The sequence below is a fragment of the Paenibacillus sp. GCM10027630 genome (assembly GCF_042676305.1).
Taxonomy (GTDB): Bacteria; Bacillota; Bacilli; order Paenibacillales; family NBRC-103111; genus Paenibacillus_S.
Genome location: NZ_JBHTGY010000002.1, coordinates 173,015 through 227,819 on the forward strand (window position 1 = coordinate 173,015; position 54,805 = coordinate 227,819).

Below are 54,805 nucleotides of genomic sequence, written 5' to 3' on the forward strand. Positions count from 1 at the left end.
ATGGCGACGAACGTAGTTTACTTAGCATGGTTACCTCCTGTTCTCGGGTTCTCATATGTTGGATAGCCGATTGATCTCGCTTGCTACATCCATTGCCACACCTTGGGTAATCATAGCGTCGATATAGTCGTGTCTAAGCTTTTGCTTAATCTGCTCGTTCCATTTCTGTTGATTGATAAAAGCTAGGATTCGGCAGCAATCGTTAAATTGCTCAATGTTAAAATTGTAATCGTCGGCCACCGTCAAGCCGCGGTCTTTCTTCAGCTGAGCCGCCATTAATTCAACTAAAGCGGCAAAGGCCGGGGTTCCCACGTTAATATGAAGATTTCGGTTCCATATCCATTTGGATACTTTCTCAGCATATAACGATTCATTTACTCCCCTGAAATCGATATCATCAACCGAATTCTCCAGTTCATCGACCTGGTTGGACACTCCTGCGTCTGCTGCTTGATCATTAGCTCTGATCCTAAGCAAGCCTCCTTTAACCGGCGGTTCAGTTAACCCTTCTACGAAATCGTCGGCAGCCGCCACAGCCTCAATCTCCACGCTGGCCGATTGCAAACCTGGCGAGGAAACGGTGAATCGCACCTTACCTGTTGCTTCGGTAGAACGGACCGGAATGGCGACCGGAACGTCGATATACATAGTCCCTTCCATTTCGTTGCATTTATCGATATCGGAAGTGTAGCTGTCTGGTCCTACCAGCTTGGCTGGTCCGCTTAGTGTAAAGTGCAAATCGTTTGACGCACCATACACATGTACCCCCTGCTCGTCCACAATATCAATCGTCATTAACACGATTCCGGATCGATCAGCCTCAAATTGTGGATGAGAAGCAGTGACCACCAGTTTGGCTGGGGGTCCAGCCATTACAACTGCATCCTTGACGATGATGCCGTTGTGCGTTCCTTGTGCTATAATCGTTCCTTGTTCTATCAGAACATCGGTAAACACGACCGTAAAATCGTTGGTTTCCGTTGGTTTTTGGCTGCTGATGACTTTGCCGTTCACGGACAGCGTAACTTCTTCGCAGTTGCTGTTAACCGTAATGCTGCGTCGATATCCCAAATAGCGAGAGGTCCAATCATAAGGATGAATGAATACCATCGTCTGCTTCGACCAATTCGCCTGCCACAAGTAGTACAAATATTTCGGCATCCGATAGCTGTCCACCCAGCCCTTCGGATTGATGTGCTTCAGTGGGCTGTTCAAATATTCCCGGTCGCAGCCATGGTCCGCATACAACCATTTGGCTCCTTGAACGGCTACAAGCCGTTCACCGTTTTTCGTGAGCGATTGATTGTGCTGCCATTCTTCATGTCCTGTGTGCTGATGGTTGGAAGGCTCCAACGGCTTCACATCTTCGTTATACCAACCGCGGATCGTGCAACGCAGCAAATGCTCCATGGGCATCTGATGGTGAGTATGCGGTAAGTCTTCGCCCATGCCCGCGCAGTGGCGGCAGTGGATGATGCGGGTGTCGTCCTCCGAATAAGCCCAGCGCGGGTCGGCCGCGTGATTCGTTTCGTTCCCCATGCTCCACATAATAATACTGGGATGGTTGCGATCCCGGCGGATCATTTCGCGTACATGCTGCTCTTGAATATCCTCACCGAAGGCGATGTTTTTAATGTTAGGAACTTCTTCGCAAATCAGCAAGCCATATTCATCGCACAGATCATAAATACAAGGATCTTGATTGTAATGACACGTTCGCATAAAGTTAAACCCGAGATTATAGTGGATATCGCGCAAGTCCTTCTCATGCATCCATTTCGGTTGGGCATCACCTAGCCACGGATATTCTTGGTGTCGGTTCGAACCGTGAATATGGATGCGCTGTCCGTTCAAATAGAGCTGTTTTTCTTCATAATTCCATTCAAACCAGCGGAAGCCAAATGTACTGACATATCGATCGGTTATTCTTCCATAGATCTTCAATTCAGAACAAATCTGATACAGTATGGGAGTATCTGGACTCCACAGCTGCGGTTGCTCCACGCAGCCGCAAGTCTGATCAAATTCAGCCAACTCGCCTGAAGCCAAACGGCGTTCCACTGTCATCTCTGCTACAAATTCGCCATCTGGCCCCCATATCTGCGTAAGAAGTTGGCAGACAACTTCTTGCTCATACTCGTTCTTGACATAGGTTCGAACCCTCACTTTCCCTTCATCTGACGACAAATCCGGTGTCGTGATGAACGTACCGCCTTCATGCAGGGCTGAGCCTTGGAACGGAATGTGCAGCTTATCTTTAATGATGATTCTTACATCGCGGTAAATGCCCCCGTACGTGTTCCAATTGCCTGCTGTCATAGGCGGGATACCACCGAAGAGGTCATTGCGCCGGTTAGACACTTCGATGGCCAGTACATTTTCCTCTCCGAACCGTAGAGCATCAGTCACATCGCAATAAAATGAGGTGAATCCGCCCTTATGATCACCGATGAATTGTCCGTTCAACCAAACCTTCGAATATTTTTGTATACCATCAAATTCAATAAAAACTTTTTTGGAACGATAGCGGTCATCAAGGATGATTTTTTTCCTATACCAGCCCCAACCGTACCACCAGAAGGCGTTGTCTTTTTCTGAAGGATTGCGGATGAACGGATGCATTTCTCCAGTCGTTTCATAAGTGCTCCATGTATGCGGAACGGCGACGGCAGACCATGTCCGATCATCGAACTCAGCGGCAATCGGCGACAGATCTTCCTCTTCTGATGGATAATAATTGAATTTCCAGTCACGATTAATTGTCTTTTCCACTCGGATGTCTGTTTTCTTAGTCATAGCTGAATTCTCCTCAGTCAAATAGGGATTCTTATAGCTTGTTAGCGTTCGTTTGAGCCAACGCCATGATCCAAGCGATCACGTTGGATTTAACATAAGGGACGATGCGATAACGGTCTATAATCATTTTGACAATAATCAGCAACAAACCTGGATAATCACTAACATCATCACATGGATATGCAGAATAAATCTCCCAAAAGTGAAGTAAAATCTTCGTACCCTATTCCTATTACTTTGGAGGCCCCCTCGGAAACAACAAAAAAACAGCGTATATAAGGGTTTAAGCCACCCTTACATACGCTGTGTTCTGTTCAAAGCATGGACGTTTACTTTTGCTGTTCCCGGTATTGTCCGGGTGTTACTCCAACCAGCTTCCGAAAGTATCGGATAAAATTCTGCGAGTTATTATAACGAAGCCGTTCCGCAATTTCAGATATTTTAAGATCTGATTCAACAAGCCATTTTTTTGCAATCTTCAATCGATATTCCATTAAGTAATCGCTGAATTTGACTCCGGTTTCCTTGAAGAAAACCCTTCCGATATAGTTAGGATGCAGCTGCAGCTCTGAAGCGCAATGCTCCAGCGTCAGATCGAGTGCATAATCCTCATGAATCATTTGTATGACCACATCAGAAATGGTACGGTAGGGAAGCTCTTTGCGATCACCCATATAATGAATGAGGGGGATAATCACAATCGTTCTAAACCAAAGCTCTATTTCTTCGAGCGTCTGCAATTCGGACAATTGGTCAAATAATGAAATCTCCTGTGGGTAAATGGTGCGTACGGATACTCCAGCCAATTGGGCTAACTTTAACAAGTCGAGCAGCAGTCGGACCAGATGAACCTGATAATCTTGATTGCTTGCTTCCATTTGAAAAATTTCCACTGTTAGTTCATGAAGCAGCTCTTCCGCCTTAGCCGACTCGCCTCCCTTGATCGCAATCAGAAGCTCTGCCTCTAATGCTTCCGGGAAAACAATTCGACCCGAATGGACCGGCTGCAAATCATCAAAAAATAAAATGACGCCTTGCCCCATCCGGCTTCTGTATTTAAGAGCCTCTATTCCTTCTTGATAAGCTTTTGGAGTTTTATAGAATTCATGGAAAGGGCGGCTGATTCCAATGTTTACGCTCAGCTTTAAGAAATGAACGATGGCCCGTTGAATTTCCTCTGCGAGTGTATACGTTTCCATTTTAAACTGCTCCAAGCTGGTTTGATTTCCACCAATCAGCGTCACTTGGGATTGCTCGTATAAGATTGGACTCAACCGCTTTTCTGCGGGAATAAGATCTCCAATAATATTGTTAACAGCGTACATTAACAAATCGCGTTCATCGTCCTTGTAGCCGGAATTGGCAATGGAGTCGGGCTGAATTGTTAACACGCAAAGCCACCGAAACCCGGACGGATATCCAAGCCCTTGTATTTTTTCTTCAATCTCTTTGGGTTTGAGTGCCCCTTGAAATAGCTTCAGTACGAACAATTCCTTCAATGCTTGCAGTTGAACGGTCAACTTGCCAGCCAAAAGTGATTTGGTCTGCTGCAAGTTACGCATGCCTTCCCCAATCAGTTGAAATTCGTCTTTGTTTTTCAGATGAGAATCCGATTCCATATCGTGCACAATGGATTCATATAAAACTTTTACAGGAGTATACATTTTTCGGGAACCCAAGATGGATACAAGACAGGCAAAGGCAATAATGAGCACACAGGTTAGTAAAGAAATCCAACCTACGGCGCGGGATTCCTTCGTTAAATCCACTTCATTTATAAGAGATACGTAAATCCAGCCATTATATGCTGACTTGCGGAAAGTAACGCCCATATTACCGTAGGGCTCAATCACGCTGTTAAAAAAACCGGACGACTGCTTCTCACGCTTCAGCTTGTCCAGGATCGAACCGAGAGTGGTATTCAAAACGGCATTTCCATCCTCACCATCAGAAGCCAATAGTTGATATTGACTATCCAGAATGAATGTTTTTCCCAAACGGCTGTCAGTGGAAACCAGCTCTTTAATTTTGTAGCCTGGAATTTTGACAACGACCAAACCCAGCGGATTCGAAGTATTAATAGGCAGTTTTTTAACAAAATTAATGTAATAATCCGAAGCTTCCGTCTCAGGTGAATCCCCGGGTTCGAATGGGGCCTTATTCAGCTCCTTTATCCAAAAGGAAGATTCCGTTCGTTTGGCGTAGGTAAGATAGGTGTCTACATCCCCGGACTCGTTGAAATGGAACATTCCTCTGTTGTTAATGCCCCATTCTTTATTCAAATTAATCAAATCGATGTCCTGAATGCCGAGATTATAGGACTGCAGCAGATGAAGTCTTTGTGAAAGCTCTCTGGCCACATCAAAATCTTCTGAAGACAAATTTTTTTGCATCGAATTGTTGACTAGAGGGGCGTTGACGAATTGCGTGATGGTGACATCCACCGTATTTAAGATTTGTTCAATACGCATTTCCGTTTGCAGCTGTACCTGTCTTGTGCTCTCGTTGACTTTTTCCTGAATTTTCTGGGACGATTTGGAATACGAAAAGTACCCGCTAATCATCACAGGAACTGTACAGAGAAACGTGCTAAACAAAATCAGCTTGAGTAAATATTTGGAGGAAGTCATTCTCATAGCATTCACCTTCAAATTAGGGTTAGACTGGCAGTTGTAGGCGTTTCTTATTATCTTACTTACTGTCGGTTACTTCCGTCAACGCGCTTTTCAAGGAGATACTCATTTTTTAGACTTTACATAGTCCGCTTCAAATTCCGAGATAACGTTATCTCCTCCGTTCTTCTTCCATTGCTCGATCGCCTCTTCCCAGCCTGCATCGTTTAACTGCCCGATAATATATTTGGTACGGGCATCCTCAATTATGGAATTTAGCACCGATTCCTTCTCCCACATCATTGGAGAATACAAAGATTGCGCCGGATTGCCGACAGAAATCACCTTATTGGCATTTTTTTGCTCGATTAACTTTTTTTCTGTCAAATTAATTTCACCGACAGTCGCATCCAACGTACTAAGCTTCAGTTGGTGCAGTGCATTGTTTTGGGAATAAGCTTTCTCATCGGTTCGGATGTATATGCCATTGACCACTTTATAATGAACGCCCTCAATCCCCCACTGGAACAAATCCTGCATCTGTTTGTCAAGCAGCCGGTCCATGACAGATAAAATATACTTTAACCGTTCTTCCGATTGGACACTCGTTTTAGGGAACATAAGCAGCCCGTTATAACCGGGTGATGCGGGTAATCTTTCACCTTTGGGCCCGCTTATTCGGCTGATTGGCTGAAGCTGTGCTTCGGGAAATAACTTCTGAAGATGACTTTCAATAACAGTAGCCTTTTTAGCCTGAAAAAATACTCCTGCCTTCCCTTTAGTGATTAAGTCCTCAGCTTTACTGTAAATCGCAAAGTCTTGATTCACCAGCTTTTCTTCATACAGTTTGCGGAAAAACTTCATCGCATCCAAATATTCCTTTGTTCCAAAATCTGGTATAAACTTCCCGTCAGTAGTCACCGTCCAACCATTCGGACCGCCGAAATAGCTAACAATGGTATCGAAACCCCCAGGGATTTCTCCCATCTGTAATTTATTTAACGCTAACCCAATGGTATCGTTTTTGCCGTTTTTATCCGGATCATTCCATGTAAATGCTCTTAGAACCTCTAACAATTCATCCAATGTCTTCGGTTCATTCAAGCCTAAATTATTCAACCAATCTTTACGGATGATCATTCCGTTGGGAGAAACGTCCCGTGCACGATAAAGTCCGAATTTTTTTCCATTCACTGAGATGTTGGACATAATCATCGGATTTAACTTACTTAGATTTGAATAATCATCTAAATATGGCCCGATATCCCAAAACATACCCGACCTTTGAGCTTCCATCAAATTTGAAGATTTGTTTTTTTGCACAACCATCACCTCCGGTGTAACACCTGAAGCGATGGAGGCAGAAACCTTATCGTCATAGGCCGCACTCGGAATCCAAGTGATTTGCAGCTTCGATTTCGTATAGCTCTCTATAGCTTTTATGATGGCATTGTTTGGCCTAGGAGGCTCTTCCTCAAAATAAGGTACCATCATCGTAATTGGCACTTCGATTGCATTCTTGTCCGAAGCAATATCCGCTGTTCTCGTACCGCTTCCAGGAAACTCCATACAACCTGTAGATAACAATAAGAAGAATAGAATGAATAGAAAAACCGCTGCTGTTCTTTTGTCCACCTAAACAACCCACTCCATTCTTCTTAACAGATTTACCTTATTATAGCGGTAATTGAAGATCATGTCCTGTTTTTGCTGATTAATATTTTAAGTAATCATTTATTTGTTTAGAGCGGAGTCTGGAGCACACATATCATTTGTTTGTCCGTTTCCGAACGCACCGATCCAATTCGTTTTTTGACCGGATCCAATCGTCGTTACAAGTACGCTGTCACTAACCAGATCACCACTGAACCATTTGCCCCCGGACAATAGAGGTACCCCGCAGCTGTTGGCAGGCATTTCATTGTAATAGTGATTCAGCAGCTTCCCATTTGCCGCATTAATTACGAAAATATGGTAGCCTAGCTGTCTGAAATTGGTTTGAGTTTCAGCAATGAGCATCCCGTTGCAGTAAATAATATTCGGAATGCAGGTAAAGCCGTATTCTCGAAGATCGAGCTCCCACTCTACCTTTCCATTGCGAATCTGGTAGGCACTGATTTTTTTCCAGCTATCATCTTCAAGCTCCAAATAATCGACTTTTTGCCAATGATCGCCACAGCCTGCAAAAAGGACCCCCGCGTGATAAGCGATCGTCGCTTTTTTAGATAACGACAGTCCCTTCTTCTCCCAAATCAAGCTTAACTCCGGATCATATACCCGAATGGCCGAACCGAAAAGCTCGGAGCTGTACCAGTAAGTAACGACATAGCAGCTACCTTCATCCTCTGCCCATATGGTATTCCAGCAAATGGACGAAGATGGTGTCCCAACGATCGCAGTTTTCACGATCATCCCGGTTTCCGCATCGATTTTTACCAGTTTCCCATCCGTTTGATAATAGATGAATCCCTTTTTCTGATCGACACAAGGGGTAACCCCTCCTCTTGATTCCACAAACCACTCATCATTGCCGGTTTCCAAGGACATGGCATGCAGCCCGTTCTTTACACTCGCCAGAACAAGCTTGGCACCGTCCTTTTTCAAGTAATACGAATAGCCGAAAAACATGCTGCCTGGCTGGTTCGTTTCACTGACCCATTCGATCTCCGCCGTATCCGTGCGCATAGCGACGGTTCTAGCATATTCATGCTCGTGAGCTAGCAGAAGCCGCGTACCGTCTTTTTTGTCGATCACAATCGGCGAGCTGTCATATGTATCCGCAAACGGATACACTTGGACGACTTTCAGCGTCTCGATATCGAATGCCGCGACATAAGGGTAATCTGTTGCTTTATTCATATTATTGAACAAAGTTCCGTCTTCACTGAAAAGCTCCTGGTACAAGTTTGCCGTAAAATAGGCGATACCATCGACCACAGTGCCCCCTTGGGAATATCCTTTGACCTGCTGAGGAGATATAGGCTCCATAGTGAAAAATTCCCTCCCTAACTAAGCTAACTAAAATAAATCCTAATATCGATACAGCCAATTCAAACTATTTGCCAAATAACTCGAGTCGATTCATATTCTGAATCTCATGCTGCATGTCCAATTCCTCGCCTTGAGTTATGATCTTCTCAGCATAATGCCATTTTTGGGTTATTACAATTGTTTCAGACAGCATGGAACAGTCCAGCACGTCATAGACGGAGCAGCAATCATTATATCGGCTGATATTAAAATTAAAATCGTCGGCAACGATGATGCCCTGTCCTTTCACAAGCTGACTGACCATCAGTCCTTTCAACGCAAGAAATGCGGGAGAGTCTCTCTTTATTACGGGATTTAAGGTACTCAAATAGTTTTCTATTTGTTCATCATAAGGTGATTCTGTTTCATCGAAGTCAATATCTTCGATGATAAACGGTAGTATATCAGCTATCTTGGCCGTTTCCATAAATTGGTTTGAACGATGACGCCACGCTGCTCCATCGCCTCGAGCTAGGCTAATCGGCTCTATAATCCCGTGCGATTCATAGGATGGATTCTGCTTACTCTCAAGACTGAGTTTAGCCGGTTCTAGGCCAGGCGAACTAACGGTGATATGAATCATTCCAGGTTTTCCTGTTGAGCGAACAAGAAACGATACCGGAGTATCGATATACATGGTACCCTCCATTTCCTCCCGGCTGTGAATATTGGATACGTACCGATCCGGTCCAACAAGCTTGCCCGGTCCATCGACAGTAAAAAGTAACTCATTGGTTGCTCCAAATACATGGATACCGTTTCCATCTACTATGTCGACACGGATCAGTGCCAAACCTGAACGGTCGGCCGCAATTTCGCGAAAATACGGCTCAGCGACAATCTTTGCCGGAGGCCCGCTCATCGTTACGATGGATGTAACGGTGTGTTCTCCTCTGGAACCTATTGCTTGAATTGTACCTTGTTCTATGGGAACGCCTTCATAAATAACAGTAAAGTCATTATTTGGTCCTGGCTTCTGTTTCCCCACAGTGTTCCCGTTTATATAGAGCTCTAACTCGTCACAATTACTGTTTATGACGATTTGCCGCTTTTGCCCGATATATCTATCCATCCAATAATAAGGATGGATATACACCATCGGTTCCATTCCCCAATAAGCTTGCCATAAATAGTACATAAGCTTGGGTTCACGGTAAGCATCAACCCAACCTTTCGGATTTATGTGCTTAAGAGGCGCGTTTACATACTCACGATCTGCACCGTGGTCAGCATAGATCCACATTACACCGTTCATATCAATCCGTCCCCGTTGGCTCGCTCCATCCATTAATGCCATATCGTGCTGCCATCGTTCATGACCAGTATGCTGTCCATTTTCCGGAGTAAGCGGTTTCACATCCTCGTTGTACCAACCGCGCACTGTGCAGCGAAGCAAATTCTCCATTTCCAACTGATGGTGGTTGTGCGGCTCATTCTCTCCCCGGCCCGCGACATGCCGATAATGGATAATTCGGGTACAATCTTCCTCCCGCGCCCACGCACCATCTGCCGCATGATTCGTTTCGTTCCCCATACTCCAAATGACAATACTCGGATGATTCCGATCTCTCTTGATCATTTCACGAACTTGCTGCTCCTGTACTGCATTATCAAACCTAATATTTTTGATATTCGGAACTTCCTCACAAACTATCATTCCGTGCTTGTCGCAGAAATCATACACATACTTGTCTTGCGAATAATGGCATGTTCGGATAAAGTTATGTCCTAAATTGTATTTGATATCCCGTAAATCTTTCTCATGCATCCATTTCGGTATAGCATCTCCAAGCCATGGGTATTCCTGATGCCGGTTCGTGCCGTGAATATGAAGTTCCTTTCCGTTCCAGATGAGCTGCTTCCTCTCATAGTCCCATTCAAACCAGCGAAACCCTAGCGGGCTCTTATACAGATCGGTCAAACGCTCTCCCTCAAAAACCATGGAAACCACTTTATACAAGTTTGGTTCATCCGGGGACCATAGCTTTGGATAGGAAATATGTGGACTTCCTTGGTCAAATTCAAATAATTGGCCGCTATGAATATCTGCTTCAGACACCATTACGGCAACTTCACAATGATCCTCATCCATGATGATCGTCTTCAATACAGTCTTTTTCAGCGCTTCGCTATCATTTTTAACAAAGGTACGTACCCTTACCATTGCCCATTGAGCCGTAACCTCCGGCGTTGTTATGAACGTCCCTCCCTCATGCTCGGCCGAGCCTTGAAACGGAATATGAAGCTTATCTTTCAATACTAGACGGACATCCCGGTATATCCCGCCATACACATTAAAATTCCCGGCAGTCATCGGTGGTATCCCGAATGGGTCGTTGCGCCGGTTAGACACAGCGACAGCCAGCACATTCATTTCATCGAATCGAATGTAGCTGCTCACATCTACAGAGAAAGAGGCATAGCCTCCTTTATGTTCACCTACTTGACGACCATTCATATAAATTCGGCAATATTTCATTACCCCATCGAATTCGATAAAAATCTTCTTGTTCTTATGTTCAGACGAAAGATGGATCGATTTACGATACCATCCCCAGCCATACCACCAGTACTTATCGTCTTTCTCTGAGGGCTGTCGAATAAAGGGATGAAGTTCCCCTGTTGTCTCATAAGTAATCCATGTATGCGGAATGGCGATAGGAATCCATTCGGTTTCATCATAACTCGGCTCTGAGGGATTCTCAACTAAATCCGCTGATGGAAAGTACGCAAAGCTCCAATTACCATGGATAGTTCTACTAGTGTTATTGTTAGGCGCATCTTTAATTTGGCTCATCGCTTCTTCACCCCATTATTCCATAGTTGCTCCTAGAGTATAGCAACCTTCCCCAACAAGAGATATACATGTTTTTAGTGATATTCTACATATTTTTAGGTATACTTTTTCTGTACCATTTTTGTATTGGGGGCGAAATAGATGTATTGGAAGTACCCGGATACCATTCTTAAATTTGACGGACTAACCGCCAAACGTTTTCGCAAAGATCATTTTTATATGGATGATCATTTTCATTCTTGGTATGAAATAACTTACTTATTGGATGGAAGTCGTCATTTTTTCATAAAAGATAAAAAATATGTTTTAAAAAAAGGCGATTTGGTATTTATAGCTCCGAATGATATCCATCGCAGTCTGGATGCTAATCCAAGCGAGTATGAGAAAATCGAACTTGGATTCGATCTCAAGTGGATTTCGAGAGCCCGAAACATCGCACCCGATTTTGAAATGGATTTCCCCTTTCATCAAGATATCCGCATTTTGAGGCTTACACTACAGGAACAAGAATATGTAGAATCCATTTTGACCAAAGTGATGCACGAAATCATGCAGGAGCAGTACGGATTCCAGCATGAGGCAGCAATGCTTCTTACACAACTACTTATGTTTTCGACACGTCTCTATCAATTACCGTCTCAACAACAGCCGCAGACATCTCCCGGCTCGGACAATATTACAAATATGATTCGTTATATTAACGACAATTATATGGAGAAGCTTTATTTGGAAAATATAGCGTCCAAATTCCACTTTAATCCAAGTTATTTAAGCTATCGTTTTAAGGAAGTTACAGGGATTTCATTTGTGGATTATGTAAATAGCGTTCGTATTCAGGAAGCCAAAAAGCTTCTGGTTAAATCCAATTCGCCCGTCACGGAAGTTGCCATGCAATGCGGATTTACCAATTTAACTCATTTTGGCCGAGTCTTCAAAGGATTAACAGGGATCACGCCTACCCTATTTCGTAGAAACTATAACGTCCCTATTGGACCAGACACAAGGTAATATACGTTTGCTTTGAACAACAGAAATCAAGATGGGAATTTAGGCTGCTTATTAGGAAAACTGCCCGTTAGCTTAATGCTCTGTCCAATTGATTGCAGTGATTTGGCTAGTATATACCCACGTTATGTAACCATTGTCGGGAATGAGATAAAGTTCTTGTCATTGAAATTTGACAAGAATTTTATCCCATAACACAAAAAAGCCGCGATTTACGTGGTTATTAATGAGATAATGTTCTTGTCACTCGACAGAAATATAAAAATAACCGTTTCCTTTCCGTACATTTAAAAAGCAGACACCCCACTGCGCCTGCTCTTCAATATGTCATCCATATTGTATTAATTTATTATGATCCGATTTCCGGAGTTTTGTCTTTTGTAGCAGATAACCCTGTCTTTTCGGGAATAGATTGATCCTGAGCAGTTGGCACCTGCTGCGATACTTGCGTCAAAGCGTCCTCAGCTAAGAGGCGGCGTCTTGCAAGGTGTCCCTTCAACCAGCGCCAACCACCACCGAGCAGCAATACAATCACGATCCAAAATTTCTTTAGCAACACGACCTGAGCAGCCAAGATCCCAACCTTTTTGGCAACGGCCAGTCCTGCACCACCAAGGATTAGGGCTGTTAATCCATACTCGGATACCTTATCCTTGCTTGCATCAAAGTCCTCATAACGTTGGCCTGTCTTCATTTTTATAGCACTCAGTACTTGAGAGGACACAACCTTCTCATCCTCTGCACGGTGCTCCGGGTCGGAAACCAGTATGGCCGAAATGTATCCGGTTCGGCTTAAAATCCGTACGTTATAGTTAACTATCGGACGATTTTTGGCGTCGGCAGCAGCAATTGACCAGGTGAGATAGTGCGTGTTCTCATCATAGAACGGCTTCACGTCCCAGCCCGTTATTCGTAAATGCTCTTCAGCAGGGAGATCCTTGTTACGTTGCTCAGTTCCATCCCGATAACTTTGCAGTAGAGCATTCGCATCAATATTTTTCTTCTCTTCATCTTTTATATGGCCGGAATCCCGATATTCAAGAAACAGTGACCAGTTTTGCTTCGTGTCAACTGGATAGACACTCCCTATTTCAGTGCCGTTTGGTTTGTCATGGCTGTCGGAAAGCAGCTGCTTTGTATCAACCGCATTCAAAAATACAAAATCCTTCCCCAGATCAAGGGTCGAGGTGGTACCAAGATCAACCGTCGTATCGCCCTTGACCCAGTTGTATTTGGAGTTGTTGGTGCTATCCCCTTCCGCCCACACTTGACCTTTCATGATACTTAATAAAACAACAGCGGCAAGAAACATCTTCCCCAATTTCATTCATAGTCCTCTTCTCTATTTTCGATTACATTCGACACAATAGTATTATTTTACCATCATTTCGCTAAAATGGAATCTGAATAATGTAAAAAGACAGCCGGCCAGCTTATGAAACCAGGTAGGGAAAGCATACTGCCTTTTTAATAGCTTCCCTTTCATCACCTACGGCAATAATAAGATCGTGCTAATTCCGAGAAGCACTAATAAGCTTCCTGCAATAATTCGGATATTGATGCCCTCCTGATTTTTTAGCAAAAAATAGCTGAGAGGAATTACCAGAAGGGGCTGGGCTGTCGTAATTAGAGTCGCAATTGAAACCGGTATGTAGTGCATCGCAGCAATATGGGCGATTTGTGCTGAAATGGTCAGCACCCCGCTGATTACATATAACCGTACCGCTTTGGAATCTGCATTATGCAAGGAAGAGATGATGTGTCTAACTTTTTTGTTAAATATGAATTGCAGGATCACTCCCGTCAACGCCCCAAGCAAGCCCCCAAGCACAGGCTCGTTCCAATCCTGAATGGCGGTTCCGCGTGTAATATTTCCTAACGCATAGGATACTGCCCCTAACAAAGCTAACGCAGCTCCCGGCTGTACAAGTCCACGCCATCTTTGCCATTTGGACACTTCACTAAGTGGCAAGGCCACTTCCCCATGCTGTCCTGCAGCGGCATATTTACGCGACGGATTGTAGCTTACCACAAAAAGCCCCAACAAAACGACGACGACCCCCAATGATTCCCAATATGACAAGGTTTCATCTAAAAACAGCCAGGCCATAAGAAAAGTGAACAATGGACTACTGACCATAAACGTACTGGCTTTAGACGGCCCTAACCTGGCAATCGAATCAAAATACAAGGAACGTCCTAAATAAGAAGCAAAAACTCCAGATGCTGCAAACATAAGAAAGCCAAGATTATGAAATTCGAGAGGATCGCTATCCACAACCAGACGGATAATAAATAAACCGAAGGAAAATAACACGTTAACCGAAATAGAAATCATAAAACCAACATCTAAACTAAGCCGCCCACTGGCGGTCTTGGTAACGATGACATTTAAAGAAAACATAAGCAGCGATAGAATAGCTAATAGTTCTCCCACCGGAAGCCTCCTTTTTCACTACACAAAAACAATTCATTCTTTAATAACTAGCCCTAAAAGCCCCGCTAAGGAAGCCGCCTGACGCCGTGTCACGATACAACCGGGCAAATCCTCTATTTCCACATGCAATCCATCAAATTCGCAGTCACTCAGATCAACTCCCTCCAGCTTCGTCCCCGAAAGCACAGCCTGATCCATATTGCATCGGGAAAAAAATAATGGATTCAGCGAGGAATGATAAAAATCAGAACTAATTAATGAACAATCCTCAAAACTGACTTGCTTGAATTTTGCAAGCTGGAACAGGGAATAGTCCCCTAAGCACTCTAGAAAACGGACGTTTTGAAATCTGCTTTTGGAAAAGTCCGTACCTATGATCTTGCAATTTCTGAACTCTACCCGATGGACGAAGGAACCGGAAAAATCAACATTGGAGAGATCACATTTTTCAAAAATAATGTCTGTAAGCTCGCTCTCCGGCAGTGACGTCTCCATAATTGTTACCTTAGTAAAAACCATTTTTTCAAACGAAACCTTGGAAGCCTTCTGATTGTCTATTGTCGTATTGTCTACAGACCCCGTGCTGAATTCGTCTCTTGATTGGAGGGTGTGTAATTGTTCAGTTACTTGCGGTAAATTTAAAGGGATTTTGGGCAATTCAATTTTACTTTTCATGGATACCTCCATTTATTTGACATTTAGTTATCCATCAACTATTAGTTGTGAATACAAGCTAGCATTATCAAAAAAGCATATCTTCATAATACTCTGCATGTACTCTTGCCGTCATTAAGCAGGCTATACTTTTGCTATATTTCCTAACAGGCGAAATTCCGGGTTGATTATTTCCAAAATGCGGGTATATTAATAAAAACTTCTATTGGAGCCATACAACTGCATAACCATTCGATGATTGGGACAGTAATTATTGACAATAGTTGAAGCGAGCCGGGATAGGAAAGCCAGTACGGCGTCATTAATGAAACGGACCCATGAGAAGATCTTCTGAAAATGTAGTAGGAAGGTCGAGCTAACACCGTTATCTTTGGAGTAGTTAGACTCCGGTACATTGTATAGCGGCAAAAAGAAAAACCACTCGACCTGAGTGGTTCTTTTGAGCAATTTATTTACCGGGATATAATTTGTTCAGGGATTCTCTCTGTAATGGCTTAATATCAATGATGTTGCGAATGCTCTTTGCCTTTGCCTCGGCTTCATCGAGCGTATCACTTAAGCCCAAAACAAGTAAGGTGCCTACGGCTACCGTCCCGGTTCTGCCTTTTCCTCCACCACAATGAAAAGCAATTTTCTTGTTTTGCTGGTAAGCTTCGGTGACAGCCTGGATCGCTTGCTCAAAGGCCTTTTCTTGTGGGATGGCAGAGTTGTCTGCTAACGGGATTTGAATCCATTTCGCATTCGCCGCCAAGTACGCACATTCCGTTGCTTCGCCGCGCAGATCCACGATTACGTCAATACCTTCATTTTTCACCATCGATTCAACGTCAGTGGCCGCGCCCATGAAAATTTTATCCGGAATCAAAGCATGATAGTTTTTTTCAGACGACATGGACTAAACTCCTTTTTTAAATGATCCAAATTCAATTGCAACTGGAGCTGATGGTGGAGCGTAGCACAAGGATAAATCCTTGGTTTCTCCGGCCGATTCAAATTCCGAATCTTCTTTTGTGTAGAAAATTTCCCAAGCGTTTCCGTCTGGATCATACATCCAAACTTTATCCTGTACCGCATAGCAGCAAGTCGTATTCATCTCGTCAATCAAAAGTAGGCCGCTTTGACGTAGCCGCTCACCCATAGCCAGTACTTCTTCGGTGTTATTCACTTGGAAACCCAAGTGATTTAATACACCCTTTTGTTCAAAGGGACGGACATTTAATGAAAAGTGAAGTGCCAGTTCTTCTAACTCAAATTTTGCATAATTATCTTTGATTTTACTTGGTTCTGCCCCAAAAAAAGCACGATAAAAATCGAGTGACTTATTGAGATCGGTGCAGTTTAAAGCGACATGCATTCTTTTGATCATAGGATCCAGCTCATCTCCCTTCTTTGACGAATTGTTCAATCCGCCTCTTAATCGAATCACGAACGGTGCGGAACTGATTCATGATTTCGTCTTCCGTTCCGGTCGCCTTTGCTGGATCATCAAACCCCCAATGCCATTTGGTGACATTCTTGTTGGAGATTACAGGACAATGCTCGTCTGCGTGGCCGCACAGGGTAATGACATAATCGGCGCGATTCAAAATGTCAGGATCGATCACATCGGAGGAGTTATTGCTAATATCCACTCCAGCTTCGTTCATGACTTGAACCGCACGCGGATTCAGTCCATGTGCTTCAAGCCCCGCACTTTTCACTTCGTATTTGTCGCTGCCAAGAGAGTTCAAAAACCCATCCGCGATTTGGCTTCTGCATGAATTTCCGGTGCACAAAAAGTAAATTAACGGTTTTTTCTCCATGATTAAAATCTCCTTTGATAGTTCAAATGGTTAACAGTTAAGCGCCTTGATGCCCTCTTTTGGTTTGTTTACTTCCCAAAAAAGATTTAATGATCATCGCAACAACAACGAGCACAGCGACAATCGCCACAATACATAGCCATACATTCACATTCCAAGTTTGGATGGCATAGAGCCATAAGTATAGACCAATGAGGGTAAACAACAACGTTGGAACGGTTAAGATAATCCCGATTTTAAAGTAATACCCCCAGCTAATTTTCACGTTTTTCGTGGATAGCACATGCAGCCATAGCAGGGTGGCCAATGACCCGATCGGAGTAATTTTTGGTCCTAAATCTGATCCGATCACATTAGCATAAATCAGCGCTTCACGAATAAATCCTTGGGTTTCTGTTCCTTTGATGGCCAGTGCATCAATCATGACCGTTGGCATGTTGTTCATAATGGACGATAGGATCGCTGCGATAAAGCCCATGCCTACCGTCGTCGCGAACAACCCTTTGTCTGCTACGGCTTGTATGACACTGCCTAACGCATCGGTAAGCCCCGCGTTTCGCAAGCCATAAACAACCACATACATGCCAATGGAGAAAATCACAACGGCCCAGGGCGCGCCTTTCACAAGCTTCCAGGTATGAATCGCAGGGCTTTTTCTAGCGGCGAACAAAAAGGCAATGGCCGCGACCCCGGCAATAATCGATACAGGGATGGATAAAAATTCACTGCCGAAATACGCAACAAGCAGCGCAGCTAAAATGACCCAAGATAATTTAAACAGCCTCATATCCTTAATGGCTTCACTCGGCTTTTTTAGCTGGGTGAGATTATAGCTCTTTGGAAGGCTTTTGCGGAAATACAGATACAACACCAGCAGACTTGCGATGATCGAAAAGAAATTCGGAACAATCATACGACTCGCGTATTCAGCAAATCCGATGTCGAAATAATCAGCAGATACAATATTCACCAAGTTACTTACGACAAGCGGCAATGAAGCTGTATCGGCAATGAACCCACTCGCCATAATAAACGGTAATATCATCTTTTCATCAAACTTAAGCGCCCGAACCATCGCTAATACAATGGGCGTGATGATCAATGCTGCACCATCGTTGGCAAATAGAGCCGCGACCGCCGATCCAAGCAGGATAATAAACACAAACATGAGTAGACCGTTTCCGCGTGCCAGCCGCGCCATATGTAACGCCGCCCACTCAAAAAATCCAATTTCATCAAGTACCAATGAGATTAGAATGATGGCCACAAACGCCAAGGTTGCATTCCAGACAATGCCGGTGACAGTCCCAACATCTGCGAAGCTGACCACGCCGAAAATTAACGCGAGAATGGCTCCAGCACTTGCCGACCAACCGATATTTAATCCCTTTGGTTGCCAAATGACAAACGTTAGAGTTACTAAAAAAATAAGAAAAGCAGTAATAGCCATGTAATCCTCCACACTATTCGCAGTCATTTTTTAACTGATCGATTTTTCCTTTTAAGGATGGGATATATCCTAAAACTGCCTGAATGTAAGGTTTGTCTTCAATATTTAAGGAATAATAAATCCATTGACCTTTACGCGTTTCGTTCACAAGCCCTGCCGCTTTTAATTTACGCAGATGCTGGCTTGCGTTGGGCTGTGACGTTTCCAATAAATCCACAATGTCACAAACGCAAAGGGCTCGTTCTTTCAATAAGGCCAGCATCGTCAGCCGGGTCTTGTCACCAAGCAGTTTAAAATTTTCTGACATTTCATTGATTTGTTCCATATCAACCCTCCCTTGAATGCTATACCACCTTATGCTCTTTTAACAGCTGCAACACATTTTCTCGAATCAAATCCCGTGTAACCCGGAATTCTTCAATGGTTCCTCCGCCTTGCTTTGGAGTTGGGTCAGGGATATCCCACTGCACATTCGTTATGCCAAATGGCACAATTGGACATTTTTCATTCACTTGCTCGCAAAGTTTAATGACAATTTGGGAGCTAATGAAGACTTTCATATCAATACGCTTCGATTGTTGATCCGATATATCGATACCTACTTCCTTCATGACTTCAATCGTTAAGGGGTGAATCTGACTTTTTTCTACGCCCGCACTATTAACACTCACTTTATCTCCTGCAAAATGTCTAGCAAACGCTTCAGCCATTTGACTTCTACACCGATTATGAACACATAAGAAATACATCCACCAAGGCCTATCCATTTACTCGCCTCTCCCCAAATGAATTATGTAATAAATATATACGAATACACTTATATAATCAACTGATTATATTATTAAATATTTGTAAATGATAAATAAATTAAAGCTTCCACGGAAGCTTTAAGAGTTTGAATTTAGAATTTCCGAGCCGCAAAAAGGTTTGTCCGCTGACTTTGGGATCCTTATATTAAAGTATTACTTCTTCTTTCTAATAACATTACGTCTCTCCATTGGCCGTTCATTTTCCCAAGTTTTTCTCTTGTGCCAACTTCTCGAAACCCAGATTTATAGTGCAGTTTAAGACTCGGGATATTCTCCGGAAAAATCCCCGCTTGTAGGGTCCAGAATCCATTTTGTTCTGAGAGATCAATTAATTCTTTCATCAAACAATCCCCGATACCTTTTCCTCTTTAATGTTTGATATAAATACTGACCTCAGCTACCCCAGAATAAACGGGCCTAGAAGAAATTCTGCTCAATGCAGCCCACCCTAATATAATATTATCTTTAACGCAAACAATACTACAATCAGAAACGTGGTTTGAAAACCATTGCTCTCTAGGAGGAGCTTCTGTCTGAAAAGTCGCGTTTCCTGTCGCTATCCCGTCGAGGTAAATTGCTTTTATTTGATCCCAATCTTCTTCAAATGTACTGCGCAATAATAGTGGCATCATGTAATCTCCCTCTATTAAGTACAACCCATTCAATAATTCTTCATACTCATTAAATTTCCTTCTTTCCCCATTACCCAACCACACTTCATAGAAAAGCCACTGGTGAACCGTCATCTTTCCTCATCGCATTTCAATAAACAAATAGCCAAAGCTAGCCACAGAAGGGGCATTCTGTATCTTACTTTGGCACTGGATCTTTAACTCCTCAATTGATGAAGGAATCTATCTATGTCGGATGACAAGAAATTATTCAATAAATGACAAGAAACTGGTCATATAACTATTTTGATCCGAATCCCCATCACCATTAGAAAAAAGAAAGCCCCAAGTGGGACCTTATACTAGTATCTCATTAAGCTATAGTTTTCCGTCTTAACAAACTGATGTAGGGTTGTCTGTTTCCTTCGCTCATCGTATTGACCTCCTGCTCCACCGTAGGTAGCTTGTCACAACAGGCGGCTTAGCGGAGGAAAGATCAGTCTGTCGCCACATTAACTATATCCTACCCTACCAAGTTGGAACAGATATGCTCCTAGTGATATAAAAGAAGCAGCCGACAAATGTTTGCCGGCCACATCTTGTGCTCGTATTATTCGTCTGGCAGTGCCAAGCCGCGGTTATCAGTCAAGCAGTCAACGAACGGGTGTGTAGCGGAGCAGCACGACGCCAGAGACGAAAGGTTTGGTCTCCGTCAGCTTCAGGTCCAGTCGATCACGCATTCCCCCAACAATTGAGGACCACGTCCGGCAACAATGGGCTGTACCAGGAAGTGATACTCATCCACCAATCCCAGTTGTGCCAGGGTGGAACCGAGGCCGGGACCGCCGTTAACGAGTAAGCTCTTCCCTTCTGCCATAAGCTGTGGCACCTGCTCGGAAACAGGCCCCTTCAATAAGAAAGAGTTCTGCCACGACACTTGATCTAGCGTCCGCGAGACCACGTACTTGGGTTTCCGATCGAGCTGGCGTGCGAAGTCGACCAAGAATTGAGGTCCGACGCCGTTGCTGGCTATGGCTGGCCAGGCACTTTCCATCAACTGATAGATTTCGCGTCCTAAAAGCAGACCGTCGGACTGGTCCATCATGTCCACCGAATACTGGTGGAGCTCCTCATCTGCAATCACCTGCGTATGGTCACAGCAACCGTCCAGTGTCACATTCATCTGCAGGATTAAACGTCCCATATTCAACCTCCTTGCTGTCTATATTCTATCAAAGAATAGCAGGCCCGGTTTCTTATAGATTGCTAATGTGCACAGTTCAGACCCGACCGAGATGGTAAATTAAACAATTCTGCCTGTTAGCTTAATCCCGTAGGGAGTTTTCATATACCTCCTTTTCACTTCAAAGGAGACTCGTCGGGAATGAGATCAAGTTCTTGTCACCCGACAGTTGTTCAACACAGGCGAATGCTCTCAGGTTACACTCAGGATAATGTCCTTTAGTTCAATCACAGTCTTGATTCGATAGCTGGCCTGTGAGAAGTCATGTGTTTTTGTGAAGTCGTTATGGACAATAGCACAGTCGATACCAGCCGCCACGGCTGAGTTCAACCCTCTGTTTGAATCCTCTACAACCAGGGTCTCTTCTTTGGTAGCTCCCAAGCGCTTTAAGCCGGTCAAGTATGGTTCCGGGTGCGGTTTGGTGCGCTCGTAGTCTTCGCGAACAAGGACGAATTCCATGAATTGTCTAATCTGGCGCTTTTCATGAATAAGTTGAAAATCCGCACGTTTTGCAGTCGTCACGATGGCCATGCGGACGTACTTTGACAGTTCGGCTAGAGTTTCAACTACGCCTTCAATCTCTATGGCTTCTGTTCTTAGATATTCCTGATAATAGACGTTACGGACCTCACGCTGCTTACTGATGGTCTGTTCATCAATACCTGCCGCCCTAGCTTGGGACCAAGTGCCCAATGACTGGGTCATGTCGCGGAGGTATTGATCTTTATCCAAGGTAAATCCAATGTCAGCCAGAGCGCGTTCTCCCGCTTTGTAATACCAGAATTCAGTATCAACCAGAACACCATCATGATCGAAGAGTATGTACTTTTTCATTGTTTCGTTCTCCTTTGTCAGCTGCGGCAACCATGCCTACAGATCCTAATTCGGAATCACATCCCAATCGTCCTTCTTTTTACATTAGCCAATCTTATCAATGAACTAATTGCGCTAATCGAGATTTATATATGTTAATGACTTTTTTGTCCTTTTTCTTGACATAGACCAGTCATGTGCCAAATTCCTTTTTAAATATTTTTTTAAAAGAAGGCTTCCATTCTGACAAATCCTGATAAACAAACGTTATATTGTCACATATTTTATCTGCAGCTTCGTACATATGTTTTATATCATTAGCCGTAAATAATATATATCCTTTGCGTTGAGTACTGTCTACAATTGTTGGTATGGTGTCGCCCTCTTTTACTAATAGATCAATTAATACGACCTCGGATATGTTAGCTAACCCTTTATACTTGATTTCTTTTAAGCAACCTGGTTTGGGAATCAAGCTTAAAGACATGGCTTGACATTTTGAAGGTACACGTCTAAATTCATCTATAGTCTTAGTAGCTAACGCATCATAATAGTATCCAAATTGAGATATACCGGTTGTTAGTTCTACCATTTTCCAAATATTACCGCCACCTAACCTGACTTGAGACTCTATGATTATTGGCTTATTTTGTTTGTCTATCTTTACCTCTGTATGAGTAATGCCGTCTTCCAGCTGCATGTCGTCCAAAAATAGCATTACTTTTTCCATGATTAATTTTTTCTGAGATTCATCTATAGGTGCCGGCATAATAGTATAGTTTATTATAAACGTATCTTCTTTAAATATTTCAGCTGATATAGCTAGTATAGAATGTTTTTTGTTATATGAAACGGCTTCGACCGTATAAACTACGTCACCTTCAACGTACTCTTCCACTAAAATTTATGTTGTTGCAAACTATCGAATCTATCGAAAAGTCTTTACCTGCTAGAATTTCACGCATCATGTCTTTATTGCGGGTTATCATATTAGCGTTGTAAGAAAATCCTTTAACATCAAAAATCTTTACAATTATGCAAGCCGTATCTAAGGCTACTTCGTTGAAAGATACAACCATATCAAAAGGTTTCTCTTTGTACAATTCTTCAGCATAGTATACACACACGGGTATGTTTGTTGTGTCTATTTCTTTTTTATAGAAACACTTTTCTAAGATAGTTCCATCGAAATATATGTGTTTAGTGTAAGACCCTATATACGAAAAAGTATATCCCCTGTCTAAAGCATCTTGTATAGGCTTTGTCCATCCCCCTATAAATAAAACGTGTGGTGTATTTTCTATGTCAGTTCCTTTTAATACCTTATACATCATAATCATCTCCTCTAAATTGAACTCGTATATTCAATGTTGGTTCCTTTTAATACGCCTCGCCTTAACAACGCTATTAAACACAATGCTGTTCCGAAGCCACCTATAAATAACGTAGTTTGAAGCCCAAATATAGAAACTAAAAATGCACTAGAAAAACTTCCTAATGCCCAAGCTCCCCAATTAAGCGTACGCTGTACAGCGTTTACTCTGCCCAGCATGTGACTTGGTGAGGCAAGTTGTCGTATGGTTTCAGCGTAAGGGGCAAATACACCTTCTCCCATACCATGTATGATACTTACAGCCACTATACCGTAAACGGTTCCCAAATATCCCATTATGGGTATAAAGGACAGACCCAGAACTGATACAGTAGCGCTATAAATAAGCATTTTTGTATTATTAACTTGTTGACTTTTTTTAGGAGTATCGTATTGCCTATTAAAAATCCCACCGCTGCCGAACCTACAACAAAGCCTATTTCAAGTTCAGATAGACCTATTACCTTATAAAGGAATATTACTAAAATGCTGTTTAGTATATATTTAAAAAAACCGTAAACAGCGCCCCAGCTTACAATTGGTTCCAATACAGGGTGGTTTTTAAAATATTTCAACCCTTCATATATGTTTTTATATATAGATTTTATATTTACGTTTTTTAAAGAGCCCTCTGTATGTGGTTTAAACCTTGAAATAAATAATACACACACAAAACAAACAAAATACGTTACTGCGTCAACAGTGAATGAGCCTGTTAATCCAACTAGAGTAATAACGATTCCTGCTAGCATAGTACCAATTACTATAGCAAGAGACTCCGAAAGGGCTAGTTGAGCATTTCCTTTTTTTAAGTTGTCTTTATCTGTTAATATTTCCGGTAAGAAAGAAGGAATTGCAATGTTGTAAAACGTGGTAAATATTCCATTTAGAAACATGAGAAACACCAATAAAGGGAACGTTATGTTATTTGTTACAGCCATTATGAATACTGATAAAAGTAAAACGCCTTGACATATACTACAAATTAGCAAAACCTTTTTTCTATGAAGGATGTCTATCAAAGCACCGGCTACTAATCCGAAAATTAGGTAGGGTATGAATATAATCCCACGAAGCAAGGCAGCATCCGCCTCACTTGTTTTTAGCACCTCTAATGCAAAAAGTGGCAAAGCTACTACAGTAAACTGGGTACCTAACAAACTTATAGACTGTCCTAGCCAAAGCTTGTAAAAATTAAAATATTTTTTATTTTTCATAATACACCTCTATAAATTCAAGTTTACGATTTAAATAAGATCAGACGAAAGCTATCTTTCATCTAATGTCCTTGTGTGTTCGTTTACCACCGCTGCCGTCCCCCATAAAATAATCGTCAATACATACTCGGTTAACCAAGGGACGCAATATTTCTGCAAAACGCTTGCTACTTGGTAATACGAGTGCGATGGCAACCTGTGCAGGAATACCGAATTCGGCAAGCAGTAGGACATAGGGCGCAAAATGCTTGCGAATATCTTCCCTATCGGTCTCTACTATCATACTTACCCGAACTTTGGTTCCCAACTGTTGCAGCATCTTCATGTCCCTGCGGACAAGCGGGCTTCGTGTTTGAACAAGCAGGAAGTCCGGGGGATTGTCTATCATAATTTCCAGTAAAGACTGCGTAATTTTCTCCTTGAGTTCGATTGGGGATAGCCCGCCATCTCTCATCAGCTAAATTGACTTCGTCTGTTGCATTTATAACTGTTGGCTTATTTTGTTTTCTCATGTAATCACCTCCACGGAAACCTAGTATAAACCCAAAATTCATCATTTGTACGGATTTGGGAATATAAGAGCAAGATTACAAAATCAAATAAAAGCAATTTATGATAAAAATATATGAGAGTTATGTATGGCAAAACAGGAGGGCCTTTAGATTGGGAACACATCAATTTCTTAACCAATTTACTCTTAACGGGATTAAATTCTGCTCTTTTCTTATCCAAATTTGCTTAGAATGGTTTTTTCTGAAATGCTCGCGGTACCCCTATTGCAAATTTAGCAGTGCTACGTCCGATAGTGAGTCGGATAGGTCTTCAGACCAAACTTAATAATTCCGTCATCAAAAGTAGGATTATGGAGATATACGACGCCTGCCGCTGAATCCCCCCCCCCCCCGTATTATTCCATTATCCTGCCCGTAGGTTGAGAAAAAAGGCTGCTTTACGGCAGCCTAAATACAATTAAACTATTGTGTCCCACAACCTATTTTATTGGATTAGTTCGTTATGATTTTTACGATACTCCATAGGGGCTTTATTCCCATGTTTTTTAAACGATTTCGTGAAATGAGTTGTATTAAAGAACAACTCATTCCGTTAACCTTGGCTTTTCGGGTTCCATACTTATTGCGTGGGAAGACAGCGATGTCTCAAGAGAGGCTTAATGGGTGACAGGCTTTCCTTTCCTGGAGCGATTCTTGTTTTAGCCTAATGTTAGCGGGGCAGAAAGTTAGCCAAGCTTCATTACAATGTCACAAAAATTCAATCATAAACAGGTGAAAAACATGAACAAAACGGCGATTTTGGTGTTACTTGAACTTGTAGAGCATCCGGCTGGCTTAAAGGTTTGATAATTGCCCCAGAGCATCTTAATTATTTAGTAGACGTCCATTATCATTCCATTGACCGTACATTTTGTTTTCTCTCGTGTTTGCTATGAATTTGTCTAATCTGCTCTCAAATAACTCCGGTTGATTTTTTATGCTTTGTATCGTGTCGATCCGAACTCTTTTATACAGATCCGGTAATGCCTTGAAATTCTCATATACATGCTTTTCCTCTTTCAGCCTTTGCTCTATAACCGGATCGATTCGAAAAGAATCGTAATCCATATCAGGAAGTACCTTTCTTCCTTCGTCTGTCATCAACCCTAACTTTTCGAGGCGGCGGACACGTTCTTTATTCAATTCAGTCCATGAGCTTTTTTTGCTTCGAGGGGACAGTCTCTGAGCCAGCTCCGTTTCAAATATTTTCTTCTTGACTCCATCGATCCATCCATAGCACAAAGCTTCCTCGACCACGTCCAAATATAAGAGCGTATCCGATTTGGGTATCATACTAATCAAGACCCAACAAGATTTTCCAGTCTTACTATTTTCCTGTAGCCAAAACCTCAACTCTTCTCTCGATTTTAGGGGAATTAAATTATCCATTTCCATATTTGAAAAAAGATTTCCTTTCTACATTTATCATATATCCGTTAATTCATGCTTACTTTCTCAACATATGATTTGGAAATTGCTGCTTTTATCATGATCAGTAAGAATGCAAACAACAAAATTATAATACCGCCTCAGATAAGTTGATGCTCGCCCAATTGAGAAATAAACAAGCCGCCGATCCATGTCCCTACCGTAATGCCAACATTAGAAAAGGAAACAAATAAGCTGTTACCGAATTCGGGAGCTTCTTTCGCATCAGTCATTAACAAGGCTTGACTTAGAATAAGCCCCCCGGAATGCACAGCTCCCCACACAAATACGATGACCGCCATCGGCCAAAAATGAGAACCCCAATAATAAATAAATAAGTAAATGACCGCATATACGAGAGGAAACAGGATAACCGTTTTTGTCATGCTTTTGTTCAGAAAGAACCCGAACAAGAAGTTTCCTGCAATCATGGTGACGCCAAAGATCATCAACATCACGCTAATCCAGGTACCGTTCATTTGGGTGACTTCTCCGAGATATTCGGCAAAGTAGCTGTAAACCGAACTCATCGCTGTAAAGATCATCACCACGATCAAGATCGTTAACCACAATTGAGGTTCGCGCAATATGCCGAGATGCTTGCCGAAAGACATTCTTTTCTTAACAGGCATTGAAGGCAGCCAGACCAGTATGCCTATAAAGGCAATGACGCTCACAATAGCTCCAAACAGGAAAGCAGCTTCCAGCGAAATTTTTGTGGAGAGATAGGATGTAATCGGTACGCCAAAAGCGAATCCAACGGTTACTCCGGCCATAACCTGAGTGACCGCTTTGCCGCTCTTTTCGGGAGGAACAAGGCTGGCAGCGGTCGCAAGTGCAATCGAAAAAAAGACAGGATGAAAAAACGCAGGAACAATCCGGAAGGCCAGCATAACTTCGAACCTTGTAGTATAAGCATACACCAAATTAGAGATGGCAAACATCAGGATAGCGGATAGTAAGATCGCTTTTCGATTCATGCCGGAAGCGAGTAATGTTAGGAATGGGCCTGAAATGGCAACGATAAAAGCAAATGCACTCACAAGGTACCCGGCCTCCGAGGGCGCTATGTGAAACTTTTGAGTGACTTGGGGAAGAACTCCGATCATGCCCATTTCAGTTGTTATGATGCCAAATATACCTAAAGCCAGAAAAAAGATAAGTGAAGAGTAGCTATTTTTCATAAATCGTGCCTCCATTGGTGTATAAAAAAATGGCCTTCAGTTGCAAGACCATTTTTCATAATGAGTTACTGTTTGTTGGATATTACCTTATCAAGAAACTGATCTGCGTCGCTATTGAATTTCCAATTAACTCCAAATTTATCAACTAGCATTCCAAAGCACGAAGACCAAGGAGTATTGGATAACGGCATGATGACATGACCGCCAAGGGACAAATGACTAAAGTATTCTTTCAGTTTTTTCTTATCATCGATGACTAGACTAATCAGAATATTATTTCCTTTCACCAGCTCGCCTGTTACTGCCTTCATTGAAGGCAAAATGTCCGACATCATGATTTTCCCGCCTGCGAATTCTATGGAAGACTCCATGATCATATTTAACTCATTTTCCGGCATTGGGTAGTTTGGATCTTGCGGGATATCCCCAAATTTCACTTTTTTTACTTCAATTGCTTTTAAAGCCTCCGAATAAAATTCAATCACTTGTTCTGCAATTCCATCAAAGTTTAAATATGCAATAGCTGACATAAAGCATAACCTCCTTCTTGTTATAAATGTAGTATAATCTATAATAGGTGACAGCTTTATGTCATCGTTTCATACTAAATTTAAAAAAAGAGGGGAACCGATGGAAAAGGTTGAGAGACTAATCTCTATCATAATGATCTTGCTGAAAAAAGATGTCGTTTCCACCAAAGAATTCGCGCAATTATTTAACGTCTCCAAAAGAACGATTCTTCGCGATATGGAATCCTTGAGTTTATCAAACATCCCGATCTATTCGGTCATTGGAGTTCATGGCGGCTACGGCATTATGGATGAATACAAGGTTGATAAACGTCTTTTAAGCAGCTCCGACTTAGAGAATATATTGACTGCACTCGGCGGATTGGAACAAATTCTAATTAGCGAAGGAGTTGAAATGACGATCAAAAAAATAGAAGCCATGGTTAGCCCATTGGCTCCGAAAGGTTCAATTCAACTATCTTTTTATGATTGGGAGGGTCGGTCTGAGATTCGTCAAACCTTGAGGACATGTCAGGAAGCCATATTAAAGAGAAGATTAGTTTCATTTGATTATATAGATAAAAATGGCACTGCGACGAAAAGAACTATCGAGCCCTATCAGCTTCATTTTAGCGAAACGAGTTGGTATCTGAAAGGATTCTGTTTACAACGTCTAGGATATAGAATGTTTAAATTATCTCGGATCGATCATCTTAATATAAATGAACAAACGTTTAGCCCTAGAGATGATTTGTTGGAACAAGAGCAGGAAGCAAGTTATCAACCTGAACTAGTCGCAGTCAAGGCGTTGATTTCGCCTGGCATAAAAGATCAATTCATTGAAAGGTACGGTCGAAAGAGCATTGAAAACTATAGCACTGATTATTTATTAGCAACAATCCATGTTCCGCACAACAGTATTGGATTTCAATTTTTAGCGAGCTTCGGTACAAATCTGAAAATCGTAGAGCCCAAAACCTATGTTGAAGAATTTCAAGATTATTTGAATAAAATGGTGGAGATTTATACTTCAAAATGCTCCCATTAACATCAAAATGTTGGCCCGTTACTTCAATAAGCCAAAGAGAAGTTGCCACCAAGCGACCTACACTATAAGAGACACTAAAAGTCGTTAATGATGAGCGGTTAACCATTCGCGAGCAATGTGCAGCCGATGTAGGATTGCAGCCTGTTTTAAATTTAATAACCCCATATCAACTGATGTTTCTATGTAACCTACAATTTGATCAAACATAAATACATTAAGTTTCTGGTTTATTACTTCCTTTTCGTACTCCATATCTCCCAGTACAAAAGGAACAAACTCTTCTACATCTTTGGACTAAACCTCTTGTAAATCATTGATTGTTGGTATGTAATATAGCGTCTTTCTCAATTCATCACTAAGACCATAGTGTTCTAGTAATTTTCCGTTTAATAATCTGAAATCATTATGGTATAAACCATGTATTTCTTTATCGGCATCCATTCTGTTTCTCAGCCAAGGTAGGTAAAAACCTTTCAGCCATATTTCATCAGCAATCAAATGTGTATAGTATCCCAATATATAAAGACTTTCTGCTTGCGAACTAGATTTATTCAAAAATCCTTTATAATCAACACTTCTAGAATAGTCTTGATGTTCACCTATAAAAAAATGCGATTCGTTTTTAGTTGCAACAGCATCTGGAGCAATACTTCCAAGTAAAAAAGACGTTCTATCTTCTATCGACAGACGCGCTGCAATTTTATTTGCAATAATTAAATGCATTATTCTTGAACCCATACTATCGCCCCCGTTATCCAATTAATAAAACTATATTACCACTATTTTCCTAGCAGTGGCACACCGAATCAAAGCTGCGTTAAATTGACCGTTAGCCATCAATCTGTTCTTTCATGGTAGCTTAAAAATTATTGATTTTCCTCCCCCTGGTTGGCTTAGTGTAATTCTTCCGTTCATCAGTCCCATTATCACTTCAAATAGAGCGTATAACCCAAATCCTCCAATAAATATGTCACCGAAGTTCTCTTTAAGATACTTTATAAAATCACATCCGATTAATGTTTTCACTAACATCAATACATTATCATGCACTAGAAGTTACGTTATGCTGCCGGTTAGCGTAACGCGGCTGTCGATCGATGCCGGCAGCCGCGTTTTGGTTGTTTATTGAGCTATCGTGTACTGATGCATTCCGAAATCGAATTCCGGAGGAAGCCAAAAAAATTTTTAAAACAATACTGACATACTGTTGTCAGTAGCATTTTTTTATAATCGAAGTAAGTAACCGTAAGGGAGTGGGGGATAAATGCGAAGTATTTGGTCCAAAATGATATGATACGTTATTGTATAATTTATTATAGGAAGGATGGTATCTCGTGAATTTTGCTTCTGTACGCATCATTACCGACGACGTGGATCGTCTCGTCGAGTTCTATGAGAAAGTCATGGGCGTTTCGGCGGAACGCCCCGCGCCCGTCTTTGCCGAACTCGTTGTGCCATCGTGTACCCTGGCGATCGGCCACTCCCAGACGGTACAACTGTTCGGCGCTGGTTCCGCAGTGGCGGCCGACAATCACACTGTCATCATCGAGTTCCGCGTCCACGATGTCGATGCCGAATACGAGCGCTTGAAGCCGTTTGTCGACCAGTGGGTAAAGGAACCAACCACGATGCCGTGGGGGAACCGTGCTGTACTGTTTCGCGATCCTGATGGCAACCTGATTAACCTCTTCGCACCGGTGACCGAGGAAGCGATCAAACGGTTCAGCGGTAGGCGTTGACGGACAGTTGAAGTGAGTGAGGCGAATTAGATAGTTTGTAATTTTACTGACCGCTTCATAGAAAGATACCAGAGACCATAGCAACGAGCTATGGTCTCTTCATTTTATTTAGGTCTTCATTATTTATTGAGAAATGGATCTATTTCGCGACCCTCTTTGTCTAAATATATTTTGTTATCGACTTCCGCATAGCTCCAAAAAATGTTTCTTTTAATCTCAAATAGCTTTCCCAGCCGGTAATAAAAGTGGTTAATGGAATTACTACGAACGTCTTCCTGGAGTTCTCTTTTTGGAGACTTATCCTCTATGCTAAACGCCTCCTTTTTTTGGGCGAGTTTCTCCAACGATTTAATAACGGTGTGGAAAGATCAGGTCTCCAACCCATTTATTTGCCCCCAGGGCTACCGATAATGATCGGCAGCAGTTTCAAGTATCGTTCTGCGTTAATTCAATCATTTTTTACGCCATGCATCATAATCACCAGCATTCCCCATGACAGGGCACTTGTCACTCGACAAAGGTGGTGCCTGTTAAAGACACCATCTTTTGACAGTAAGGCTTACACCTGATTATGCAAAATAATATTTTAACACCTTACATGTTTGCGTTTGAAACCAAGTTGCCCTCTAGCTTCTGCCTTTTGAATATTTTCGAAAGCATTTAGATACTTGCTTTTTCCCTTGTCTTTTTTGACTTCTACCGGGCATACTGCCTTCGCAGTTGCGACCGCCTTATCATGGAGTGGCAAATAGGAAGTCGCCACTGTATATATAAAATTATTCATGGCATATTTCGTTCGCTCAGGAGCATCGTGAATCGTATTTTCCACTTGCTCAAGCATCAGGGCGAGCTTGCTTTCGGAAAATTCACTGTCCGGACGACTACCCAACAGCCAGCAATAACAACTCCAGCCTGCTGACATCCTCAAATCTTCGAAGCTTACGATCCACTTATCGGCAACATCTTGCGCAATATCCGCTTCCGATAAAGTGACAGCCACCACAAAATCAGACAACATATAAAAATACGCTGAATCCATCCAACGATCATAATCTGCCTCAGTCATTGCGTTTGGTTCAGCAATGATACCGGCAAAGTACATGGCGTCGTAATTCCCTGTGGCATAAAGCTGCTCCGCCAAAGATTGATTGAGCTTGGTTTTCTTGAAAATCGGCTTCATCTCGCCTGTCGCTACGCCAAGAAGCGGCTCTCTCGCGCCATTGGATATGTACATTTTCTTAATTCGTTCCTTGGCAAGAGCTTCAAGCTCCTGCATAACCATTTCTAGATTCATTCTTTAACACTTCCTTCTACTTGGAGTTTTTGCCCTATCTGGCACTTTGATGAATCCTACACTTTAAGTAGTTTAACATGGAACTATATCCCATAAAAAACCGCCTGCTGCCACCACGCAATCCTGCCCGTTCGTACAACGCGGCTGCCGATCCATGCCGGCAGCCGCGTCATTGTTGTTGATTAAGCTAACGTTTCCCGTCCCTCGGTTTTAAGGGTTTATCTCACATTTACTCACTCATTCGCAGGATTTCGTCACCTGGAATCCGGTCAATCTTAAGAAGAGGCATGGATAAGACCGGTTGAGGTGGTGGGCTGGGCATACGGAAATAAAGGAACTATCAGGAAATATCCCCCAGTTAGTTTATACTGCACGCATACTCCACAAATCCACTGGAGGTTCACCCTCCCAGATCTCAACGGGTCGCTACCCTTACATTCCTTCGTCATACCTGTCCAAGGTGTGGAGACCGATAGCGTTTAGCGGATGGGTCTTAGCCCTTTTGGGACACGAACTCGGTCCTCCGTGCTTTCTTTGTGAAATCCTACGAACGAGTCAATATACGTGATGCTTCTTAACTTAAGCTGCTTCTGTCCAGGTCAGGACGGTTTTCTCAGGCGTGAAACTTTCTCCTCGCTGAACAATTCCAACTGGAATACGTGCTAGCTTTCCAATTAACTTAAATATGGATTGCTGCTTTTTCATCTTCTTTTCTTGCAAAGTATGCTCATGAAGATGCCGGAATACAGGGTTATTCCAAACAAGCTGAACCGTCGCGAGATAGAGATATTTTCGCAAAGCCGAGTCTCTTCGTTTCGAAAGAATAATTCGCCCTTTTCGCTTTCCAGACGTACTTTCGGCCAAATTTAGGCCTGCCTTTCGTAATACCTGACGTCCATGTGCATACTGTCTTAGATCTCCTGTGCCAGCTAGTATGGCCGCTGTGAAGATCTTTCCGAGACCTTTTATGGTACGAATCTGCTGCGCCATTGGAATCTCAGTAAGCAGAGCTTCGATATCTTTTTCAATCTCCTCAAGCATAGTGGTAACTCGTTCATATTCGATTCCTCTACAGCGGTTCGATCTCCGACACTGCGTTTGGCCTGTGCGATGAGCTGTGCGGCCTTCTCTATCCCCGTAGAACCCCCAGCGCGCTGCATATGGACTCGCCAAGCATGGATTACATCCGGCACTGTATACGTTTCCAAATCTTGTGGGCTAGGAAATGTCTTGAGNTTTGGCCTGTGCGATGAGCTGTGCGGCCTTCTCTATCCCCGTAGAACCCCCAGCGCGCTGCATATGGACTCGCCAAGCATGGATTACATCCGGCACTGTATACGTTTCCAAATCTTGTGGGCTAGGAAATGTCTTGAGGGTTGTCGTTTTGAAATGACGATTCCTCGGAAATTTGTGGACTGTGCCACATGAGTTTCTTTGGCCATGTCGATCCCAACGACGAGATGCGAAGTAGTAATTTGTTCAATTCGTTGATTTTGTCCGTCGGTTTGTTTAAACTTCATAGTAAGAGCGCCTCCTTGATGGTGTAGTGGACAAACCCATCATCATACCTTAGGCGCTCCTTTTTTTACAAAGCCAATTTCTTAGGCTCAACAGGAATGTTTAGTGCAAACCTCTCCTTTGCTTCCAGGCCATTAAGTTTATTCAACATGGAAGGATTAGCCTTCATGGGAACCTCTTACTCACAGTTTTTTTCGTTTACCCAACAAACGGTCAGCAGAAAGCCAAGTAAATCTTTAGAAAGCTAACAGCGGTGGGTGACGAAGGCAGAGGAGCAGACCAAATGCGGCGAAGCGCTTGGCCTGCTCCTAACGATGCAGCAGAAGCCGTTATTTCGATGGATCGCTGGTCGGCTCGAACGTATTTACCGTTACAGATACGGATTTGTATCCGGTAAAATCGCCCTTGCCTGCGGTTTCGAATGTCGTCGCGGTGAAACTTTCGGCGCTGCCGCTGCCCGTCTGCTTCAATTCCGCCGTACCAAGTGCCTTGCCAGCCGCATCATAGAAGTTCAGTGTGGCATCGTATCGGTAATTGCCCGTTTGTTTCAGGCTGACCCAGCCGCGTATTTTCGTAAAACCGTCCTGCGCGGCCATCCGGAAATCGCCGACGCCTAGTCTGTTCGACGAATCGTAGACATCGACGGTAGGCGGAACCGGCAGCCCCATCGGAACCGGACCTACATTAGCCAGCGAAGCAAATGCATATCCCGTCACGTCGCGATCGGCCGTCGCCTTGAAATCGCGAATCTGATCGCCCTTGGCGACGAACGCCGCTTGGATCGGCACTTTTCCTATATACTTGCCCTGGTCGTCATAGAATAAAAGATCTCCCGTAACCGTAACGTCGCTTCCCGGAGCAATGCCGCTTTTTCGCGAGTCCGCCATCGCTTCCCAGTGATCCTGCCCGACAAACAGCTTGCCTTCGACCGCGGATCCTTCGGCTGTTTTGGTTACCTGCAGATGGCCGGCGCGAATACCGCTGTTCATGTTCGTGACGTGAAAGTCGTTGTCGACTTGGATCGTCGTGCTGTCGTGATCGTAGGCAACTACGGCGCCCAAGCTTTCAGCGACAAAACGGATCGGAACATACGCATGCCCGTCCACATTGATGGTCGAGTAGCCGTCAGGCAGCTGCTTTGCTTCGCCGTTAACCTCATATTTCGCCGGGAATAGCACCGCATTAATGGCATTATCTGCATAAACCGCCGTCGCACCGGCCAAAATGGCGCCAACGACGAATCCTATCGCATATTTCCTCATTCGACAATCTCCTCCTGATTTAAAAAAATCATGTAACGCACTACCGAGTTTAGACGCAAAAAGACACCGGAAGTTGCAAAACGGCGCCGCTAACAGGCGGTTTTACTGCCGAAGGCTTCTTGAATAATGCGGTCACTAGACCAGTAATAGACAAAGCAACCAATGAACTTGTTTGTCCGACCTTCACTGCATTCATACAACACTTTGCTCTACCAAATGTTAAAATCATTAACTTCATGAAATGCGACCTTGAAACGGACAATGTTTGTGTCGTCCGACAGATTTATTATTATATATATCACCTTCTTCTTCGGCTTATCAAGATAGCGACTTCTACAGGCTTGGGGCTCGGCACTCGTCCTCAGGGGTAATCAAACTACCTCTTTGTGGCGATATACGGTGTTGGAAAAGTACCTTGTTCGCTAAGGCGCGGTCCAAAGTCAAGACGTCTGTCAGCTTAATCACTGCGTATAGAAATAGGACGAAACAGTAGCAGTGCCCTGATCGTCCTATTTCTATTTGGATCGCCATTCCTTTGGATTGCTCCTTCCTTATTTTACTTTCTGGATTTCCAGTAACTGACCGAACAATCCGTCCATCTCCGTGGATAGCTTATTATAGCCTCCCTGCTGGATGAGTCTGCCCTTATCTAGTACGATAACCTGATCTGCATGTCGAAGTGTGGACAATCGATGAGCGATGACAATAATCGTCATGCTTCCTCTCAATCTCTCGATCGATTTTTGAATAATCGCTTCATTATCGCTGTCAAGTGCACTTGTAGCTTCGTCCAGAATAAGAATAGCCGGCTTCCGAAGAATCGCTCTTGCCAATACGATTCGTTGACGTTCTCCTCCCGACAACCGTACGCCACGTTCACCGATCACCGTTTCCAGTCCATCAGGCAGCTGCCGTATCAATTCGTCAGATGCTGCGAATCGCAGCGCCTCCCACATTTCTTCATCCGTTGCACTAGGGGCAGCTGCATAAAAATTTTCTTTAATCGTGGAGTGGAATAAGAATGGGTCCTGAGGCACATAACCTACGGTTCCCCTTAATCTTATGGATAATTCCGCACTTAGCTCCTTGCCGTCAATCAACACTTGACCCTTCTCCGGATCGATAAGTCCGATTAAAAGATCCACTAGTGTACTTTTGCCCGCGCCTGATTTCCCTACTATAGCCGTCATGCTGTTGGCCGGCATTCTTAAGCTAATATCTTGCAGCGCGTAGGCCTTCTGATTTGAATCATAACGATAATATACGTTTCGATATTCAATAGCCTGCTCTACGCAAATGTTTTCTGTTTTGGAGGCAAACTGTAATTCCGTTACTTTAGCCGCCTTATAGTCTTTTTCCAGCTCCATTAAGCTGTTGAAGGCTGGAAGCGATTGCGATAGCTGCTCCCAATGATTCTGTATGGTTGCAAACTTCGGCCACAGACGGGAGAAGATTACAATAATAAAAACAAGCTTTTCGGCTTGTACTTGATAGAATACGACAGACATATACATAAAAAAAGAAATTAAAAAACCGGATACTATTTTGTGGTAAAACGTTGAACGATTTTGCAATCCCATAAATTGAACGGAATTTCGCTCCATCTTCTCGCACAGTATGCGAAACCAACTCACATGCTGTTGCTCCATCAAATTGCTTTTGATTTCTTTGATACCGTTGAAATGGTCTGTCATGCCAGCCATATAAGCTTGGGTCAGTGATGAAGCTTGATCACCGTACGCACGGGATTGTTTCGCAAACCTGCGGGAATACAAAGCAAGAGCAATACCGCAAAGCAATACGGTTAGGGTCAGTTCAACCGACAGCCATAACGCAATAAAAATTTGAACCAATGTGAACAGCCCAATCAGAATCAGGCCAAGAAAAACATACACCCCATAATTTACACGATGAAGCTCATTGGTCATATTATGGATGAGATCGGATCTTCTTTTTTTTAAAAAGAATGACCAATTTGCCCGCATGATGGATTCATAAATCTCCAGTCTCAAATACTTAACAAAGCCATGACTTATTTCTCCATTCATGACCGACAAATATCTATATAGTAGAGCTTGTCCTGTCCACATCACGAGGAAGATAACTAATGTAATCGAAAAAGCATGCTCAGCAGGAAATTTTCTTAACGGTTCAAGTATCGTAGAAAGGAATGGGATCGCTCCCGATGAGGCATCAAACAACCCGATCAGACCGAGCATGGCTGCCAGCAGGAAAAACCCGATCCCTTCAATCATACTAATGATCATCATGCCGACTTGAGGCACATACAACTTCAAGCCTGCGTAACGATGTAATTTTCTTATATAAATCCACATATTGGCCATAGGCGTTAAGCTCCTTCTTGGGTCGCTTCCACAATGAGCGCTTCAATTGACTTAATGATTCAGCCTGCTGCCGGCCCTGACGGATAGTCATATCTGCAGTCTTCGGTTGTGCCGATGTGCGGAGGAGCTCGCGAAGCTCAATTTCACTTTGAAGGGTTAGTCCGAAAGCGGTATACATTGGGTCAAGAGACTTGGACATCGTCATACGTTCAATCTGCTGCACCCTCATTCAACATTTTAAGCCTCAATCCGTGAATAAGCCCTTATACTCGGAACAAGTATACGGGCTTACTGCCTAATAGCTGTAGGTATTTAACTGATTAAGATGGATTAAGAACAGCCTCACACTTGATTGCGTTATTATGTCCGTCATTGTTCGCGTCAGGATTACACCAATTTGGTCCACCCATCGTCATCTGTATCGATAGCACCTCCAACATTGGCTGCTGCCACTCCCGCTTCATGAGCTTTGTCATATAGAATCACCTCCTTTCACAGAAAACGATTTAGGACAATTGCTGTATAAAGCGATAAGCGATCAAGCTGCGCATCAATAATCGGGCATTAAGATCAAAAGCATATTCCAGCTTCGGCTCCGTACCCAGCATTTCAAGTGATTGCTTGATTTGAGGAACATTTAAATAATACGAGGCGTTAGAGTCTCTGCAAAGCTTGTGCAATTGATCCCTGAACTCTCCCCAATCCGGCAGCATTCGATATATCCAGTCCGCTCCCTGTACGCCCCTTGCATGAATATTCATCCTCACCATATCGGGCAAGTAACCTTCCGTCGATCTTCGTATAAGGGAGCGATCGATTCCATTTTGAATATATTGCTCGTGTGGCAAAGATAAGCAGAAACGAACGACTCTTGGATCACTGGTCGGATCACGCTCACTGACTGCATAAGGCAATGACAGCTTGGTCGTTGACGTGCCTATGTGGTTTGATACCGAAAAGTGTTGAAATTGATTATTTCTTGAGGTGACCTCATCTGGAGCGTAGTCCGTGAGTCCGACATGATGACACATCAGCTTATCCATAACCCTCGTTCTAGCAGCAAAGCTTGGATGGATAACCAGCGGGATATCAGACTTCTTCTTGGCAAGAGCCGATCTAATTAAATATGCAAAAGCTTGCTTGGCAATAATCGGGATAACAACTGATTTGCCCGTTCGCATCAGCCGTGTATAGTGATTTAACTCTTGAAAAACATTCGTCCAACGAAATGTTCGCAATAACCGTGCGTAATGATCAATGGGGTCTCCCCATGAGATGGTATAGTTGCCTCGGCTCCCATTCAGCAAAACGCCAACATTCTGTTCTTGGGACTGCTCCAGCATACCCGTCAACCAAAAAGAGTTTTCGAAAAACTTGTAAGGCCCCTCCATCAGCTCCAGCATGGTATCCATCTCACTGATCGCATTACGGCCTTCAAAAGCTAAATAGTTTTCTTCAATATTGCCAATATGGCGGGCTGATGCCTGGATGTAGGGAGTTTCATTGGCAATAAGTCTTCTCGGCGTCCAATCTTCAAAATTTGCTGATGGGATATAACTGTAGGCATGCAGCACCTTGCCTTCCTGAAGAAGCGGTTTCGCTGCGAAGCTTGCAACGGCGCCAGAATCCAGCCCACCGCTTAATCTCACGCCGACTTGGCGATGCGTTCGCAGCTTCGATTGAACAGCCTCCTGAAAGACCTCTCTAAAGGCATCCACGTAATCGCCATTCGTCTTCAGCTTAAGCTTAGGGGACGATGCTGCAAATTCATCGTATTGCTCAATATTGACAACTCCCCCTGCCACTGTAAAGGAATGGGCGGGCGGCAGTTGTTTAATTTCATCATAAACCGTGGAGTGAACGTCGATCGTATCAATCATCATGGGAATGGCTAAAAATTCGGCAAACCATGATTCATTTAGCTCTTTATGTATGTCGGGTATAGCAAACAGAGGATTAATAACCGTACAGAATGCGAACCTGGTCGACGCATGATGATAATACAACGTTCGCCTGCCTAACAAGTCACGTGCACCAAAAAGCTGACGGCGGCGTTTATCCCAGATAACAAAGGCATAATCGCCTATCAAATGCTTCGGAGTACTCCTTCCCCACTTCATGTAGGCAGCGAGAATAAGTTCAGAATCCGTGATTGTTTTCCTTGCGGTGTATTCAATTTCCAGCTGATCGTATAGTTGCTTCCTATTATCGATTATGGCATCAGCAGTAATAGCAAGTTCTCTGCTTGCATCATAGCGAGGAAGACCCTCGTTGATGGATTCTGGTGTAACCCATTGTGCATGACAGCCCATTGACAGGCAATCACCGCGCCAAATATTTATTTCGTCTGCAGGATATTTCTGCAGGGCTTTCATCATAGGAACTATAATTTCACCAGATGAATATTCATCGTTCAGGTCAAGGATACCGGCAATCGCACTCAACATTTCGCCTCGCTTTATTTTATGATTATTGTTCTTTAATAAGAACACTCGGATATGATCTGATTCTAGCATATCCTTACACTTTTGTAACTACAAATCTGTTAATATTAGAGGGGATTTATACCTATTTTATCAATAAAGAAATAAAAAAATTCAATATAACATTCGTTTAAAAGAACACGGATTCTGAGCCGTGGTGTGGCAAATCCATAATCCGCCGTTACGTTATGCTTAGGATGTTTCGGGGGGGATAGGTCTTAGCAACCTCAGTCGTCCTCTCTTCAAAAAAACAACCCATCCCAATAGCCATGAGCCTAACTCTTATTCAGCTATCGTTCTCCGTCCCTCAGTATTAAGGATTTATCTCATGAATACTCATTCATTCGCAGGATTTCATCACTTTGGTTATCGTAAAACGAAATGAAATTGGACTAATTCGATCCTAAGTTGGCCATTTAAGGCATGCGGGAACGGAAGAAATAGTTGGAACATTCCTCCATTTTAGGAGGATGAACCACATGTGTTCAAATGACTTCTTCATCATCTTAGGCATCTGTACAGTCAAATAGTTATTAACCCACATAGCATGAAATACGATTTAATTTAAACTTCTAAAAAGGAAGTGGAATTCAATGTTCTTTATCCCACAACCACAGGTGTACATGAGACAACCGCAATCTCCTCCACCTGCATTCATCCCCCCAAAACCTGAGGTGTCTTATGTAGTTGACTGTTTATATGAATACACATATGTCTGGCTGCTGAATGGAGACAATTTCTGGTTTTATCCGACTCGTGTAGAGTACGGTGAAGTCTCAGGTTATAGGTGGAATGGAGCGTTTTGGATGTTTTATGGCATTGATCCAAGAATAATTGATGTCGTTGCGTGCCCCCCAATTCCTACCCTTTACTGAGATGATTATTGGGTAGTTACTACTTATTTTACTTACTTTGCACGACCTCCTGCCTGATTACAAGAAAAGGCAGCCGTTCAATCTGTATCGGCTGCCTTCCTTGTTTATTGAATTCTTGTATACGTTAGCTCAAAGAACTTTCTCATACCATGAACTTTTCTGCTTGAATCCCCTAAATACCTTTAGATTCATAACTATTTGCTTATTCCACGGGGGGGTCCACATGTAGGTCTTGATCACGCTCCGTTAAGACCCATCGAGTGAAAGTCACCTCCAAGCCAGCACGGGTTGGGGAACAAGTATAGGGACCAGCCTGATTTCCACTTTCGTAAGGAAAACGAGCAACACGAATTGTACGCCATCCATGATGTTCCGTCCTTGCCCGAATAATAACGGCATCCTTCATAATAGACGCACGTAATGTGACCTCTTCCCCGACCCACTCTGGCACACCAGCGAGCGACCAATCGGAATAACCATCTGTTACGACTGCCGCAAGATGAGGAATGCCGTCGTTAATTTCAATCCCGGTTTTAATCCATTTTCCAGGTCCATGATACAACATGATACCTGCCTGATCGTAAAGTTCTGTAAAGGATCCCAGCTGAAATGAAACCTCCACCGCAGTGTTGTTATCCCAATCCGCCAATAATGCCGCTCCATCCTCGAATTCAAAACCATATAAAGTCTTTCTCCAGAAATCCTTTCCCTTTTCAGGCACAACCTTAAGAAATTCTCCTTCACTTCGGGCAGAATGAGGTAAATTGATCCATGTTCCTTTGTCCCAGTTCATTCTTTTCTTCGTCAACGTTACGACCTCCTTGTTAAAAGAAGTGCTTGTCCTTAGAGAAAACAAAAATCCGATCACAACTGTTAATTTGTTCTTCAACTAAAACAAGTATTAATTTCCAACTTTCCAACTATTACAGTTTGCTCTAATCGTACCAGTACGGATTCCAAGTCAATAACATTACCACCGCAACCCACTAATTGATCTTCTTCCCACGTGCTCCAGAATGTAACATCTGGCTTTTTCAATCCTTCAAGATTTAAGGCGTGTATACTTTCTGGTGGAGAATGAAGAGTCATATTATTAAAGGATCTATGTAAAAACATAAATTATTCAAACCACTGCTTTGGTCCGATGATATGGAATAAATGATCACTATCAGTATTCAAAGCATCCTTTATACGTGAAATTGTAAAATCATTAATTGGCTTAGGTAAATCGTCCACATTGAAAAACTTACATTCTGTTACTTCCTTCGCATCTGGCTGTGGTTGCTGATCGTCGACCACCTTACAAGCGAAAACAAAATGATGCATATCATTAATGGGTTCATAATACACGCCAGTCAAACGGCCTACAGTAGCTTCAAGCCCCGTCTCTTCAAGCACTTCTCTCTTTGCGGTATTCTCCGCAGACTCATTTTGCTCAGATAGCCCACCAGGTAGTTCCCAGTTGTATTTTCCGTAGTTATGTTTTACTAAAAGAATTCGCCCTTCTGAATCCATAATGACCGCAGCTGCTCCTACAGACTTTTTTGACATATCCATCCCCCTAAATTTTTCTTGTAAAAATGTTCCATCTAAATAAACGATAAATGTTTTAAATTTGTTTCGGAATTAATTAAAGTATTCTGCTCGTTAGTTTAGTGACCTGGAATTTCTTTTTCCATAATATAATCATCCATTATGAATCCATTTCCGATATCTGAAACTTCTTCTCGTATGGTTCGAAAGCCCTTTTTCTTATATACCGCAATACTGGATTCGTTATTCCGATTGACAGTAAGCCAAATATGGCTTAAGTTTCGGCCTTTGCATAACTCTTCTAGGAATGCCATCGCTTGGCTAGCATAACCGTGTCCCCTGTGCTCCTTTCCGATATAAAACTTGCTCAGAAAAAGTTTCCCTCCCTCTTGTCTGACCGACAAATATCCTACCGCGGTGGAGCTATCTGGTTGAATTAAGAAATATTCGTAATTCTGATGAAGAATCTGATCCTTAATCGCAGGAACCGATTGATACTTGCCTAACATGTAATCTATCTGCTCGATTGTAATAATGGATACGTAATATTCACGCCATATTTCTGCCGCTAATTGAGCAACCTCTTCGATTTCTTCCACTCCATTAACGCGTGTAAACTTAAGACTCATGACATGCCCTGCCTCTCCCAAATCTTTTTGATTTGCTTTTCACTACAATATCATAAGTTTCAGCAGCAAGTCAGAAATTTTTCCATCTCATTTTTTGGTGACCTCCTCCTGCCATCCGTCGGGAATGTGATAAAGTGGGAATGAGATAAAGTTCAATTGCGTTTTTTATTTATTATGTGGAATAGTTCTACAACACCTAGGAAATAATGGAATCACGAAGGAAATGAACAGTTGATGGATTACTCTGCAACTTAAGGGTACGATCGTTGCTTTCACGCACTCCCTGTCTAAATCCTTGCAAAGCAGGGGCATTCGCATTAATAGTGTTGTTCCCGGAACAATCTGGGCTCCGCTCATCCCGGCTTCTTTCCCAGCGGATCAAGTGTTTCCGGGCAATTTATTCATGTCACTGGTAAAGTAGTTATGAACGGATAAGATGAAGATGGAGCGTAACAAAATGACGAATAAAATGATGGATTTTATCAAATACAAAGGGGTTGTATGGAAAACCCCATTAGCTGCAGCACTGTCATGGGAACTTGCGGAGTGGGCCGGATCTAAGCATCCTTACTTAGCTCCTCTGACGGTCATTTTGTCTATCCAATTAACCGTTGACAAATCCATACAATTTGCATCGCAGCGCATCGTGGGGACCATAGCCGGCGTACTTTTCACTGTTTCCATAACACCTTATGTCGGGTTAAACGGCTGGAGTATAGGACTTCTTCTACTTGTTGGGGCACTTATCGTAACGTGGCTGAAATTGGATCATGCAATAATGGTCCAAGTTGCTCTCAGCATTTTATTGGTCATGTATTTTCAAAGCAAGATGCCGAGCTACTCCCTGGATCGGATACGCGATACTGTTATCGGCGCCATCGTCGCCATCGTGATCCATATTATGATTTTCCCTCCCGATTCCGTTAACAAAGCCAAAAAAAAGATGATCCAATTCGCGGATCATCTATCCAATCATTTTATAAACACCGCTCTATGGGTGACAGAGGGCTGTTCCTCAAGTAAAACTCAAACTTTGCAATTAAGATTACAATCCTTGTTCCAGGAACTTCATCAAACGACAACCGAGTTGGATAAAGCGGAGCAAAGTTTGCGTTACAATCCACTCGGGACCAAAAAACGTAATGCTTTAAATGAATTAACCCGGCAAATGCATCGACTTCGATCTGGCCATGCCAATCTTACCGACATGATACGCGTTTTTACAAATTGGTCCGAAAGCGGCAATTTTGCCAAAGAGAACCAACGAATATGGGCCGATCACTTAAACGCGTTAGCGAAGCTTATCAAGGAATGGAACAACGTATTGGATAATCCAGACACGGTTACCTTGGTTTCCAGCGGATCCGCTCTTCAAATCAAAGCACCTGCTCATATGGCGAACTACCAGTATCAGTACCCGCTTGCGTTGTATATGCACGCCGAGCAAGTCATTCAAGATTTCCAAAAGGCGGATTTTTCCAATAAAATCCTGTAATCTTCAGCAGTATCCACATCCATGAACAGGTCCGGAATTGCAAAATCGATGCAAATTCCCGATGTTTCTTTTCGAATAAGATGTCTCGCCCCCTGATCGTTCTGCAATCGCAGAAGCTCTGGAAACATTCGCTGTGCAAAAATAACCGGTGGCCTAGCCAAACCTTCATAACTTGAAGCCACGAAACCAATGCTGCTATTTGTTTCAAAACGATTAAGCAGCTCATTTATCATCTCTTTTGTAATGAAAGGTTGATCCGCCAGTAATATCATCACGGCTGCCGCTTCCATCACTTGTGCAGCCCGTACACCGCATCGCAAGGAGTACGCTTGCCCCAAGTGCGCTTCAGAACAGTAAATAACGGACCATTTCCGTTTGATCGGGTCCCGGTAAAATCTGTTGTCCATCCAATCTGCCTCAGCTTCATTTGATACTACCAAAACATAATCCAAGCTGGAACTCAAAGCCGCCGCCAACGCATAGTTCCCCAAGTTCATAGGCCCCACTGGAAGTCGAAGTTTATCCGAACCCATTCGGGTACTTTGACCTGCCGCTAAATAAATGCCAACAATATTATTCCACCTCATAGATAACAGCTACTTGTTTTTCTATTTTTTCTAAAAGTAAGTATGAGTTCTGCAAGAATGCTAACAGCGATTTCCTCGGGTCCCTCTGCCCCAATTGCAAGTCCAACGGGAGAATGAACTTCCATCGGAACCGGACCACCTGATAGTAAGCGTTCCCTTTTATTTTTCGACCCGAGAATGCCGAGATAACAAAGCTGCTGCTCAGAAAGAAGTCGAACCAACTGCTGATCCCTCTTAAAATTATGAGTCATTACAACAGCATAATCGTAAGGTGTAAAATGAATCATCCTTATCGTTTCCGCAGGAAACCCCAATAATAAAGATTCAGCATCCGGAAAATAACGTCGATCACATAAGGCTGGTCTCCAATCGGAGACGATAACGGAAAAACCGGTGGTTGTTGCAAATGCGGCAAGTGGCCTGGCGTCCGGTCCTGCACCAAATATCAGAAGACGCGGTTTCGGATAGTAGGTATGAACGAAAACATCCGATTGAATAGAGGAGAGAAATCTCATTCCACTCTTGCACGAATCCTCGGACGACATCAAATCTAAGAGTGCCTGCGGAAATTCTCCCCTCCAGTCCCCAAATAGCTGCCTATCTCTAGTGAAGAAACTATAATCGGTAACAGAACCATTCGAGCCGAATCTTTTAATGAGCATAACCTCAACTTTATGATCCAAATAATACTTCAATGTACATAAATGATCCACAAACTCATCATTTACCGGTTCCATCGTTACATGAACAATGCCGCCACACCCCGGTTCTTCCCCCCAAGAGAGCGGATCCGATGATTGCATGTCGAACACAAAGCTGCGAGTAATGCCTGCTTCCAAAATATTCGGCACACAGACCGAAAGTTCAGCCTCCAGACAGCCAGCGCTTAATACGCCTATTTGTGAACCATCTTCAAGGAACAACATCGAGGTTCCTTCTTTACGGTAAGCACTCCCTTCCACTTGGGTAATCGTCGCAAGCACACTTCTTAAGCTGGTACGTTGAATGGTTTCCAAAATACGGTGTATTTCCTCCAAACTCGCCCCTCCTCAACGCCAGAGGGCATGGTAACCCATCATTATTTTGGTGTAAAAACGTCCTTCACTGCATGGTGAATTTCTTCATAGGACGTACATCTGCAAATGTTGGATTCCAGCCATACCCTAATGGTTTCTTCATCTGCATGCGGGTGAACATTCCACAAGCCTTCACAGTTTACAATAAAGCCGGGGGTACAGTAACCGCATTGAAATGCCTGATTCTGAACAAAGGCTTTTTGTACTGGTGAGTTCAGCAACCCCTCGATCGTTGTGATTTGTTTTCCATCGGCTTCCACGGTGAGCATAAGGCAAGATTTCATGGGTTGGCGGTTTACCAATATTGTACATGCACCACAGTCACCGTTCTCGCACCCGGATTTACTTCCCGTCAGTCCGAGTTTGTCTCGAAGTATATGTAGGAGTATATCCGCCGCTCTTACTCGAATCGTTCGCTTCTCACCGTTAACATCGAATTCAACAGGATATATAGCAGTATCGTTAGCTGACATGCTTCACCTTCTTTCCAATATATGTACCATGTCAGCCATCGTTTGTTTAAGTACAAATTTCCGATAAGAGGCGGAACCTTCCGCATTATGTACTAAAGGACCAGGAAGGCTGCCGATCGCCTGCTCCATTCTTGCTGCCAATGGTATCGAGGAATCGTTCAACGCCCGCTCGATTTGGGCGGATCGAAATGGGAATGAGCAGACCCCGCTGTATGCTGAGTGAATCTGATTATCTTTCTTAAAAGCAGCTACTGTAACTAGAGGATAGCCCACGTTGCCTATTTGCCGTTTCTTGTAATGAACGAACGGCAGCTGTAAATAGCCTCGGTCTGTTAAGGTCTGTACAAGAAATTCTCCATTTTCCAGTCTCAAATGTTGTAAGAATACATGGTGAATCGAGGCTTCTCTTATCCCTTGTATTCCTGCTATGACCATACGACTGTTAGCCAGCAGAAGCGGGAGTACGGCCTCCCTGTAATAAATGTTGCCGCAAATGTTTCCGCCCAGCGTAATCTTATTCCGAGCTGTTTGGTCGGCAACTCCCTGCGCCGTTTCACTGAGCAGCGGAAACGGGTTCGCCGCAGATAAAGCCGATAACGTGATGCAAGATCCGATAACGAGCGTATCCTTCTGCATTTCCATTAAGCTGCACTCCGGAATGGACTTCAAATCGATAACAGCTCCTGGTTGAATGGAGTTTGATCGAGCCCATGTGATGATCTCTGTCCCTCCGGCGTAATACATCGGTTTCTTCCCTTGTTTTTGTAGAAACTGAAACAATTCCACAGCCATCTGAACGGAAGAAGGTTTGTAGTATTCAAAGTCAAACGGAATCATGGATCGTCCTCCAGATCATCTCGGGTGTCAGAGGCAGATGATTAAGCTCAATTCCAGCGGCGATGGACAGGCAATTTGCCAATGCTGCGGGCATTCCTATCAAGCCATGCTCACCGATTCCGCGTAATCCGTAAGGCGCTTCCAAATGAGGCGTCTCGACGAAATCAACCAAGTACTCTGGTTGCTCTCCATAACGTATTAATTTATAGGTTCTAAATTGCGGATTTAATACAGCACCTTTGTCATTGAATAAAAAAGCTTCCCGGCTTGCAAAACTTAAGCCCATACTCATAGCACCTGTGATTTGGCTGCGGGCCATTTCGGGATTGATCACCATGCCGGCATCGATGACTGTTGCCGCTTTAACGATTTTGTATGTATATTCTCTCGTATTCAATTCCACTTCTACGGCTTGTGCGCCTACCGTCCATTCCGGACCGGGATTTCCTTTACCAGTTTCGGGATCTAATGGTGTTAAATTACGCATCGCATAGCTCCCTCGTCCGATGACTTGACCACCAATGGTATTCCCATTCGGGGAATTAAAGCCGTTAGCGATTTTTTCAATTGCTATCCCCCTATCAGGGCGATTTTTAAAGAAAACCTTGCCCGCTCCGATATCCAAGTCTGTTGGCGAGCATTGCAATACGATTGCAGCTATGTTTTTTAACTGTACGATGGCATCGTCGGCTGCATTCAGAATCGCATTGCCAACTAAGAAGGTACTGCGGCTCGCTACCGTTTTCCAATGATAGGGATCGGTCCCGGTGTTGACTTCCGCAGAGATATGTATCATCTGATCATCCATGCGCAACCGCTCGGCCAAAAGTTGAGTTAGCGACGTCCTTGTACCCTGGCCGATTTCTACTGCACCACAAAGCAGATTAACGCTTCCATCGGGATTAAATACGATAACAGCTCCTGCTCCCGCATCTGTCGGCGTACTTGAGTTTTTCCAGAAACAGCACACCCCCTTCGCCTTGATGATATGGCCTTCGATTTCACGTGGCAGATGGTCGTCCCAATGGATTAATGTTTTCAATTTTGCAATGCACATCGGCAAATCTCCCAGATTACTTCTATCCAGTAAAGTTTGTGTCGGGGATGTATCCCCTGTCCCTATCGCATTATAAAAACGAAATTCCAAAGGATCCATGCCCACTCGACCCGCCAATAGATCCATCGCTCTTTCTATGACGAATGTCAGTTCCGAATGGCCGAATCCTCGAAATGAAGTGGAATAAGGATGGTTCGTATACATGCATAAAGAGTCGCAATGAACGTTATCGATACGATACGGTCCCGTGCAATCGGCGGCTCCAGCTCGGCTCATAACCGCACCTCGATCTGAATATGCCCCGCCATCAAACAGATACAAAATTTCGACGGCCATTATTTTCCCTTCTTGAGTGCATCCAAGCTTGATCTTAGCATCCAATCCGATATGGACTGGAGAAGAGATCATGTCCACCTCTCGGGAATTCACCAATTTTACAGTTCTTCCTCCTACCGCACGGGAAGCTAAAAAAGCAAGAAATTCCATTTGAATCGCAGCTTTTCCACCAAAACTACCTCCGACCAGTGGCGTGTGAACGATCACTTTATGAAGCGGAATATGAAACGATTGGCTGATTGCTCTTCGGATAACAAAGGGAGATTGTGAGGCGGAATGGATGACTGCTCTTCCGTCAGGTAAAATCTGTGCCGTACAGCAACGCATTTCCATTGCAGCGTGATCCGATTGCGGTAAAGTAACCTCGACCTCAATGGTATGAACGCTATTCTTCCATCCTTCTTCCATATTCCCCTTACGTATTTTTGTTCGGTTGGCGATATTAGTTCCCGGCACCGGGTAAACCTCTTCGCTCCGCTTATACTCGGCAAGATGCTCATGTATGAGTGGAGCATTTTCCTGAAAAGCATCGCTTGGAGAAAGGACAGCAGGTAAAAGATCATATTCCACTTTGATTTGGAGAGCCGCCATTTCTGCAATATACTCTTGTTCCGCGACAACAAGGGCGACGGGCTCGCCATAATATCTCACTTTATCAATTGCAATTGGTGGACGGTCTGCCAATGGCGATCCGGTCAAAATCGGGTAATTTTGTCCAGTTATGACCGCCCTTACACCTGGGATTTTCATAGCTTCGGACGAATCAATTGATTTTATTTTAGCGTGAGCATGTGGACTGATAGCGATTTTGGCATGTAGTAACCCTGGGTTTGTGAAATCATTCATATACTTGGCTGTCCCTGTAACTTTCTCCCATGTTTCCTTTCTGGGAACGCTTTTCCCAACCGATTGACCGATCTTGACCCCCCCATTTCTCAAATGATCTTGCAACGTTCAAATTCTTCATAGCCTATATATATACAGGACTCGTTGTCCATATTATTTATTTTAAAGAATGAACCTCCATCATTAGGACACCCTACATCATTGGATTAGCCTGCACCAATCCTTCATGCAAAAGGTCTTTGAGTGACTAATTTACGTCGGATGGTTAATGCCATTAATAACGATTGTTGCAGTGGAATCAAGTTCTGTTCCAATTGAAACTGCCCATTACTAAAATTAATTAAAGAGAGCTACCGCGAAGCTAGCCCCTCAACCTCATTGCTTATGAATAATTTAAGATTAAGAAAAACACATCAAATCATTGATACCGTGAAGGGTAAAACAATCTCATTAATATATTTTTAAGTCCATTTTTTTTCTTCAGGATTTCAAATGGTCGCATCATCTCGTAATCTTCATGTTCAAGCATGTGACAATGCCATACAAAAAGACCAGCGAAAGGATCAAATTTCGCGATAAAAGAGGTAACGTATCCAGCGGGAGCACGAATGGTATCCTTAAAGCCTCTTTCGTTAGGTTCAGGAGGAGTTGCCTGTCCTATAAACTTGAGTACTCCTGAGGTTTGGTAAAGAGCAACGTCGAAAGGCTGGCGCTCTAGAATTTGCATATCAACGACATGTAGATGTATGGGGTGGTCATCAGCCGACAGATTTAGTAATCGCCATATCTCAACAGTTCCTAAGTCCATTTTCTCGGATATACGATCATTCCACATTTTACCGTCAAGTAAATTCAACGATCTTCCATACTTATCCTCCACCCTGACGAGTGTTAGATCTCTTGTCTTTGTTGCCATTTCTCTAGAAAGGAAATCAATTTTCGTTAATTGATCCGGAAGTGAACTAGTATCTTTGCCTTTTAACGGAGTGGTTACTCTGAACTGCAACACATCGGTTGTTTCGGCGGAGGCATCTTTGAAGACATTTTTAAGAATGACGGTCTTGCCGTAGGATCGGGAAAAATCAACTATCACATCCGCACGCTCAGTCGTTAGAAGGAGGATCTCATTCATTTTCACTGGTTTCTCCAATAATCCACGATCGGTTCCAATTTGATAAAATGGCTGTCCAGAGTCCAGTTTGAATGTCATGGCTCGACTATTACAGTAATTTAACATACGAAATCGGTATTTTCTCGGTTCTACTTCAAGATAGGGGGATACTTTGCCGTTTACCAAAATGTAATCCGCGTCAAAAGGTGTGACGATTGAAGGATAAGGAAGACGATGATTGTTTTTATCAGGAGTATCGGGGTAAAAGAGTGATCCATCCGGGTTAAACGAGCGATCCTGAATCATAAGAGGGATTTCATATTTTCCCGTCGGTAGATTCAGGGGTTGTTCATGCTCATCACGAATGATGAAAAAACCTCCAAGTCCCGCATAATTGTTCAATCTTGTAATGCCCATTGTGTGGTCATGATAAAATAACGTAGTGGCTTCAAGGTTGGGATATTCGCATACTTTTCTTTTAAACATAGGTCCTATTTGTTCAAAGTTTCTTGTAAACCAAGCATCAGGGTATCCATCACTATGGTCATGCTGTTTTCCACCGTGTAAATGAACCACAGTCCTAACCTGTGGATTTGTTTTTTCTGCACCATGAATGGTCGTATCGATGGGGAGAAAATGCTTTTTGGGCAGATCATTTATCCATTTGACATATGTCGTGTGATCCTTCATCACGTCGAAAGTAGGGCCAGGGTACATTCCGTTGTAACCCCATAAACGGGTAGGCTTTAGATCACGATGTAGTTTTTGGGTAAATTCCCTCATGGTCACTTCATAATACAAACCTTTCTTGTGTCGTTTGATTGGGGAAATGGTTTTTGGAATCGGCAGGTTATCGACGAATTTTTGAAGTCTTACTTTTACGGGCATATGAGTAGAGACCTCCTCATGGTTAATACCTTAAGAAAGCATATGAACGACAAATGTCCCACTATGTTTAATTTTGGATTTTTCCTTAATCTATTCCCTAACAATTAGTGATTTTATTGATGCATCATCACTCATTCTGTAGGCTTGGAATATTTTTCTTGGAAACCATGAGACTATCCTGCCGGATCGTTGAACAGGCTACCACGTTCCGGAAGCCTGCGTCATCTTTGGCATAACAAACTAAATCTAGAGGATTAGGTGAACCGAATATTTCTAGGGTTGTTTTCTGGCTTACTAAGTACTTCAGTATAATGGTTTTTTAGCTTTTCAACTGATTTTAATTTACCAAAAGTTATTGTCGATAATATGACCAGAAGATGAAATCTATTAAGATATTCATTTTCCTTAAAGAAAAAATTCATCATTGTACCCCTTCTCCTTTTATGGACCATTTTACCTTATTAGAGTATTTCATATTTAATTTATCGAAATTTATTTCCATATTATACCACATGAAAAACTATGGACAATAGTAAGTATAGTTCATGTTCAGTTTAAGGATTCAGCCCGTTACTTCAATAAATAAAAGAGGAACTGCACAGCTGCAGATCCTCAACTATAGTTTTCCTTTAGTTTAACAAATCAAAATGATTACTTAGGTACCTTTAATTTTATTAAATTGCACCTGCATCTCTTGCCGAATAGAACGACGGGAAAATCGGTCGGTAATGTAATTCGTCTCTTATACGCGTTGTATCGACGATCATGTCCCATGGATTAAACTCTTGCTGCTGCGCTTCTGACGAAATTTCGCTATGATGAATCTGAAACAACTCCGCAACGGAGATCGGCGCATCGTCGGCAACATTGTAGATTCGGCCATCGATACCTGGATAGGAAGCTGCGAGCATCAGAGCTTGACTTGCATCCGCATGGTGTACCATATGGAGTCGTTTAGCAGGATTCCAATTACGCATTAACGGCAGAGCTTCCGTGATATGGGGATCACGCTCACCATAGACAAATGGAAGCCGTAGTATGCGCAGTCCTAACCCCTGTTCGCGCTGAAGCCGTAGCAACGCATCTTCAGCAGCAACTTTGGTTTGAGGATAAGTAGTCAAGGCCGGCTTCAAGTCGTCATCTTCACGGCTTGGTCTCGAATGATTACCGGAACTGTATACCCAATTGGTGCTGGAAAAAACAAACCTTGGTACATCCGCCTTCAACGCAGCGTGAGCTAAAGCTATGCTGCCATCGATGTTTGACCTTCTGGCGGTGTTCTCGTCTACACCACGGAACTCTGCTGCCAGGTGAACCACAACATCAATGCCCCGGAGAGCGTCAACATAATTGTCAGGCTGCAAAAGATCGCCTTCTAAAACTACAGCCCCTTGCTGGTGAAACCAATCCGCCTTTGCAGCGTCTCTAACCAACAGTTTAACGTGATGACCGCGCTGTAATATACGCGGAACAAAACGGCTTCCTACTTTACCAGTGGATCCTGTTATAAAAACGTTCATTTTTCAAATCCTCCTGCTTTTTTTTGAGGGTTACACTAGCAGTATGACAGAATGTGCAAGTGGTTTCCTTCCTGCGTTTATCGTATGATTGGAAGTGTCAGGATAAGGAGGAGTTATTAATGGAAGAGATTTCTTCCGGAATGTCGTTAGGTGAATTTTTGCGTTCGCGTCGAGAACGTCTTACTCCAGAAGATGTTGGGTTAGTAACCTATGGACGACGACGAACCCCGGGGCTTCGAAGGGAAGAAGTGGCCCAGCTTGCCCATATCGGAACATCATGGTATACCTCTTTGGAACAAGGCAGAAGTGTCAATCCATCTGAAGATGTATTAAATAACACAGCAAAAGCACTGCGATTGACTGAGGATGAACGTCAACATCTCCATCTTCTTGCAAGGCCGGTACAACAAGAAAAGCTAGAAGATCGGCAATTAAATGTAGGTTTGGAACGGACGATAAGGGCGCTTGAACCGAATCCGGCATTCGTGATTGGAAGATGTTGGGATTTGCTACTATGGAACAAAGCGGCTGAGTTAGTTTTCCAATTACCGCCATTTTCAAATAATATGCAGCAGAGAACCAATTGGATGAGGCGTCTTTTGACTGACACCAAGCAAAAACCGAACATAGAGGATTGGGAAGCCAGAACACAGATCGCGATTGCACGCTTTCGTGCGGATTACGCACACTTCCCTAATGATACGAGGTTTAAGGAGCTTATTGAGGAATTTATGCAGATCAGCCAGCTGTTTTGCGAGATATGGCCGCTACATGACGTTCAGGTCGTAACAGATTGCCATAAACGGATGTACGACCCTCGTATCGGAGAGGTGGAGTTTGAATATGTGACCCTGCAACCGCCGACCGATCCGGATCTGAAGATCATGATTTATACAGCTTCAACGGATACGGCTGCGCGTTTGCGAAGTTTAATGAGCACTCGGGAGCATAGATAAGTCACTTGTGATTTACGCTAGGGATATCACTCAAGAACCGTGATTGTACTATCCCGCCCGTTCGTATTATGAGGTCACCAGTTCTTTCTGGTAGACCTCATTTTTGTGTGGTCGTAAGATAGCGGTAGATAGCGGTAGCCGGGAATCGAACGTTTCTGCCCGTGGGACTTGGATCCCGAGAGCTATTCAGTTCATCCCCCTACTTGTTAAACCATGATTAGGCTGGTTGGGACAAGGATCCCGAATCACATGCGATACTGTGGACGACAAGAAGGTTAGGGGTTGCCAGTGAAAATAAGAGAAGGAGTGGTTTAATGAATCCTGTTATTGGTTTGGATGTATCTAAAGGAGAAAGTCATGCACAAGCTTTTTCAGATCGAGGATTTCCATTCGGAAAGACATTCCGACTTGAGCACAATCTGGCGGGATTAGCTTCCTTCCTCCGTTATAATCAAGATCTAGAATCCTTTACTGGTGAACGTCCGGCTGTTGTTTTAGAAGCAACGGGCCACTATCACAGTTCAATCATACAATTTTTAGATGAGCAGCATTATCT

The 54,805-nt window shown here is 43.1% G+C and carries 44 protein-coding genes and 7 pseudogenes (1 of these 51 only partly in view); 7 read left to right on the forward strand and 44 right to left on the reverse strand.

The features are described 5' to 3' along the window. The 6 genes from ACFQ0C_RS02240 to ACFQ0C_RS02265 all read right to left on the reverse strand — a co-directional run. On the reverse strand, positions 1 to 28 hold the 5' portion of the coding sequence (locus ACFQ0C_RS02240; protein ID WP_379363548.1) for an ABC transporter permease. Its footprint begins 893 nt before the window's first position; 28 of the gene's 921 nt are visible here — the first part of the coding sequence; the start codon lies at positions 26 to 28; its stop codon lies off the left edge, out of view. Between the two features lie 23 nt (positions 29 to 51). Next, on the reverse strand, positions 52 to 2,796 hold the full coding sequence (locus tag ACFQ0C_RS02245; RefSeq protein WP_379363550.1) for a glycoside hydrolase family 2 TIM barrel-domain containing protein: 2,745 nt from the start codon (positions 2,794 to 2,796) through the stop codon (positions 52 to 54). Positions 2,797 to 3,125: 329 nt separating this feature from the next. Beyond that, positions 3,126 to 5,432 carry a helix-turn-helix domain-containing protein gene (locus tag ACFQ0C_RS02250; RefSeq protein WP_379363552.1) on the reverse strand — a complete coding sequence of 769 codons (2,307 nt, stop codon included), beginning with the start codon at positions 5,430 to 5,432 and terminating at the stop codon, positions 3,126 to 3,128. Positions 5,433 to 5,534: 102 nt separating this feature from the next. Next, entirely contained in the window at positions 5,535 to 7,043 is a 1,509-nt protein-coding gene (locus ACFQ0C_RS02255) for an extracellular solute-binding protein (RefSeq protein WP_379363554.1), read from the reverse strand. A gap of 99 nt (positions 7,044 to 7,142) precedes the next feature. Further along, positions 7,143 to 8,396, reverse strand: a complete 1,254-nt coding sequence (locus ACFQ0C_RS02260; protein ID WP_379363556.1) for a hypothetical protein — start codon at positions 8,394 to 8,396, stop codon at positions 7,143 to 7,145. 67 nt (positions 8,397 to 8,463) lie between these two features. After that, positions 8,464 to 11,235: a glycoside hydrolase family 2 protein gene (locus ACFQ0C_RS02265; protein ID WP_379363558.1), complete on the reverse strand. Its 2,772-nt coding sequence runs from the start codon at positions 11,233 to 11,235 to the stop codon at positions 8,464 to 8,466. 141 nt (positions 11,236 to 11,376) lie between these two features. Here ACFQ0C_RS02265 and ACFQ0C_RS02270 point away from each other — a divergent pair, with 141 nt between their 5' ends. Beyond that, on the forward strand, positions 11,377 to 12,243 hold the full coding sequence (locus ACFQ0C_RS02270) for a helix-turn-helix transcriptional regulator (protein ID WP_379363560.1): 867 nt from the start codon (positions 11,377 to 11,379) through the stop codon (positions 12,241 to 12,243). 346 nt (positions 12,244 to 12,589) lie between these two features. Here the strand turns inward: ACFQ0C_RS02270 and ACFQ0C_RS02275 are convergent, their stop codons facing one another. The 19 genes and pseudogenes from ACFQ0C_RS02275 to ACFQ0C_RS02365 all read right to left on the reverse strand — a co-directional run bounded on the left by ACFQ0C_RS02275 (position 12,590) and on the right by ACFQ0C_RS02365 (position 28,362). Continuing rightward, on the reverse strand, positions 12,590 to 13,567 hold the full coding sequence (locus ACFQ0C_RS02275; protein ID WP_379363562.1) for a DUF2167 domain-containing protein: 978 nt from the start codon (positions 13,565 to 13,567) through the stop codon (positions 12,590 to 12,592). A gap of 162 nt (positions 13,568 to 13,729) precedes the next feature. Beyond that, complete coding sequence (locus ACFQ0C_RS02280) at positions 13,730 to 14,677, reverse strand: EamA family transporter (protein ID WP_379363564.1); 948 nt, start codon at positions 14,675 to 14,677, stop codon at positions 13,730 to 13,732. 33 nt (positions 14,678 to 14,710) lie between these two features. Further along, complete coding sequence (locus ACFQ0C_RS02285) at positions 14,711 to 15,352, reverse strand: pentapeptide repeat-containing protein (protein WP_379363566.1); 642 nt, start codon at positions 15,350 to 15,352, stop codon at positions 14,711 to 14,713. Positions 15,353 to 15,800: 448 nt separating this feature from the next. Beyond that, positions 15,801 to 16,244 carry a protein-tyrosine phosphatase family protein gene (locus tag ACFQ0C_RS02290; RefSeq protein ID WP_379363568.1) on the reverse strand — a complete coding sequence of 148 codons (444 nt, stop codon included), beginning with the start codon at positions 16,242 to 16,244 and terminating at the stop codon, positions 15,801 to 15,803. A 3-nt stretch (positions 16,245 to 16,247) separates the two neighbouring features. Then, positions 16,248 to 16,718: an ArsI/CadI family heavy metal resistance metalloenzyme gene (locus ACFQ0C_RS02295; protein ID WP_379363570.1), complete on the reverse strand. Its 471-nt coding sequence runs from the start codon at positions 16,716 to 16,718 to the stop codon at positions 16,248 to 16,250. Positions 16,719 to 16,728: 10 nt separating this feature from the next. Next, positions 16,729 to 17,154, reverse strand: coding sequence for an arsenate reductase (thioredoxin) (arsC, locus tag ACFQ0C_RS02300; RefSeq protein ID WP_379363573.1), 426 nt, complete (start codon positions 17,152 to 17,154; stop codon positions 16,729 to 16,731). Positions 17,155 to 17,191: 37 nt separating this feature from the next. Continuing rightward, positions 17,192 to 18,604 (reverse strand): arsenic transporter, encoded by a 1,413-nt coding sequence (locus ACFQ0C_RS02305; protein ID WP_379363575.1) that lies wholly within the window; start codon positions 18,602 to 18,604, stop codon positions 17,192 to 17,194. 13 nt (positions 18,605 to 18,617) lie between these two features. Next, complete coding sequence (locus ACFQ0C_RS02310; RefSeq protein ID WP_379363577.1) at positions 18,618 to 18,929, reverse strand: ArsR/SmtB family transcription factor; 312 nt, start codon at positions 18,927 to 18,929, stop codon at positions 18,618 to 18,620. Between the two features lie 19 nt (positions 18,930 to 18,948). Then, entirely contained in the window at positions 18,949 to 19,371 is a 423-nt protein-coding gene (locus ACFQ0C_RS02315; protein ID WP_379363579.1) for an arsenate reductase ArsC, read from the reverse strand. Between the two features lie 182 nt (positions 19,372 to 19,553). Next, positions 19,554 to 19,769 (reverse strand): GNAT family N-acetyltransferase, encoded by a 216-nt coding sequence (locus ACFQ0C_RS02320; protein ID WP_379363647.1) that lies wholly within the window; start codon positions 19,767 to 19,769, stop codon positions 19,554 to 19,556. Positions 19,770 to 19,781: 12 nt separating this feature from the next. Continuing rightward, positions 19,782 to 20,159 carry a GNAT family N-acetyltransferase gene (locus tag ACFQ0C_RS02325; RefSeq protein WP_379363582.1) on the reverse strand — a complete coding sequence of 126 codons (378 nt, stop codon included), beginning with the start codon at positions 20,157 to 20,159 and terminating at the stop codon, positions 19,782 to 19,784. A gap of 583 nt (positions 20,160 to 20,742) precedes the next feature. Continuing rightward, complete coding sequence (locus ACFQ0C_RS02330) at positions 20,743 to 21,228, reverse strand: dihydrofolate reductase family protein (protein ID WP_379363584.1); 486 nt, start codon at positions 21,226 to 21,228, stop codon at positions 20,743 to 20,745. 231 nt (positions 21,229 to 21,459) lie between these two features. Beyond that, positions 21,460 to 22,101, reverse strand: a complete 642-nt coding sequence (locus ACFQ0C_RS02335) for an HAD family hydrolase (RefSeq protein ID WP_379363586.1) — start codon at positions 22,099 to 22,101, stop codon at positions 21,460 to 21,462. A gap of 172 nt (positions 22,102 to 22,273) precedes the next feature. Continuing rightward, positions 22,274 to 23,411 (reverse strand): annotated as a pseudogene (locus ACFQ0C_RS02340) (ATP-grasp domain-containing protein). Between the two features lie 14 nt (positions 23,412 to 23,425). Continuing rightward, positions 23,426 to 24,669, reverse strand: a pseudogene (locus ACFQ0C_RS02345) (MFS transporter). Positions 24,670 to 24,727: 58 nt separating this feature from the next. Next, positions 24,728 to 25,102 (reverse strand): annotated as a pseudogene (locus ACFQ0C_RS02350) (radical SAM protein); the annotation flags it as partial. Positions 25,103 to 26,045: 943 nt separating this feature from the next. Next, positions 26,046 to 26,615 (reverse strand): YdeI/OmpD-associated family protein, encoded by a 570-nt coding sequence (locus ACFQ0C_RS02355; protein WP_379363588.1) that lies wholly within the window; start codon positions 26,613 to 26,615, stop codon positions 26,046 to 26,048. A gap of 41 nt (positions 26,616 to 26,656) precedes the next feature. Then, a pseudogene (locus tag ACFQ0C_RS02360) lies at positions 26,657 to 27,832 on the reverse strand (MFS transporter). A 65-nt stretch (positions 27,833 to 27,897) separates the two neighbouring features. Further along, positions 27,898 to 28,362 carry a VOC family protein gene (locus ACFQ0C_RS02365; RefSeq protein ID WP_379363590.1) on the reverse strand — a complete coding sequence of 155 codons (465 nt, stop codon included), beginning with the start codon at positions 28,360 to 28,362 and terminating at the stop codon, positions 27,898 to 27,900. A gap of 100 nt (positions 28,363 to 28,462) precedes the next feature. Here ACFQ0C_RS02365 and ACFQ0C_RS02370 point away from each other — a divergent pair, with 100 nt between their 5' ends. Continuing rightward, positions 28,463 to 29,389, forward strand: coding sequence for a helix-turn-helix transcriptional regulator (locus tag ACFQ0C_RS02370; RefSeq protein WP_379363592.1), 927 nt, complete (start codon positions 28,463 to 28,465; stop codon positions 29,387 to 29,389). An 84-nt stretch (positions 29,390 to 29,473) separates the two neighbouring features. On the opposite strand, the pseudogene ACFQ0C_RS02375 reads toward ACFQ0C_RS02370, so the two are convergent. Further along, positions 29,474 to 30,127: pseudogene (locus ACFQ0C_RS02375) on the reverse strand (zinc dependent phospholipase C family protein). A gap of 596 nt (positions 30,128 to 30,723) precedes the next feature. On the opposite strand from ACFQ0C_RS02375, the gene ACFQ0C_RS02380 reads away from it, so the two are divergent. Further along, positions 30,724 to 31,128: a VOC family protein gene (locus ACFQ0C_RS02380; RefSeq protein ID WP_379363594.1), complete on the forward strand. Its 405-nt coding sequence runs from the start codon at positions 30,724 to 30,726 to the stop codon at positions 31,126 to 31,128. Positions 31,129 to 31,714: 586 nt separating this feature from the next. Here ACFQ0C_RS02380 and ACFQ0C_RS02385 read toward each other — a convergent pair. From ACFQ0C_RS02385 to ACFQ0C_RS02395, 3 genes are all read right to left on the reverse strand, one after another. Beyond that, positions 31,715 to 32,422, reverse strand: coding sequence for a DNA alkylation repair protein (locus tag ACFQ0C_RS02385; protein ID WP_379363596.1), 708 nt, complete (start codon positions 32,420 to 32,422; stop codon positions 31,715 to 31,717). 579 nt (positions 32,423 to 33,001) lie between these two features. Then, a complete protein-coding gene (locus tag ACFQ0C_RS02390) occupies positions 33,002 to 33,595 on the reverse strand; it encodes a transposase (protein ID WP_379363598.1) in 594 nt (197 codons plus the stop codon). Positions 33,596 to 34,269: 674 nt separating this feature from the next. Continuing rightward, positions 34,270 to 35,202, reverse strand: a complete 933-nt coding sequence (locus ACFQ0C_RS02395; protein ID WP_379363600.1) for a stalk domain-containing protein — start codon at positions 35,200 to 35,202, stop codon at positions 34,270 to 34,272. 89 nt (positions 35,203 to 35,291) lie between these two features. Here ACFQ0C_RS02395 and ACFQ0C_RS02400 point away from each other — a divergent pair. Continuing rightward, positions 35,292 to 35,441, forward strand: a pseudogene (locus tag ACFQ0C_RS02400) (Crp/Fnr family transcriptional regulator); the annotation flags it as partial. A 312-nt stretch (positions 35,442 to 35,753) separates the two neighbouring features. On the opposite strand, the gene ACFQ0C_RS02405 reads toward ACFQ0C_RS02400, so the two are convergent. From ACFQ0C_RS02405 to ACFQ0C_RS02440, 8 genes and pseudogenes are all read right to left on the reverse strand, one after another. Beyond that, positions 35,754 to 37,547 carry an ABC transporter ATP-binding protein gene (locus ACFQ0C_RS02405; RefSeq protein ID WP_379363602.1) on the reverse strand — a complete coding sequence of 598 codons (1,794 nt, stop codon included), beginning with the start codon at positions 37,545 to 37,547 and terminating at the stop codon, positions 35,754 to 35,756. Next, positions 37,459 to 37,776 carry a hypothetical protein gene (locus tag ACFQ0C_RS02410; RefSeq protein ID WP_379363604.1) on the reverse strand — a complete coding sequence of 106 codons (318 nt, stop codon included), beginning with the start codon at positions 37,774 to 37,776 and terminating at the stop codon, positions 37,459 to 37,461. Before ACFQ0C_RS02410 ends, ACFQ0C_RS02405 begins: the two co-directional genes overlap by 89 nt. A 91-nt stretch (positions 37,777 to 37,867) precedes the next feature. Beyond that, a complete protein-coding gene (locus ACFQ0C_RS02415; RefSeq protein WP_379363606.1) occupies positions 37,868 to 38,023 on the reverse strand; it encodes a paeninodin family lasso peptide in 156 nt (51 codons plus the stop codon). Positions 38,024 to 38,053: 30 nt separating this feature from the next. Further along, positions 38,054 to 40,063, reverse strand: a complete 2,010-nt coding sequence (locus ACFQ0C_RS02420; RefSeq protein ID WP_379363608.1) for an asparagine synthase-related protein — start codon at positions 40,061 to 40,063, stop codon at positions 38,054 to 38,056. A 1,044-nt stretch (positions 40,064 to 41,107) separates the two neighbouring features. Continuing rightward, entirely contained in the window at positions 41,108 to 41,713 is a 606-nt protein-coding gene (locus tag ACFQ0C_RS02425; RefSeq protein ID WP_379363610.1) for a DUF1349 domain-containing protein, read from the reverse strand. Positions 41,714 to 41,880: 167 nt separating this feature from the next. Continuing rightward, positions 41,881 to 41,997: pseudogene (locus tag ACFQ0C_RS02430) on the reverse strand (GNAT family N-acetyltransferase); the annotation flags it as partial. 27 nt (positions 41,998 to 42,024) lie between these two features. Continuing rightward, entirely contained in the window at positions 42,025 to 42,456 is a 432-nt protein-coding gene (locus tag ACFQ0C_RS02435) for an NUDIX hydrolase (protein ID WP_379363612.1), read from the reverse strand. 101 nt (positions 42,457 to 42,557) lie between these two features. Beyond that, positions 42,558 to 43,067, reverse strand: coding sequence for a GNAT family N-acetyltransferase (locus ACFQ0C_RS02440; RefSeq protein ID WP_379363614.1), 510 nt, complete (start codon positions 43,065 to 43,067; stop codon positions 42,558 to 42,560). 457 nt (positions 43,068 to 43,524) lie between these two features. Here ACFQ0C_RS02440 and ACFQ0C_RS02445 point away from each other — a divergent pair, with 457 nt between their 5' ends. Then, positions 43,525 to 44,562: an FUSC family protein gene (locus ACFQ0C_RS02445; RefSeq protein WP_379363616.1), complete on the forward strand. Its 1,038-nt coding sequence runs from the start codon at positions 43,525 to 43,527 to the stop codon at positions 44,560 to 44,562. Here the strand turns inward: ACFQ0C_RS02445 and ACFQ0C_RS02450 are convergent. From ACFQ0C_RS02450 to ACFQ0C_RS02480, 7 genes are all read right to left on the reverse strand, one after another. Continuing rightward, the gene (locus ACFQ0C_RS02450) at positions 44,520 to 45,149 is read right to left on the reverse strand and encodes a nucleotidyltransferase family protein (RefSeq protein ID WP_379363618.1); all 630 of its coding nucleotides are present in this window, start codon (positions 45,147 to 45,149) and stop codon (positions 44,520 to 44,522) included. The two genes, ACFQ0C_RS02445 and ACFQ0C_RS02450, sit on opposite strands and share 43 nt — an antisense overlap. Continuing rightward, entirely contained in the window at positions 45,146 to 46,186 is a 1,041-nt protein-coding gene (locus ACFQ0C_RS02455; RefSeq protein WP_379363620.1) for an XdhC family protein, read from the reverse strand. The genes ACFQ0C_RS02450 and ACFQ0C_RS02455 overlap by 4 nt, the downstream gene beginning before the upstream one ends. Positions 46,187 to 46,227: 41 nt before the next feature. After that, on the reverse strand, positions 46,228 to 46,698 hold the full coding sequence (locus tag ACFQ0C_RS02460; protein ID WP_379363622.1) for a (2Fe-2S)-binding protein: 471 nt from the start codon (positions 46,696 to 46,698) through the stop codon (positions 46,228 to 46,230). A gap of 3 nt (positions 46,699 to 46,701) precedes the next feature. After that, positions 46,702 to 47,535, reverse strand: a complete 834-nt coding sequence (locus ACFQ0C_RS02465) for an FAD binding domain-containing protein (RefSeq protein ID WP_379363624.1) — start codon at positions 47,533 to 47,535, stop codon at positions 46,702 to 46,704. Next, positions 47,522 to 49,879, reverse strand: a complete 2,358-nt coding sequence (locus tag ACFQ0C_RS02470) for a xanthine dehydrogenase family protein molybdopterin-binding subunit (RefSeq protein WP_379363626.1) — start codon at positions 49,877 to 49,879, stop codon at positions 47,522 to 47,524. The genes ACFQ0C_RS02465 and ACFQ0C_RS02470 overlap by 14 nt, the downstream gene beginning before the upstream one ends. Before the next feature lie 313 nt (positions 49,880 to 50,192). Beyond that, positions 50,193 to 51,773, reverse strand: coding sequence for a multicopper oxidase family protein (locus ACFQ0C_RS02475; RefSeq protein WP_379363628.1), 1,581 nt, complete (start codon positions 51,771 to 51,773; stop codon positions 50,193 to 50,195). Positions 51,774 to 52,447: 674 nt separating this feature from the next. Continuing rightward, complete coding sequence (locus tag ACFQ0C_RS02480; RefSeq protein ID WP_379363630.1) at positions 52,448 to 53,293, reverse strand: NAD-dependent epimerase/dehydratase family protein; 846 nt, start codon at positions 53,291 to 53,293, stop codon at positions 52,448 to 52,450. Between the two features lie 119 nt (positions 53,294 to 53,412). Between ACFQ0C_RS02480 and ACFQ0C_RS02485 the strand changes: the two genes are divergently transcribed. Then, entirely contained in the window at positions 53,413 to 54,249 is an 837-nt protein-coding gene (locus ACFQ0C_RS02485) for a helix-turn-helix transcriptional regulator (RefSeq protein WP_379363632.1), read from the forward strand. Positions 54,250 to 54,563: 314 nt separating this feature from the next. After that, a partial coding sequence (locus tag ACFQ0C_RS02490; RefSeq protein WP_379363634.1) for an IS110 family transposase occupies positions 54,564 to 54,805 on the forward strand: 242 nt, incomplete at its 3' end.

What these genes read in the sequence shown, in the direction of transcription:
- ACFQ0C_RS02245 (WP_379363550.1), bottom strand. Translation starts at nt 2,796, where the DNA reads ATGACTAAGAAAACAGACATCCGAGTGGAAAAGACAATTAATCGTGAC.
- ACFQ0C_RS02250 (WP_379363552.1), bottom strand. Translation starts at nt 5,432, where the DNA reads ATGAGAATGACTTCCTCCAAATATTTACTCAAGCTGATTTTGTTTAGC.
- ACFQ0C_RS02260 (WP_379363556.1), bottom strand. Translation starts at nt 8,396, where the DNA reads ATGGAGCCTATATCTCCTCAGCAGGTCAAAGGATATTCCCAAGGGGGC.
- ACFQ0C_RS02265 (WP_379363558.1), bottom strand. Translation starts at nt 11,235, where the DNA reads ATGAGCCAAATTAAAGATGCGCCTAACAATAACACTAGTAGAACTATC.
- ACFQ0C_RS02270 (WP_379363560.1), top strand. Translation starts at nt 11,377, where the DNA reads ATGTATTGGAAGTACCCGGATACCATTCTTAAATTTGACGGACTAACC.
- ACFQ0C_RS02275 (WP_379363562.1), bottom strand. Translation starts at nt 13,567, where the DNA reads ATGAAATTGGGGAAGATGTTTCTTGCCGCTGTTGTTTTATTAAGTATC.
- ACFQ0C_RS02285 (WP_379363566.1), bottom strand. Translation starts at nt 15,352, where the DNA reads ATGAAAAGTAAAATTGAATTGCCCAAAATCCCTTTAAATTTACCGCAA.
- ACFQ0C_RS02290 (WP_379363568.1), bottom strand. Translation starts at nt 16,244, where the DNA reads ATGTCGTCTGAAAAAAACTATCATGCTTTGATTCCGGATAAAATTTTC.
- ACFQ0C_RS02295 (WP_379363570.1), bottom strand. Translation starts at nt 16,718, where the DNA reads ATGATCAAAAGAATGCATGTCGCTTTAAACTGCACCGATCTCAATAAG.
- arsC (WP_379363573.1), bottom strand. Translation starts at nt 17,154, where the DNA reads ATGGAGAAAAAACCGTTAATTTACTTTTTGTGCACCGGAAATTCATGC.
- ACFQ0C_RS02305 (WP_379363575.1), bottom strand. Translation starts at nt 18,604, where the DNA reads ATGGCTATTACTGCTTTTCTTATTTTTTTAGTAACTCTAACGTTTGTC.
- ACFQ0C_RS02310 (WP_379363577.1), bottom strand. Translation starts at nt 18,929, where the DNA reads ATGGAACAAATCAATGAAATGTCAGAAAATTTTAAACTGCTTGGTGAC.
- ACFQ0C_RS02315 (WP_379363579.1), bottom strand. Translation starts at nt 19,371, where the DNA reads ATGGATAGGCCTTGGTGGATGTATTTCTTATGTGTTCATAATCGGTGT.
- ACFQ0C_RS02325 (WP_379363582.1), bottom strand. Translation starts at nt 20,159, where the DNA reads ATGACGGTTCACCAGTGGCTTTTCTATGAAGTGTGGTTGGGTAATGGG.
- ACFQ0C_RS02330 (WP_379363584.1), bottom strand. Translation starts at nt 21,228, where the DNA reads ATGGGACGTTTAATCCTGCAGATGAATGTGACACTGGACGGTTGCTGT.
- ACFQ0C_RS02335 (WP_379363586.1), bottom strand. Translation starts at nt 22,101, where the DNA reads ATGAAAAAGTACATACTCTTCGATCATGATGGTGTTCTGGTTGATACT.
- ACFQ0C_RS02355 (WP_379363588.1), bottom strand. Translation starts at nt 26,615, where the DNA reads ATGGAAATGGATAATTTAATTCCCCTAAAATCGAGAGAAGAGTTGAGG.
- ACFQ0C_RS02365 (WP_379363590.1), bottom strand. Translation starts at nt 28,362, where the DNA reads ATGTCAGCTATTGCATATTTAAACTTTGATGGAATTGCAGAACAAGTG.
- ACFQ0C_RS02370 (WP_379363592.1), top strand. Translation starts at nt 28,463, where the DNA reads ATGGAAAAGGTTGAGAGACTAATCTCTATCATAATGATCTTGCTGAAA.
- ACFQ0C_RS02385 (WP_379363596.1), bottom strand. Translation starts at nt 32,422, where the DNA reads ATGAATCTAGAAATGGTTATGCAGGAGCTTGAAGCTCTTGCCAAGGAA.
- ACFQ0C_RS02395 (WP_379363600.1), bottom strand. Translation starts at nt 35,202, where the DNA reads ATGAGGAAATATGCGATAGGATTCGTCGTTGGCGCCATTTTGGCCGGT.
- ACFQ0C_RS02405 (WP_379363602.1), bottom strand. Translation starts at nt 37,547, where the DNA reads ATGGCCAATATGTGGATTTATATAAGAAAATTACATCGTTACGCAGGC.
- ACFQ0C_RS02410 (WP_379363604.1), bottom strand. Translation starts at nt 37,776, where the DNA reads ATGAGGGTGCAGCAGATTGAACGTATGACGATGTCCAAGTCTCTTGAC.
- ACFQ0C_RS02415 (WP_379363606.1), bottom strand. Translation starts at nt 38,023, where the DNA reads ATGACAAAGCTCATGAAGCGGGAGTGGCAGCAGCCAATGTTGGAGGTG.
- ACFQ0C_RS02420 (WP_379363608.1), bottom strand. Translation starts at nt 40,063, where the DNA reads ATGCTAGAATCAGATCATATCCGAGTGTTCTTATTAAAGAACAATAAT.
- ACFQ0C_RS02435 (WP_379363612.1), bottom strand. Translation starts at nt 42,456, where the DNA reads ATGTCAAAAAAGTCTGTAGGAGCAGCTGCGGTCATTATGGATTCAGAA.
- ACFQ0C_RS02440 (WP_379363614.1), bottom strand. Translation starts at nt 43,067, where the DNA reads ATGAGTCTTAAGTTTACACGCGTTAATGGAGTGGAAGAAATCGAAGAG.
- ACFQ0C_RS02445 (WP_379363616.1), top strand. Translation starts at nt 43,525, where the DNA reads ATGACGAATAAAATGATGGATTTTATCAAATACAAAGGGGTTGTATGG.
- ACFQ0C_RS02450 (WP_379363618.1), bottom strand. Translation starts at nt 45,149, where the DNA reads ATGAGGTGGAATAATATTGTTGGCATTTATTTAGCGGCAGGTCAAAGT.
- ACFQ0C_RS02460 (WP_379363622.1), bottom strand. Translation starts at nt 46,698, where the DNA reads ATGTCAGCTAACGATACTGCTATATATCCTGTTGAATTCGATGTTAAC.
- ACFQ0C_RS02465 (WP_379363624.1), bottom strand. Translation starts at nt 47,535, where the DNA reads ATGATTCCGTTTGACTTTGAATACTACAAACCTTCTTCCGTTCAGATG.
- ACFQ0C_RS02475 (WP_379363628.1), bottom strand. Translation starts at nt 51,773, where the DNA reads ATGCCCGTAAAAGTAAGACTTCAAAAATTCGTCGATAACCTGCCGATT.
- ACFQ0C_RS02480 (WP_379363630.1), bottom strand. Translation starts at nt 53,293, where the DNA reads ATGAACGTTTTTATAACAGGATCCACTGGTAAAGTAGGAAGCCGTTTT.
- ACFQ0C_RS02485 (WP_379363632.1), top strand. Translation starts at nt 53,413, where the DNA reads ATGGAAGAGATTTCTTCCGGAATGTCGTTAGGTGAATTTTTGCGTTCG.